Consider the following 50,299-nt stretch of genomic DNA (forward strand, 5'->3'; position numbering starts at 1 on the left):
ATTTGAAACACTCATCAGCTCGCCTTTTGAATGCCCCTCCATGAGCGGCAAACCGGAAACATCTGCCGGTACTTTACGCAAATCTTCGGCAAGTTTGGAAAAAGCCGTTTCGATTGCATTCAGCAATTCATCTTTATTTTGCGGTATAGACATTTTTCCCTCGCCTGACGCTTACGAAATAGCGTAACAGTTTTTCAATGCAAGAATAGAGCCGCTCGGATTCTTGTTCGAGATTTGTATGAACAATCGATAATAAAACCCGTTCATGTCTAAACTTGCAAAGTTCCTCGCCACAAACCGACATCGGATTGAAGCTGACTGATAATTAAAAAATTTCACAATGATTTTTTTCTCCCTCAGTCCGGCCAAGAGGAAACGCAATGATTGTCAATTGCACTTCAAATATCGAATTCTTAAGAAATAAAGAATGTAGTTTGAAGCTTTTTACAGTAAAAGCCGGTTTATAGCGAAAATATATGGAACACAGCCTGTCAAATGAAGAGTTAAATACGCATGTCTTTTATGATGGAGCCGAATTGTTTGGTTGCCTGCTCGTAGACATCATATCGGGGTTCTTTAATCGCTGAATCAAACCACTCCTCCATGGCAGGCAATTGTAGTAATTTATCCAGATAGTTTCGGGATCTTGTATTTAAAGGTAAGTTATATGCCCGAACTCTAAATGCAACGGGACAGAAAAATGCATCAACAGCAGTAAATTCATGCCCCGAAAGATAAGGCCCACCGAATTGATCCAGCCCACTTTCAAACAACTCGTCGATACGGTCAATGTCCTTCTTGAGGTTTTCGGGTATTTCATTCAATTTCACTTCGACGGAGCAGTTCATCTGGCATTGTGTTCTCAACGCCTCGAAAGAAGAATGCATTTCTGCTGCTGCGCTTCTGGCCCAAGCTCTTGCGCGACGATCCATTGGCCAAACACTGTCATGTTTTTCAAAAAGATATTCGACTATCGCAAGACTATCCCAAATGATGGTATCGTTATCATAGAGAACCGGCACTCTACCTGATGGAGAAAAGGTTTTGAAATTGCGATAGGTGGTGTCCCCTGAAAGAAAATGTTGGCTTTCTTTGAATGGTATTTGCAATGTCTTTAGAAGAACCCAAGGTCTTAAGGACCACGACGAATAGTTCTTATTTGCGATGTGAAGCGTATACATTATTTTTATCCTTGTTCAGTCGAGGACTTATTGAGTTCAGCAATTCTTTTACAGTTGTGGTTGCTACTTCATACGGCTTTAAATCACCGTAAATATTATAATTAACAATCAATCCTTCCAGTATAATCATGATTATTGAAGCGACTTGATCTGTTTTTTCCTTGCAATCAGGCTCTATCACCTGATGGATCAGGTTATAAATAGAATCCTTATGTTTTTTTACGATTGCGGAAATCTGTTCATTCGTTTTTCCGAACTCTTCCGAAGCTTTTATAAACATACAGCCAAAAAAATCGGGTTCGGTAAACCACTTTTTATGCCACTCCAGAATAGCGGTGACTTTTGAAACAGCTCCGTCAGGCGCTTGGTCGACATAAGTTTGTAAGCTTTTCATAAAATTATCATCTCGGAGCTTTAACGCTTCCTCTATGAGACCATTTTTTGTCCCGAACTGGGTGTATAATGTCGGCTTTGCAATCTTTGCTTCCCCTACTATCCAGTCCACACCAACATTGGCGTAACCATGTTCATTGAACAGTCGCAAGGCGGTTTCCAATAAAACCTGTCGTTTACTTACCCGTTGCCCTGCCTCTTTTTTTGATGGCATTTCTTTAGTTAGTGTCATTATTCTACCTTAATCCATTTTTTTAGAAAAATATTTCCATTTACACGTAACATCTATGATTGCAGCATATTGATAATTTACTTACAGGTCTGTTAAGTTTCAAAAAAACAGACAGGTCTGTTAAGTATTACATTAGTCTCATTCTTATTAAAAATTCAACCCCTTACCGGAGAAATAGCTAAATGAGTGATCTTACCGACGCCCCCAAAAGCCGAATGACGTTTTTTCTTACCTCGAAAGCACCGGCCAGACCTTCGTCATTGCAAATTCTGACAGGATTTGCCGGTGGCATGGTCAGCATATCGATTTTGGCATTTATGGCCGGACATTATCATGTTCCGCTCATCATGGCTCCCTTTGGTGCCACATGCGTATTGCTCTACGCATTGCCCGAATCTCCGCTGGCGCAGCCTAGAAGCGTGATAGGCGGTCATCTTCTTTCGACATTCGTAGGCTTGGCTGTTTTCCACCTGATCGGTCACGGGGTTTGGGAAACGGGTCTTGCTGTCGGTTTGGCTATAGGTCTCATGCAGTTCACCAGAACCATTCATGCTCCCGCCAGCGCGGATCCAATAGTCGTGTTTTTGGCGAGTTGTCCCGGTTGGTCATTTTTATTCGCACCTGTTTTTCTTGGCTCTATCATTCTTGTTGCTATTGCATTCGTTGTGAACAACATCGGGGCGGGTAAAAACTGGCCAAAATATTGGTGGTAATTGCGCCTTATCTCTCGTTGCAAACTTCAAATAAATTAAGTTCGCAGCGCAAGAACCTGATTGCTGGAAAGATTGCAGATATTACGCACGTCCTATTGCGAAAAAACATCAAACTTATAGTGGTCAATATTCGCAATAATTGTGGCTATTACCATGCGTTTGAACGAGTGCCGAATACCACCGCGTTCAGACCAGACATTTGATAACTGAAGAAACAAATACGACGGCACAATACCGGCGTAGTTCTTTATTTAAGGAGTGCGGGCAAGACATCGCTTGCAAAATTTTGATAGCAGACGGGGCGTAAGAAGCGATAAATCGCAGCCGTACCAACCGAGGTTGAGCGGCCATCCGACGTGGATGGAAAAGGCCCGCCATGCACCATGGCCGGAGACACCTCGACACCTGTGCCAAAGCCGTTGACCAACAAACGTCCGGCAGTGACTTCCAATAAGGGAAGAAGCTCTTTTGCTAAGGCATTGTCACCGTCACGCATATGAACCGCAATCGTTAACTGGCCTTCAAGATGTTCAAGAACGGCAATAAGTTCTGACTTGTCCTTGCACCGTACCACCAGACTGGCTGAACCAAACATTTCATCTTGCATAGCATGGTCGGCCATAAAGTCGGAAGCTCTGGTTTCAAACAAAACGGCCTGACACTGAAACTCATTCGATTTTTGTCCTTCAGCTATTTTCTTCGCCTTGGAGTTGCCGGAAAGAGCCGAAACACCCTTGCGATAGGCTTTGGCTATGTCCGGTGTCAACATGGTTTGTGGTGCCTGAGTACTAATCACTTCACAAGCTTTTTCAATAAATGCATCCAACCCTTTCCCTTCAATTGCCAAGATCAAACCCGGATTGGTACAGAATTGGCCGGCCCCCATTGTCAAAGCTCCAACAAATGCGCTCGCAATAGCCTCCCAATCACTCCGTAAAGCTTCCGGCAACACAAGAACCGGATTGATACTGCTCATTTCAGCATAAACCGGTATTGGTTGTTTGCGCTTTGCCGCAATTTCCATAAAGGCGAGACCGCCACTACGCGAACCTGTAAAGCCGACGGCACGAATACGCGCATCCGCTACCAAAGCCTGCGCAACCTCACGGGTTGTTGTGTGCAACATTGCAAAAACACCTACCGGCAACCCACACTCACGAACAGCTTGCTGAATACAACGACCGATCACCTCCGAAGTCCCCGGATGGGCAGAATGGGCTTTGACAACGACCGGGCAACCAGCCGCCAAGGCTGCTGCAGTGTCACCACCTGCAACAGAAAAGGCGAAAGGGAAATTCGACGCACCAAAGACCGCAACAGGACCAATGCCGATATTCCGGAACTTCAAATCCGGTTTGGGGAGAGGCACACGTGTTGGATCACCTTTATCATCACGGCGATCAAGAAAACGACCCGAGCGCACTTCTTCTGCAAACATTTTAAGTTGATTGACCGTGCGCATGCGTTCGCCTTCAAGGCGAAGTCGCGACAAACCTGTTTCGGCCATCGTACGAACAATCAATTCATCACTCGTATTGGCAATCAGTTCGGCAATCTTTTCCAAAAAAGCTGCGCGTTGCTCCAAACCGGTCTCGCGATAGATCGGAAAAGCAGCCCATGCCAATTTGGTTGCTTCATCAAGATCATCAAGAGTTGCGCCACCAAAACTGCCTTTAAGTTTACCCCCCGTTGCGGCCTCGATAGCTTCAAAAGAACCAGCGGTTCCCATATGGCTCTTACCACCAATCAATAACTCTCCTGTCAATAGCATAAAATCATCCTCCCTTATTCTCACTGACAACAGCACTATAAAAATTCGCACATTTTAAACTAGCCACTTGACGTAATAAGAAGCTTATTTTAAGTTTTGTTCAATTGTCAACCATCACGTTCAAAAATTGAACTTTATTTCTGGGAGGAAATCATGACAAAACCGATGAAACTATTTGCTTTCGATTTTTCGGGGCCTGCACATTTATCTGCCGGTTTATGGCGCCATCCTGAAGATAGGGGCAGTGAATACAAGTCTGTTGCTTTTTGGGTCGAATACGCAAAACTGTTGGAGAATGCTTGCTTCGATGGTATTTTCTTTGCCGATAATGTCGGCTACCACGATGTTTATAAAGGCAGTGTCGATGCGGCTTTACGCGATGGCGCACAAATTCCGACAAATGACCCTGCCTATATTATTCCGGCTATGGCATCTGTAACCAAAAATCTGGGCTTTGGCGTGACGTCCACGACATCTTATGACCATCCTTATTCTTTGGCACGTAAATTTTCCACACTCGATCACCTGACGAATGGCCGCATCGGATGGAATGTCGTGACATCCTATTCTGATAGTGCTGCTCGTAACCTTGGTACCGGTGTGCAACGCGCCCATGATGACCGTTATGCACTTGCTGAAGAATTTATTGATGTGGCACTTAAACTTTGGGAAGCATCATGGGAAGAAAATGCAGCTCCCGCTGATAAAGCACGCGGCATATATGCCGATCCTGCGTTGGTTCATGAAATACACCATAAGGGCGAGCATTTTTCTGTTCCGGGCATTGGTTTATGTGAACCTTCTCCGCAACGCACACCGGTGATTTTCCAAGCTGGCGGCTCAAGCCGTGGTGTCGCTTTAGCAGCGGCAACAGCAGAAGCCGTTTTCATGAATGCAACGTCCAAACTAGGTTTGAAAAAGCAGGTGGATAATTTGCGCGAACAAACTGCAAAAGCCGGACGCAATCCCCATCATATTGCCGTTGTCCAGATGATGACGGTTGTCACCGGTGCGACAGATGAAGAAGCACAAGCCCGGTATGAAGACTATCGCAAACTTGTCAATTATGAAGGTGCAATGGCCCGCTATAGCGGTTGGTCCGGTTTGGATATGTCGACATTTGATCCGGATGTACCACTGCGTCATGTCAAGACCAATGCCGGTCAGACAATGGTTGATATATTTTCAAAAATGGATCCAACCAAGGAATGGACGCCGCGCGATATTGCCGAATATGTCGGCATCGGTGGCACGGCACCGGTAATTGTTGGTGGACCACAAAAAGTCGCCGATGAATTGCTATCCTGGGTGGAAGACACCGGCATTGACGGATTTAATCTTGGGCATGCCATTAAATATCAGGATATCAAGAATTTCGCCGACTATGTAGTGCCTGAATTGCAACGACGCGGTCTTATGCGCACTCACTATGAAGGCAACACTTTGCGTGAGAATGTTTTTGGTGGTGGCCAAAAGCGTCTCGCTGAAGATCATCCTGGTGCGAAATATCGCAGACAGTTTGCCGAAGCACAAAGCAATGTTGCGTAAGGGAGAAAAACGATGACCGCTATGACAGATAAGGCTACATCCGCTTTCACTGCCGATGACCAGCGCAAATTGTTCAGTCTTCTTCCAACAGGCGTTGTTGCCATTACCGGAATGACAGCTGATAATAAGCCGTCCGGACTGATTGTCGGCACCTTCCAATCGCTTTCGCTTGATCCGCCATTGGTGACTTTCTCGGTCGGCAAGGGGTCGAGCACTTGGCCGGCACTGCGCGCGCAAGGAAAATTCACTGCCAATATTTTAGCAAGTGACCAAAATGATGTTTGCAGTGCCTTGGGCAAAAAGGGCGATGATAAATTCAAAAATATTGACTATCGCCTGAGCGCGATTGGAACACCGAGAATACCGAATGCTACAGCATGGGTTGATTGCCACGTACGTTCGGAAGTGGTTGCCGGCGATCATTTTGTGATTGTCGGTTCTATTGCCCGAATTGAAACGGGTTTCAAACACGCACTCGTTTTCAGTGAAGGCAAACTTGGGGCCTGCACAACGCTTGAGCCGCAAACCAAAACATCCACTTCAAAAAGGCAGGAAATGTTGTCGCGCATTTCGGATGCATGGATGCGTGCATGGGGTAAAGGTGAAACAAAAGCTTTCGAGGAACTGGTGTCAAAAAACTATGTACGTCATTCCAAAAGCGGAGACACAGTTAGCCTTCCGGAAATGTTGAAACAGATTGAAGATTCGCATTCGGCTTTTGGAGAATTCAACGTCGATATTCTTCACGCCATTGATGAAGGTGATTTCGTTGCTTTGCATTGGCGCACGCAGGCAAAACACACCGGAACATTTATGGATGTACCTGCAACCCAGCGTGAGGTGACTGTGCATGGAGCCTCTTTCATGCGCCATCGCGATGGCCAGATCGTCGAGGAATGGGTTGTCTGGGATCCGCGCGAGCTTTTGGCTTCCATGGAGATTTGGCATTTGGGTGACCAAAAAAGGATGAGCGCATAATGAATATTGATATTGAAAACATTGCAGATCGTATCATTCACGCTCGTGATACATTCACACCATTGGAGCGGCTCGTTGAGGCAAATGAAGCCCCGACGATCCATGATGCCATGTCGATACAACATGAAATCGTGCGTCGACGTGTCCTTGCCGGAGATAAGGTGGTTGGCTTCAAGTTGGGTAATATTGCCAAGGCCATGCAAAATAAATTTGGTGTTGGTCAACCCGATTTCGGCCCGTTATTGCATAGCTATTTTAAACCGGAAAACCTTCCGCTCTATGCTGACCAGTTCATTCAACCTTATGCAGAACTGGAACCCGCTTTTGTTCTAAAAAAGGACTTGGGTGGAAAATATGTCACTGTTGCCGATGTTATTTCTGCAACCGATTATGTCTTGCCGGCGATTGAAATTATTGATTCTCGCATCAAGGATTGGAAAATCGATATTTTTGAAACGCTTGCAGATGGCGGTTCAGTTGGAGCAATTATATTAAGTGCGCAACCGCGCACACTTGACCAACTTAATCTGGCAGACACCAGGGGCGAAATCTACTTTGATGATGATTTGGTTGAACAGGGTAATACAGCTGCAGTTTATGGCAATCCTGTTGCCGCTATTATGTGGCTTTGTCATCGTGTTGCCGAATATGGCATCACATTCAAAAAAGGCGATGTGATACTTCCCGGCAGCTGTCTTGCCGCAGTTGCCCTTGAACCAAAGAAAAAAGTTACGGGACGCTTTAAGGGATGGGGTGAAATCTCGTTCCGGTATGAACCTGCCCGCAAATAACAACGACTTTTACGCCAACGCCTCTGCAATAAGCTTCGCGGTTTGATGCAGAGGTGTTAAAATGTCGTTAATATCACGTTGTTTCATACGTGGGCTTGGACCAGTAACTGATAAAACGCCGATGAATTGCCCTGTCTTATCGTAGACACCAACACCCATTGCAAAAAGACTTTCTTCCAATTCATCATCAACAACAGCATAGCCTTGGCTGCGGATAAGATGGAGTTCCTCGATCAGCTTTTGTCTGTCTGTAATTGTTTTACTGGCAACTTTAGAAAATTTTTTGGGCAAGAGAGCTACAACATCCTCATCACTCATTTCGGATAGAACAAACTTACCTGTCGCACTGGCATAAATGGGAAAGTCCCGACCAACATAGCCACGAATAAGAGTGATCAAGCGAGAGCCGTGCGCCTCGCTAATCAAGTCAAAATCTGCCCCGCCCTTCGCCACAGCATAACCGACCATTTCATTCACGTTTTCAGCCAATGTTTTTAAAATGGGTTGGATAATTGCAATCATGCCTTTATACGGATTGGCAAGTCTGCCGAGGCGCGCAATTTTCCACCCCAGCTTATATTTATTATCGCTACGCTCAACGAAACCGTTTTGTTCAAGGCTTAGAAGAAGCCGAAAAACTGTCGGACGGGACATTTTGACATATTGCGCTAATTCCGTTGGTGTCACGCCTTCAACATGGCGGCCAAGCTCTTCAAGGATGACTGTTGCCTTGATCACTGACTTATTGATGAGATCAGGTGTTTCGGCATCATCACTGACTATAACGGTATCGTCGGACACGGCAAATTGATCCTCTATGTAACTTTCTGGAATGCAGACATTTGTCGAGGCATACCATAAAGCTTCTAAGAGGTAAAATGTCGATAGGAATATGAAAAATTCTATAGATAGATATTGAAAGAATATTTGCGCCCTATTGGATAAAGAGAATAGGACGCAAATGATTTAAGTTCAGCTATATTCTATAGTTTTAGCTTCAATGATTGGTGCGGTACTAGGTGAACCGACAGTCTCGCTAAGCTGTTTACCTGTTGTTTCAGGTGCCAAGAGCTGTGATACAACACCACCAATCAGGCAGATGCCCGCAGCAATGATCATAGTCCAGGAAATACCAATATAAACAACAGCCATTGGCATGAAGAAGGTACCAATGGCAGCCCCTATACGTGACATGGCCGCAGAAAAACCAACGCCGACACCGCAGATTTCTGTTGGAAAAATTTCACCAGGATAAACTCCGGTCAATGTTGTCGAAATGGCATTGGTTAATGAAAAAACGAGAACGCAAAAAACAATCAAAGTCACCGAAGCTGATGCAAACAGAGCCAGTACCAGAAAGGCTACCGTTGAAATATAAAAGGGCGGAATGGCAAGTTTTCTGCGCCCGACCCTCTCGATGAGAAAGGCGGCAACGATCGTGCCCAAAAATGCAACAAAATTAAGAACAAGCCCGCCAGTCAAACCATCTTTCATACCAAGCTGTTCCAGAACAACGGGAACAAATGTTCCGATGGCAAAATATGGCGTGACATTGCAAACCCAAAAGATAGAAACGAATATGGTTACACGGATATTCTGAGGTATAAAAAGTTCACGAAACCCATGCTTTCCACTAAACTCTTGCTTGTGCAAGTCGTCCTGTTCTTCTTTTTCCATAAATTCTTCGGCAATGGTCAAAGCTTCTTGCTTGCGTCCTTTGCTCATCAACCATCGAGGCGATTCAGGAGACCCTAAACGCATGATGAAAACAATAAATGTCGGTATTGTGCTTAGACCTAAAATAACATTCCAATTAGCGGTTTCAGAGACTGTAAGAAGCCAACCAAGAGCATAGGAAATCAAATAACCGGCATACCAACCCACTTCTTGGATACATAATAATTTACCACGCATACGCGCGGGGGCAAATTCGGCCAATAATGGCCAGCCAATAGAATAATCAGCACCAATAGCAATCCCCATAAAGAGGCGAACGGCAAAAAGTTGCCATGCATCGGTGACAAAAAACTGTAGAAAAGAACCAACTAGAAATATAGCGAGATCGACTGCAAACATAGGTTTTCTACCAATACGATCCGCGAGATAGCCACCTAACGGGCTGCCAATCAGAATGCCGATCAATGCTGACGCGCCGATGAGACCCTGCCATGTCAAAGACAGGCCTAAATCATGAGTGATCGCAGGCATAACAATGCCAATGCAGCCAAGTATAAAGCCATCAATAAACATTCCGCCAGAGATCAAGAATGTAAGCTTTTTAATAAATTTACTACGTTTGATCGCAGCTCCGTCCACAGGTGGACGCAAAGCCTCCTCAACATGAGCAGTTGTCATAATAATTCCTCCACTTTTTGAACTCCACACGATGAGGGATCACTCCAAATCTCCTCAGCGCGATTGATCACAAGCTCCTCAAAATGATCAATATATGAACGTTACGTTCAAATTTAAAACATAACAAGTTTATAAACATGTCAAGTAAAATGTTCGTTTTATGAATACAGCGTTTATTTTTTGAACTATTCAACAGGAGAGAACCATTTGTTATGAAAGGAAATTGAGGTTTTAGATAAAAACAAAAGAGACGTGGCCGTCTCAAATGTTATGAAGGCACTGCATTTAACGTACGCTTTGTGTTTAAACATAGTTCACAAGATTTTTTGAGATGGAAACAGAGCACCACGGAATGCTCTGTTTTATATTTTATACTCACGAAAAAAATTTCGCGCGTTAATCCGCTTTCAGCCAAGAGATAATAAATAATCTCAACAAGTTACAGATATAACGCTAGAGCGTCGGCAAGCATGTCATTTTCAAAAATGGAATAGGCCTGATGGAGCTTGTTGGCAGTTAAAAACCACCTGAAATGAAAACTTTCAAAGAGATTTACATGCGCAATGATGGCCAAATTTTTGAAATATATGAAGATGTCTTTTAAACAGCTCACAAGAAAGAAATAGCCAATTTCCGTCTCCATATGTTTTGCTTGATAGAGAAGACACAAACCTGCGATCACAAAGAAAAAATGAAATTAATTCTATAAATGAAATAAACTGCGGAAAAGTCAGCATCAAAACAATCGAAGGAAACAAAATCCTATTGATTGCTACTTTTGAAAGGAAATTCCATGTGGTATTTTTCATGGGCTCTTTGCCTTCCGCTTGCTGCCGCTTTCGCAATATTGAATCCGATGTGATGTGAACTGATGGATGATAGCACCAAAATCAAAGACAGGCAGCGCATTGCGACACGCTATAACCGATGTGAACACAGCTTTTTCTCGATTATATGCATCGTCCCTGCTGCCATCTTTTATCCTGAGTAATGAATTCTACCCCTAGCATGGACAAGAGGTGAAATATAATCATTTCAGCCATGCCGGCGATATTTGTCACGAGAGAAACACCCATTCCATCCTATGCCAATCATTCGTGTCTTTGATGCATCAAGAAACGCGCTATGTGAAGCATGCGCTAATTGTGCATCTTCTATTCTTTTGCTTTCATGCCGGTGACCATTTTTCCACATTGGGAGGTTTTAGGTTACCGTGGTACTAGCCAGTGGGGCAGAGGCAATATTGCAAGGCTGTCATTGTGGTTTTTTGTCGATGCGACTGTTATCGGTTTCACTTGTCATTGTCGACTTTGCACAGATAATCGTTAATGTTCGCTTCAATAATTTGATCCAGTTTCAAGAGCGGCTGCTTATTCAGCTGCTTCCAAACCGATTTTTTAGTCGTTTTATCCGATTTTTCGTCTTCCACGGGGTTTTCCCTGACGGTATTTTCGCGCCAGGTCAAAAAATTATCACTAGATGTGCTTTCTTCCCCCGTCATTCTATGCCTTTCATAAGCATCATGTCCAATTAGATAAAAATCATTATCCTGCCAGCGAAATATATAGACATTATAACCCAATGAGGTTCTGAACCAGCCAATCCTGATAGCAAAGATGCCATTACCCGCATAAACTTCACCAAAAACTACGCCGTTGAACGGGTCTTGGCTATCCATACTTGCGGTAACACGCGGAATGAAAGTAGTGTTCTGCTTGATAAGTCACCAGCTCTTCCCGTCAGCGAATAAAACGATCAATATTCTTGGATTGGTATCAATCGGCGCGCAATAGTCTCAATCCTTAGGCTGAATGAAGTTTGCATCGTCCCGATCTTTCACAACCATGACCGTATCCAATTGGCCATCTTTATTGAGATCGTCTTGCCGGATAAATTCTATGTTCCAAAAATCGGGAACAAAGTCTTCAAGCTTTTCGCTACGTTGAGGTACCTTTGGTAAATCAGGTGTCTCCTGATCTTCCGCACAGCTGACAGATAACGAAGACATTACAAAGAACGAAAATGCTATAGCTTTATAAAAATTGGTTTTCTGCATCCTTTGTGTGCTTTTTTTCGAAAAATACGCTAATAAACACTAAACGAGCTGATTTGGAGATGAAAGTAATTCAATTAATATTGAAAAGTATTTCTTTATTTATAACACGACATATCAACAAAGAATCCAATATATTGGATTCAGATGTTATGCATATTGTAGAATACAACGCTTACACAGTCCTCCCCCTTATTATCTAAAGCTTGACACATGTTTCGGATTCCTTTTTCCAGACGTTTTCCTTGAACCTCCGAACACATTACGAAGATGACGTCAGACAGCAACCGGTGAACTATACAATCATTGCGCTCGAACAAGGCTCTAAACTGACACCTGCTTCAATCCGGAATGAAGCAATCGCGGTAATACCGTTCTTCGTCGCACGAAACGAAATACCGACCGCGATATGACGAGAATATGAGTTGTTTAAATAAAAAAGAGGCTGTTGCCGGTAATACCGGTTGAATGCACAATGTTTTATTGAATATTGTCAACGGGTTGTTCGTTTTAACGTTTATCGGAAATCTGCCACTTGCGTTATTTTGTATCTGGCCGTTTTTAAATATCACCGGAAGGGAGAAAATAAAATTGATCCTCAATGTAGAACCGTGACCTTTTGCCATCGGAATTTTGCCGGGCTTGATATTTTGCCAGCTTGATATTTGCTATGAGCAGGGGCAAGCACTTTGACAGGTGTATCGTTTCAAATTAAATTCTACGCATCTTTTATTTTGGCGTACGGACTTTTTAAACGCGTTCGTGCGCTTATATGGCGTGTTGGCACGCTTCGATCATATGCAGGAAAACTGTAATTTTCTGCAAAAGAGCAAAAGCGCAAATCAAAAAACATGGTTTTAGAATGGCTACACTGTAGCGCAATACAGCATAATAGAGCGAAAAGAATAATGGCTTAAGAGCTCATCAAAAATAGCTATAATCTGCCTTGAATTTCTTACCGCCATACCAGTCAAATGGATTAAAAATCAGAATAACAGACGTGATCGTTAAAAAAACAACTTATCCGCAAGAAAAACTTTGTAATTGACCTTTTTAGAACGTTTTTCACAAAAAACGCTTTAATGCGGTTTTACATTTTATAATCGCACCCACTCTTGAATGAAATTGATTTTTATGTTTTACAGGGGGTGATTCATTCAATTTGAGAAAAAGTCGTCTGCAATAGACTTGCGAATGCGGTTTAGGAGAAAATGAAATATGATAAATAAATATGTGACGGTGAAAGTTTCAACTTTCACGTTGATGCTATGTTTATCCTTATCAACTTCGTCAAGTGCCTATGCAGAGGATATTGTTTACAATGGTACTTCGGAAGATGCTGCCAAACTTCATCTCGATCCTAATGGAGCTAATGTATCTATTTATCCTACAGCTTCGTCATCGCATAACACTATTACCGTATCAAATGATAATAATTTATCGTTTGATGAAACTGATGAAACTCACTATGTTTCGCCTTATAACGTTATAGGTGGCTTAAATAGTCTTGGCGAAGCCAGCAATAATAAAGTTATTTTGAATGGCGCTAAAATTCAAAACCATGTTTACGGTGGGCGTATAGAAGGCGATACAGGAAATACCAATAATAATTATGTCTATGTAAAGGACACTACCTTATCAGGTAATTTTTACGGCGGCTTAGCCGAGTACGGAACCGCAAATAGCAATAGCGTTTTTATAGAGTCCGGTAAGTTTTCTTCGACGACAAGAATTTATGGCGGTTTTTCCTCGGGATTGGGTGATACCAATAACAACACCGTTACCATTCATAGTGCAAATATTGAAAAAAGTATGATTTATGGGGGATTTGCTACAGCGGATGGCGATGCGTGGGGAAACCATGTTAATATAGCAAGTAAAGGGCCTATAAATACTAAAGTAGGCCAAGTTATCGGTGGGTACCTGTACCAATCGGGCGGTTCTTCGGAAACAGCAAGATCAGCCAAAAGCAATAGTGTTACCATTGAAGAAAACACCGAAGTTACCGGTGAGGTATACGGTGGTCAAATTGAGTACGGCGTTGGCACTGCTGGTGGTACAAATGAAGATGATGGTAATAGGGTCACTATCACGGGCGCAACAGTCGGCGGTAGCATTTATGGCGGTGTGGCCAACGGTGCGGCGTTGAATAATGTAGTGACAATAACACAAAGCACTGTCAAAGATAGCATTTTTGGCGGATCAAGCAAATCCGTTGGAGCGGCATCTTTTAACAAAGTTTTTTTGACGGGTGGCAGGACTGTTGATGTTTTTGCGGGGTTTTCAACACTTGGCGAGGCGTCAAACAACAGTGCGGTTATTACCGATGCGACGGTTAATGGTATAATATATGGCGGAATGGCGTCAACCAATGCAATCAATAACACCGTCGCGTTGAGGGGTGGTATTGCCGAAAAAAGCGTAACAGGCGGGTTTTCTTCACTTGGTGATGCAACAGAAAACAAGGTGATAGTATCGGCCAAAAGCAGTGCACAAAGTGTCATAGGCGGTCAAAGCCAAAATGGTGGGGCGATAGCAAATAATGTTGCTATCGAGGATGCGACAATTACCGGAGATGTTTTCGGTGGCATATCTTCTGGTAGTTCGGCAACGAACAACATTGTGACGTTGATGGGAGAAAGCGTCAAAATTTCCGGTTCGGTGTATGGCGGCTATGACGCGGCTGCTTCATCGAATGATGTTTTTACCGGCAATACGCTAAACCTGAATGAATTTCGCGGAAGCATGGCAGGCATCTATAATTTTGAAAAATACAATTGGGTTTTGCCAAAAAATGTTGTGAACAATGATGCACTTGTCCATATTACAGGTACAAATCCTGTTGATCTGGCAAAAACCAGCCATACAGTTTCATTGCTAAATGATGGTAACCGGTTGCATGTTAACGACAAAATAACATTGATCGACAAGTCCAAAAACGGGCCCGATGTTCCCAGCTTGGAAGTTCACCAAGGCAACTTCATTATTTATGACATGAAATTGCAACAGGAAAAAGATGGCTATGTTCTGACGGCTGTCAATATGACAGATATGACAGATACGGGCAGTAATGGCGGAGACAATCCCGGTAATGAACTGGCTGGACGGATCAATCCGCGATCCAAAGCTTTTTCCGAAGGGCGTGTGGCTTCCCTCGGGTTTTTGAACCAGGCTGCAGACCTTATTGCCAATTCGGGCATACGCTCGGCAAAAGCTGCGGTTCTTGAAGGTGCTGACAAGGCTTGGAATATGAATTTGATGCCATTTTTGGTCATTGACGGCAGTTCCAACCGTTACAAGACGGGTAGCCATGCCGATGTAGACGGCTTTAATATGGCTGTTGGTCTGGCTAGCGGGTTTGAAATTGCCAATAAACACGCTGTGACACTTGGGGCATTTTTTGAGTATGGTCGTGGGACTTACGACACCTATAACAGTTTTGCAACCTATGCCTCTGTTCATGGTGATGGCGATACCCATTATACAGGCGGCGGTATTTTGGGGCGAATTGATTTTGCCGGTACCGGCCTTGGTCTGGTTGACAAGCTCGAAGCCGGACAGGCAGATGGCCTTTATGCCGAAGCGTCATTCCGGGCTGGCCATATAGATACCGATTTTGATACCAATGATATTTTAGGAATTACCGGCGGCAGCAGCAAATATGATAGCGGTGCCGACTACTATGGTCTGCATGGCGGTGTCGGTTATGTCATGAATTTTGACGAACGCAATTCGGTTGATGTTTATGCCCGTTATCTATGGACAAAGATTGACAGCGAAACCGTTAACATTGGTGTCGACAAGCTCAGGTTCGACGATGCCGACAGTTCGCGCATTCGCATTGGCGCGCGCTACACGATGGCTTATAACCAGCAGTTCAAACCTTTTGTTGGTGCCGCCTACGATCATGAATTTGATGGTAAAATTGGCGCATATGCTTATCAATTAAAACTGGATAAACCTTCACTTGAGGGAGACACCGGCATATTCGAGGCAGGTGTTTCGATGACCCCGATAAGCACTATAAAAGCGTTAAGTGTTGACATTAGCGGACAGGGTTATATCGGCAAACGCCAAGGTGGCGGCGGCGGCCTCAAGATTAAATACCAGTTCTGATTATCAGCAGGCCGATATAGCTTTTACATTCGTCATTGCCTTGTTCAAAACGCGGCAAACGTCGGTTTTGATATGTGGTTTTGTCTCATATTGTGGAATCTATTGCCGATCAAAGCGGCTTTTCACAGTTCGGCACTGTTTTTGTCAGACTGCACATCTTCCGACAAGTTTTAAAACGATCGACTTTGTCGGCCGGTCGTAATAGAAGCCGGTATCGGCCGGCCTTTATAAAAATGATGAGATAGCCTAAGCAGAAAAATAATAAATGGGTCTTGCCTAGTTTAGTGACAAAATTCGTCCTAAGGTTATGAGCAGATATTAAGAATAAGTATTGTATCTGTAGTCACATTTCAGAGCAGAGAATTTGCGATTTTGTCCGCTGTTTTGCGATCGATTTAACAGCCCTACAAACAGCAGACTTGACAGGGCTTAATCGTAATGCCGTCGACCGTTTTCATCATAGTCTGCATCAAAGAATATATGCTGCCAGTGAAGCTGAGCGACCAATGTTCGGGGTTGTCGCAATTGATGAAAGTCTGTTCGGAGCAGGCCGTGTAAAAGGTAAACGTAATCGCGGTGCTTATGGTAAAATAACTATTTTTGGCTTTTTGAACGCGATCGACAGTTTTATACAGAAGTTGTTCCTGATTGCCCGAAAGCCACGTTACAGGGCATTATATGCAGAAGAATAGTATAGTATCCTTCATAAACTCCGATGGATGGCGCGGATATAACGGGCTGGTCGATCTCGGATATATTCATTTCTATTCACACCTGTTTTCCTTGGCTCTGTCACTCTTGTTGCTATCGCATTCGTTGTGAACAACATAGGCGCGGTCAAAGACTGGCCAAAATATTTGTGGTAGTTGCGCCTTATATCTCGTTGCAAACTTCAAATAAATTAAGCAACCAGCGCAAGAACCCGATTGCAGGAAAGATTGCAGATATAACGCACTTCCTATTGCGAAAAAACATCAAACTTATTGTAGTCAATATTCGGAAGAGTTGTGGTTATTACCATGCGTTTGAACGAGTGCCGAATACCACCGCGTTCAGACCAGACATTTGATAACTGAAGGTGCAAATACGTTGGCAAAGATGGAAAATCGGCTTTTTTCAGACCAACAAAGTTCTTTCTGGCAACTTAAGGACGGATATTCAAAGGCCTCATTATTTATTCCTAACGCGGCTTCATTTATTCGTAACGCGGCTTCCTGCCGCGGCTTGCAGTTACAAGACGTTATCCCGACAAGCAAAGTAACAATGACTGAAGCTGCCATTAGTTCATACACTTAGCAAAGTGAAAGGAATGATACGTCAACTGTTGATAGAGCCAGTGATCGTATCATCAATCCAAGGCAGGAAGAGGCTACAATGCTTGAAGATTTGGAGTTTAGCGCCTGTCAGTCAGGACCGCATAGAAATCTGCGAATTTAGACATTTTGCAACAACTCTCGACTTGCGTCCGCATTATCCTTCATAGTTTCATGAGCAACAAGATCATCTGTTGGATGATAATACCCTACCCATTGGTCGGGTCCGCGCCTCGTTAATTCCGGTTTTGTTGTTGCTATAGCGCGCTTGCCCTTCGGCAGGGGGCAAAAAGCATAGAACAGGTGAAAAAATTCTTTTTTTCCGCCTATTGGAACGCAATGAAAAATTTACGCCTTATGAACTTCCGAATGTCTGTGTTGAAACGGTTCTATTTATTATATGCCAATCAATCAAATTTATGCTGTCAATCGAAACTTTTGTCTGTTGCGGCCGCTTTGCTGCTGACGTTTTTTCCGATGTCACCAAGTTTTATCATAAGCGCATCTTTTGTTAATAGCGTCACATTCTCTTTCCTGAATTGCGACAGAATATCGAACGGGCAGCAAGCCTGAAGTGTGCTGAACAATGGTCACTTTAACACGATCGCCGGCCGCGATATGACGAGAATATGTGTTGTTTAAATAAAAAAGAGGTTGTTGCTGGTAATACCGGTTGAATGCACAATGTTTTATTGAATAATGCACAATGTTTTATTGAATATTGTCAACGGGTTGTTCGTTTTAACGTTTATCGGAAATCTGCCACTTGCGTTATTTTGTATCTGACTGTTTTTAAATATCACCGGAAGGGAGAAAATAAAATTGATCCTCAATGTAGAACCGCTACTTTTTGCCATCGGAATTTTGCCAGGCTTGATATTTTGCCAGGCTTGATATGCGCTATGAGCAGGGGCAAGCACTTTGACAGGTGTATCGTTTCAAATTAAATTCTACGCATCTTTTATTTGGGCGTACGGACTTTTTAAACGCGTTCGTGCGCTTATACGGCGCCTTGGCACGCTTCGACCGTGTGCAGAAAAACTGTAATTTTTTGCAAAAGAGCAAAAGCGCAAATCAAAAAACATGGTTTTAGAACGGCTACACTGTAGCGCAATACAGCATAATAGAGCGAAAAGAATAATGGCTTAAGAGCTCATCAAAAATAGCTATAATCTGCCTTGAATTTCTTACCGCCATACCAGTCAAATGGATTAAAAATCAGAATAACAGACGTGATCGTTAAAAAAACAACTTATCCGCAAGAAAAACTTTGTAATTGACCTTTTTTAAATAGTTTTTCACGAAAAATGCTTTAATGTAGTTTTACAATTTATAATTGCGTGCACTATTGAATGAATTTAGTTTTACGTTTTACACGAGTTGATTCATTCAATTTGAGAAAAAGTCGCCTGCAATAGACTTGCGAATGCGGTTTAGGAGAAAATGAAATATGATAAATAACTATGTGACAGTGAAAGTTTCGACTTTCACGTTGATGCTATGTTTATCCTTATCAACTTCGTCAAGTGCCTATGCAGAGGATATTGTTTACAATGGTACTTCGGAAGACGCTACCACTAAACTTCGTCGGGATCCAGCTTCATTGCGTTACTCTCTTTATCCTGCAAAATCGTCATCAAATAACACTATTACTGTATCAAATGATAGTAATTTATCGTTTGATGAAAATGATGAAACTCCCTATGTTTCGCCTTATAACGTTATAGGTGGCTTAATTCGTAATGGTGATGGTGACGCCAGCAATAATAAAGTTATTTTGAATGGCGGTAAAATTGAAAACCATGTTTATGGTGGGCGTGTAGACGGTACAGGAAATGCCGATAATAATTATATCCATGTAAAGGACATTACCTTATCAGGTAATTTTTACGGCGGCATAACAATGAGCGGAACCGCAAATGGCAATCGTATTGTTTTAGAGTCCGGCAAGTTTGTTGCGCGGATACAAATTTATAGCGGATTTTCCATGGGATCGGGTGATGCCAATAACAACAGCATTATCATTCATAGTGCAGATATTGAAAATAGTGTGATTAATGCGGCATTTGCAGGGGATGGCAATGCGTGGGGCAATCATGTTAATATAGCAAGTAAAGGGTCTATAAAAACCAAAGTAGGCCAAGTTGTTAGCGGATACGTGTACCGATCGGGCGATTCTTTGGCAACAGCAACATCAGCCAAGGGCAATAGTGTTACCATTGAAGAAAACACCGAAGTTACCGGTGAGGTATACGGTGCTCACATTCAGTACGGCGTTGGCACTGCTGGTGGCACAAATGAAGATGATGGTAATAGGGTCACTATCACGGGCGCAACAGTCGGCGGTAGCATTTATGGCGGTGTGGCCAACGGTGCGGCGTTGAATAATGTAGTGACAATAACACAAAGCACTGTCAAAGATAGCATTTTTGGCGGATCAAGCGAATCCGTTGGAGCGGCATCTTTTAACAAAGTTTTTTTGACGGGTGGCAGGACTGTTGATGTTTTTGCGGGGTTTTCAACACTTGGCGAGGCGTCAAACAACAGTGCGGTTATTACCGATGCGACGGTTAATGGTGTAATATATGGCGGAATGGCGTCAACCAATGCAATCAATAACACCGTCGCGTTGAGGGGTGGTATTGCCGAAAAAAGCGTAACAGGCGGGTTTTCTTCACTTGGTGATGCAACAGAAAACAAGGTGATAGTATCGGCCAAAAGCAGTGCACAAAGTGTCATAGGCGGTCAAAGCCAAAATGGTGGGGCGATAGCAAATAATGTTGCTATCGAGGATGCGACAATTACCGGAGATGTTTTCGGTGGCATATCTTCTGGTAGTTCGGCAACGAAAAACATTGTGACGTTGATGGGAGAAAGCGTCAAAATTTCCGGTTCGGTGTATGGCGGCTATGACGCGGCTGCTTCATCGAATGATGTTTTTACCGGCAATACGCTAAACCTGAATGAATTTCGCGGAAGCATGGCAGGCATCTATAATTTTGAAAAATACAATTGGGTTTTGCCGAAAGATGTTGTGAACAATGATGCACTTGTCCATATTACAGGTACAAATCCTGTTGATCTGGCAAAAACCAGCCATACAGTTTCATTGCTAAATGACGGTAACCGGTTGCATGTTAACGACAAAATAACATTGATCGACAAGTCCAAAAACGGGCCCGATGTTCCCAGCTTGGAAGTTCACCAAGGCAATTTCATTATTTATGACATGAAATTGCAACAGGAAAATGATGGCTATGTTCTGACGGCTGTCAATATGACAGATATGACAGATACGGGCAGTAATGGCGGAGACAATCCCGGTAATGAACTGGCCGGACGGATCAATCCGCGCTCCAAAGCTTTTTCCGAAGGGCGTGTGGCTTCCCTCGGGTTTTTGAACCAGGCTGCAGACCTTATTGCCAATTCGGGCATACGCTCGGCAAAAGCTGCGGTTCTTGAAGGTGCTGACAAGGCTTGGAATATGAATTTGATGCCATTTTTTGTCATTGACGGCAGTTCCAACCGTTACAAGACGGGTAGCCATGCCGATGTAGACGGCTTTAATATGGCTGTTGGTCTGGCTAGCGGGTTTGAAATTGCCAATAAACACGCTGTGACACTTGGGGCATTTTTTGAGTATGGCCGTGGGACTTACGACACCTATAACAGTTTTGCAACCTATGCCTCTGTTCATGGTGATGGCGATACCCATTATACTGGCGGCGGTATTTTGGGGCGAATTGATTTTGCCGGTACCGGCCTTGGTCTGGTTGACAAGCTCGAAGCCGGACAGGCAGATGGCCTTTATGCCGAAGCGTCATTCCGGGCTGGCCATATAGATACCGATTTTGATACCAATGATATTTTGGGAATTACCGGCGGCAGCAGCAAATATGATAGCGGTGCCGACTACTATGGTCTGCATGGCGGTGTCGGTTATGTCATGAATTTTGACGAACGCAATTCGGTTGATGTTTATGCCCGTTATCTATGGACAAAGATTGACAGCGAAACCGTTACCATCGGTGTCGACAAGCTCAGGTTCGACGATGCCGACAGTTCGCGCATTCGCATTGGCGCACGCTACACGATGGCTTATAACCAGCAGTTCAAACCTTTTGTTGGTGTCGCCTACGATCATGAATTTGATGGTAAAATTGGCGCATATGCTTATCAATTAAAACTGGATAAACCTTCACTTGAGGGAGACACCGGCATATTCGAGGCAGGTGTTTCGATGACCCCGATAAGCACTATAAAAGCGTTAAGTGTTGACATTAGCGGACAGGGTTATATCGGCAAACGCCAAGGTGGCGGCGGCGGCCTCAAGATTAAATACCAGTTCTGATTATGAGCAGGCCGATATAGCTTTTACATTTGTCATTGCCTTGTTCAAAACGCGGCAAATATCAGTTTTGATATGTGGTTTTGTCTCATATTGTGGAGTGTATTGCCGATCAAAGCGGCTTTTCACGGTTCGGCACTGTTTTTGTCAGATTGCTCATCTTCCGACAAGTTTTAAAACGATCTACTTTGTCGGCCGATCGTAATAGAAGCTGGTATCGGCCGGCCTTTATAAAGTGGCAAAACGTCCATCTTTCTGAAACCGTAATGCGTCGGTTTCCTCGCTGATAACAACATCAATATCCGGAACGTCTATTTTTAATTCATTGCGTAGTTCTTCCAATATATGACGGCGTTCCATTGCAGTTGCCGCTATATCGGCTTCCAAAGGAACAAATTTTTTCAATTTCTCCAATTCGGCGCGCAGTAGCGCTTGTCGATGACCAATGCGTTAACAGCCGCCTTAACCAATTGTGGACGATCGTCACTTCTGGTAAAAAGTGACAACGCTTTAACCTCAGAATAATCAGATAAAATCATTAGAGTGGCCGAGTATTACTACCCACCCTACTTCAAAATGAGAAACAATCCATTCACGCTGTTATCCTTGCGTTACATTTTCCAAGCACCATCTCAAAATTTTTATTCCAATCTTAAATTTTATTGGTCAATTTAGGCTCAACTCATGTAATTCACATTTTTTCAGGTATGTCTGAAGCCACGGGATGTGTTTCAACCTATTTCAGTGCACTCTTTTTCTATCTCAATCGTTCACTCTACATGGCAACTTCAACTTGTTAGGTAGACTTATGATATGCGTTTTATTAACATTTTTATCAATGCTTAAAAATATATATTTATATTTTTATTATTCTCATTAAAATTGAAGGCGCCATTTCGGTTTTACTATTCTTTTTTACTAACTGTTTCAATTTAAGAAAGAGTGGTAATATAATTTTTTATTTTTTTCGCCCCCCCCACACCCTTTCCTTTATTTAATCCTATTTTCTTTTTAATTTAAAATTATTACGCTCAATAAAATAGGAATAACAAAATTGAAAATATAAAAAGCAATAAAATTTGAAAAATGATATTCTATTTAAAATATTTCAAAATTGAAGCTTATAACATGAGTACAAAAGACAAAATTCATTTTTTGAAATCTATAACGTGCTCAGTACGCATTCGCTTTGCAAGGTTATTACCAACAACCATCATAGGCATATAGCGACGACTATCCGGAATTTCACGAGTCGTTTCATGGACAACTTCAAAGCCGGCAGAAATCCCAGCGAGCTTTAACAGCTTATTGTTTTGGATGTATATCCCGCGAATTGTGGAATTTCCAATCACATATGTAGCCTTACTATTATTTTTCAAGACCCTATATGCCTCTTTTGTTTGTCGTATCAAATCCGAAAAATAACGAGCAAGCATATATTTACTTTTACATTCAAGGAGATCCAATCCAAGATTATGAAGTATATCCGAAAATTTACTGCTAATAGTATCGTTCAAAGCTCCCTCGGCACCAATTTCACTTATGCGAATTTTGCGAAGATCATCCAATGAATAACCTAGCCATACCAGCGACAAACGGTGCCCTCTCATATAATCAATAGCATTTAGGTAGGGAGGAGATGTAACAATACAATCCACAGAATTGCTTTTAACAACAGTTAGTTTTCTCGCGTCCCCCACGTAAGTTCTCGCATTCAGTTTAATTGAAGATGCATCAAGTGCCCTTAAAAGGTGATTAAGAGAGAATCTCATCGCACCAAAGACATTAAAATCATTTTTATGAATTGTCCTGTGAGGTCGACTATGAGCAGTATCTCTAGCAAGCGATGCTTTAGGCTCTTTTGTTATAATTAGTCTGGACAAAGTGACTTTCAGAAGACTTAAGACAATCTCAGAAACGTTGATTGGTTGTGCATGCAAATAAAACGATAATTGACGAAGCTGCTCTTTCTGTTTAGGTGCAAACCAAAAATCAATGAAATTTTTAGTTTTAATATCTTCATCTATCCAAGGTAAATACACTTGATCCTTTTCCGATTGACACCGATCTAATAACATTTCTAAACCTGCTCGAACTTCATTTTCATCAACGGAAGTTGATCCAACTCGTGAAATGAGCTCAGCAAGGGGATCTATGTCGATCCCTATGGCAGCAATACCATTACGCGCTGCTTGCGATAGTACCATACCGGAACCCGCCATCGGATCTAATACAACCTGGCCTGCCCTCAGATTTTTTAGTTTCTCAAGCGCAATTTCCGGCGCCATACGTGCGGGAAATGGGTGTATATATTTCATTCACAAATTTACCTTTAATTGTTTTTGAAAAACATCCGGGATGCTATTTTGCCAATCATTGCTATTTTGGGTGTGACTTCATCAAGGCTTTTATAACCATCTAATTCCAAGATACAACGGTGTTATCTGCGATTTCTATCATTCCTTTGTACATACCTTAAGGAAATAGACGCTTACGCAAAATTATTATGTTGTTCGCTTACGACGGTTTAACAACACAGTTAGGCATCTAAGCCATTCTATACCCCGACAATTTAATTCCAACAAATAATATGCGAAAACGCTATGTTTCGTAGAAAATACATTATTTTGCTCTGGCATTTCTTCTAAACGAAAATAAATATTATTTATTATCATTATATACAATAGTAATATTATCAATTATATATGATAATATTGTCCAATATATTTTCATGTCATCCAATCAAAAAATCATTTTTTATTTCTAATAAATTTAATTGCATCTCCATTAATCTTATAAAATAGCCGAGCATCTCCGTATTTATTGAAAAATATTTTTAAATGATGCTTTGCATTCGGACGTTCACTTCGAGAAAATTCATTATTTGAAAAAATTCCTTTTTTACGCCGAATATTTTTGATTTCATCATAACTATACTTATTATTACTTTTACCAAATTGACTGGTTTTATGGAACGAAATATCAGTCTTAGGGTCTTCGGATAAATCACGCTTTATATATTCGTATAGGTATTGAGGAAATTCTTCTTCAGAAAATGTTTTACGTAGTATATCTAACATTTGACTGTTCGTACGACCTCCTCTATCCATGGCCTTATCATAATTGTCGTTATACTTAAACAAATGAAATGACATCTCTCCGTCTTCAAAATCTACAGTGGACTTATCGATGGAGTTAGAAGATGTCGGGATTGTCTTATGATCTGAAAGCCAAACAGGCGCTCCTGACGCACTACGCATAGCCGAAATCGCGAGATTGTGAAATTCAAAACACTTGCTCCAGTTCTTCATAAGTTCGGTTGGACACCACAACTGGAAATAATTCTTATATTCTTTTCTGTTACCAAACATGCGAGCCCGCTGAATATAGGTATCCTGAGAAAATTTTCCTTTCACACTTCTTGTGAAATACATTGACAATAAATTATCAAAAGTCACACCTCTTGAAATAATATTTCCTCCAGCTGCAAATGAGAAAAGACATTTTGGTTTAGCTATATCTGATACTTTTGCACTCAATTTACTTGAATTTATCTCTACTATTGTATTTTTATAAATATTTCTCAAAACAAATTTTACAATTTCGTCTGGTCCTTTGTCACTGTATTCGTTCGCTATTTCTTTAAGTTTTTTATTAACTATCTTTTCAAATGATAGTTTTTCTGGCGAAGAAAGTGTATCAATAGTGTTTCGTATAACACCAATATCATTGTTATGTTCATCCTTCTTGCCGCTTGTATGAACTAACATCGTAAAATTTTTCTCAAAACCGCGCATATGTTGTTCAGCCACACCGCACAAAAAGTGTAAGATTGCATTTTCTAATTCATTTCTTTCAGATCCCTCATCGACATCAAACGTATGCAAACGATAATCTATTACCCCGTTGGAGGGAAAGAAAAATTTCTGCCCGACATAATCTGGATGCGGACGAAATTCTACCCATAGTTCACTATCATTTTCGAATGTATTGTTTAGGTTTAATCTAGCTGGTGTCGCTGTAACACCTATATATTGCCCGGTCGTCCCAAGAAGGTCATGTATCAGTTGGTTGATTCTTGTTTTTTGGTTCTTGTTTACCTTCGCATTAGGAGATGCAAAATCAGCTTCATCATCGATAACTACGATTTGTTTTCGAAATTGAAGAAGCGTTTTAAGTTTTTCCAAGTCTTTCGCATTTTTTTTAGAAAAGATAACCCATTTTTTGTGGTTAAAATCATCTGGTTTTTGCGGGAGCTCAGTATACTGCTTTGGTGACGGACTAAGACCAGATTCACGAAATCTCGACAGACTTTGTTCCAACAGATCTACGCTATCAGTAACAAGATTAATGATAACATCTGTGCCTTCGTCAAGCAATTTCGCGTTCAAGGCTATCATCATCTCTGTTTTTCCGCTTTGAGGTTCCCCAAATATCACAAAAGACCTACCGCGGTTCTTAATCAAATTTTCAATTGTTTTTTCTACAGTTTCTTCAATCGCCTTAGTATCAATTCCTCGCCCCCTCAATACCTTCAGCCTGTTTGAATATTGTTGGTTGCCTACGTTACCAACCATCTTCTTCCAATCTGTCATCAAGTCCGTCCATATTTAATTTGACTGCAAATATTTTCAACAAAGTAAACATCCAAAGGAACATTTTTTCAATTGAAAAATACTTATAAACACAGAGAAGGAGGAACAAACGCTTAAATAAAACAACGGATTGGTTTTTTGATATGACGTAGCTGCTTCAATTAACCTAATGATACTTGGCCTCATTAATTATTCGTCCTTTAGAGTGTCGTAAATCCCTAAATCGCGTTCTTTTTTTCAACATCTGATTTTAAAATAATTAGATGTACTGCTTTGCCGCTTGACCAAAAGGCATTACATTCGGACATAAAGCAATTAAAGTTGAATATATTTAATCAAGCCTTTAGAATTTTTATTGATATATTTCAGTTAAATACCCTCCCATAAATGCATTCACTTAATATCAAACTATCCACCTCTCACATAACTACAGCTCAACAAATGGGCTTTACGAAGACGTAGAGGTTCTTCCAAAAGTGATAGGTAATATCTTGTTTTTCGGACGCCAATTTTTTAAAAAGTATTTGACACAAAACAAGGGCCATTTAACAAATTTTTTTCTAGTATCAAAGTTGATAAAAACTTCACTTTCCTTATGTTCCTTTTTCAAAAAACAACAATAGCGGCCTTCAAACAAAGATCTTGCAAACTTGGCAAAATATGGAAAATATTGCGCTACATCGAGAAAAAACAGTACCCAAATAACACAGAAATAAAAGACTCAATATTGCATCAGACGTTCGCGATTATAAAAAAGCCAAAACTTTCTCAACGATCCGAAGATTAGTAAATATGGTTTCTCTCATTCTAACCACGTAGATGAGTTTTGAGGTTTGCGAAGCGGCTATTGCATCAGATGGCGAACCTTCCCATTTCCGAGATTTTACGGAACGCATTAAACGAAGCCGGTAGGCAGTGAGACGTAACCTATTCTATTTGGGTGACGCCTATAACCGTGTTTGCCAATTCTGCGGGACAGATCAAATTTTGCCGCTGGCAAAGAGACAAATAGCGCACAAGGGTGTCTCTTGAAGATTAGATGAACAATTTTAAGTCTGTTAGCGATCACACACCCAAGATTTCCACTTATTAAGCAGCAAGAAAAAACCTGATAGATGCCCAGCCAATGGTCAACAGGGTTATTTAAAGCCATTTTTTAAGCAGGTAACCCCTTCACGGAGATCTCACCAAGAGAGGCATTTCATCAGGATATTTTCAAAGTGCGTTTCGTTAGCAAGTAACGAAGTTAGCTTTTTACGGCGGTTAGCTTTTTCTTTAACGTGATGATATTATCTATCATATCATTTATTCACGATAACATAGCATTGTGCCAGTCGCGATTTCCGCTTGAGATTACACATACGCCAAACGACAAGCGTTTGAAGGCAGGCAGAGCCGCGGGCGGGTAAAGGGAAGCGCAGCGCTTATATAAGGAGGATATTGATAGGTGAGAATCCGGCGAAAGCAGGAGAAGAAAGAAGTCGTGGGGTGATTGGTTGCGGGGGTAGGTTTGAACCTGTGGCCTTCAGATTACGAGCCTGACGAGCTACCGGGCGCCCCACCCCGCGCCAAGGAAGAGTGTTTTACGAAAAGCGCGCGGGGGGCGAAAAGGCCACCCTATCCGGAACTGTAAATGTTAGAGTTACGTTATAGATGGATGTAACGGGATAAGAACGAGCCGAGAGGCTGATTTCGTTATAGCAATTCAAGCAAACCAATCAAGAATGATCTGCCCGTCAAATGCCAATTGAAGAGGAAGCTCAAGGCTAAATATCGTAAAGATCGCTCTCGATCGATTGTCTCTATTTTGGCATGATTCAACTGCGTGATTAAAAAAGTTCCAAGCGGTACATTCTCATGGTCGGTGTTGAATCTTTCAGTGAAACTGATTTTGATTAAATCCCGTTTCATGAAAATCGACAGGTTGGCCTTTTGAAACAAAATCCGGACACTTTAAAACAAGCTTGTTTCACCCAAGCAAATAAGCAACTATATCTTCAACCGTTATCTTGGAGCCTTTTTACGCCCCTCCATTGTCGGAAGGTTAGATAAATCTGAAGGCAATTGCCCCGATAAGCCAGAAAACTTTTCAAATTGGAAACATATTGCCTTCAGGAGTTCTTCTTTGTTTGCAAGTCTAGCCCCTCGCGAGGCTTATAAAATGTTTTCAAACACTCTGACACCTGTTCACACCCCTACCACGATAGCAATTAGAACTGGTATTTGAGCTTGATGCCGCCACCGCCGCCTTGGCGTTGTCCGGCGTAGCCCTGACCATTGACATCAATGCTCAAGGCCTTGTTGCTGGCAACCGGTTGAAGGCTAAAGCCAGCCTCGAAAATACCGGTGCTACCCTCTAACGATGGACGGTCGAGATTGAACTCATAGGCTTTTGCCATCACCTCGCCGTCGAACTCGTATTCATAGGCTGCACCAATGTAAGGCTTGAACTGTTCATTAAAGGCATAAGCATAACGACCACCAAGCTGAATGCGTGAACTGGTCGAGCTGTCAAAGTGAAGCGGTTCATTGGCGACAGAAACATCATCACCATCCATATGCGTCCATAAATAACGACCAAAGACATCAAGTGCCTGTCTTTCATTGACGTTGAACACATAGCCACCGGCAACATGCCCGCCATAATAGGTCACCGGGCTATCATAAGAACCACGATAGACACCGGTGAAGTTACCAAGTAGATTGGCATTGCGCCCGACATCGAATTCACTCTTGGCGCGACCGGCACGAAGCGAGGCTTCCACATAAAGACCATCGGCCTGATCGGCGGCAAGCTGGCGCACACGGCCAAGACCGGTGCCTGCAAAGTCGATACGAGCGAAGATGCCGCCGCCCTTATAGTTGCTATCGCCGTCACCATGCACAGAGGCAAAGTCGGTAAAGCTGTTATAGGTATCATAGGTGCCACGGCCATATTCAAAGAAGGCTCCCACAGTGGCCTTGTGGCCTGCTGCAAAATCGAAGCCTGTGGCAAGACCGACCGCCATGTTGAAGCCGTCTATATCCACATGGCTGCCTGTCTTATAACGTTGCGATGAACCATTGGCGATCATGAACGGTATGAAAGCCGGACGGTTGAAATTATCCTCATTGGCGCGCACCATGATGCGGATATGGTCTATACCGGCAGTTGCTATCAGGTCACTACCCTGATTGACAAAGCCAAGGGCTGCCGCACGGCCTTCCGAATAAGATTTCGACTGCGGATTGATCTTGGCAGCTGAACCGCCTCCACCGCTATTGCCGCTGTCACCGCTATTGCCGCCGCTATTGCCGCTGTCACCGCTATTGCCGCCGCTATTGCCGCCGTCACCGCTATTGCCGCCGTCACCGCTATTGCCGCCGCCCGGTACGTCATCGGTGTTATTATTAATAGTCAATACCAATGCATTATTGCCTGTGTTTTGCTGTGCCAATGTCGCATCATAGACAATGAAGCTACCCTGCCTGATGGTATAATTCTGTGAGACAAGGCTGCCTGTCGTCTTATCGATCATGGTAACCCTGTCACCGCCCTTCAGACGGCTGCCATCATTGACCATGGCAATGGTGTGTTTGGTATCGGTCAAATCAACGGCAGTGCCACCATTGGCAATTGTCACAAGCACATCGCCATTCTTCACATCACTTGGCAATGTCCAGTTGTAGTTCTCGAAATTGTAGATACCGGAAACAGTTCCGCGATAACCGACGAGATTAAGTGTGTTACCTTTAATAACTGTATCGAAGTCGGTATTGTCCGATCCATCGCCATAGACACTCCGTCCACCCCAGATTGAGCCGTAGGTCGTCACATTGCCATCATCATCACGCGCACCAATTTTGATGTCAGCGCCTTCCAACGTAATCGTATTGCCGGTAGCTGCGCCACCAGATCCGTTATTATTGCTATACGCTGCACCGCCAATACTATAACCGCCATAGACATCGCCCCAAATTAACGATTTTCCGGTTATGGTAACCGTGTTATCGGTTACATTTCCTCCACTTCCTCCCTGACCGTCGCCGCTAGCTCCCCCGATACTTACACCGCCAAAAACACTTCCGCCCTCAATACCATCATGCCCAAGTCCGGCCGCATCTGCTAACGCCGAGCCGCCTTTTCCGCCATCTGCGCCCTTTAGAATAACGTTCGTCAATGTAATTGTGTTTTCACTGACACTGCCGCCTGCACCACCCGTACCTATACCCATCATCTGGTAGCCTGCCGCACCGCCAATGCTCAGTCCTCCAAAAACCGAGCCACCGCCCATACCACCGGCACCCCCGCCGCCGGCATGACTTCCACCGCCATCTCCCCCTGCAGCTCCAATCAAAGTAACATTTGTCAGTGCGACCCGGTTACCGTTGACATTGCCCCCGACATTGTATCCGCCTATGAAACCATGTATGAATCCGGCATCAGCCCCGCCAATGCTCAAGCCGCCATAGACCGAACCGCCCCCCATGCCGCCAACACCACCGCCAACACTGCCATTCGTGCCCTGACCGCCAATACCGCCTGCTCCGCCTGTCAAGGTTACATCTATTAATGTTACGTGGTTTTTACCAACCGAACCGCCTTCTCCGCCATTTTCACTTAGACCAGCCGAGCCGCCCATACTCAAGCCCCCGAAAATAGAGGCGCCGCCCATACCACCTATTCCACCACTAAGCGCACCGGTTACGCCGCTGCCGGCAACACCGTTTCCACCGTTACCACCTTTCAAATCAACATTTGAAAGGTTTACTACATTATCGTTTACAGCCCCGCCATCTCCACCACTAGCGCCACCGGTTTCACCATGACTACCAGCGCCACCACTACTCAAACCACCGAAAACAGACCCGCCGCCCGCACTCCCTCCATTGGTCACATCGTTTTCCAAGCCTCCATTGGCAGCGGATTGGCCTGACCAATTATACCGGACATTGCTGATCGAAATTTGATTGTTCGAGATATCAGCCGCCGTAACACCTTCTCCCATGGCTCGGTTCAACTGGACATCTACACCGCCATAAATAATGTAAGGTGCGTTGATTGTTCCGGTTGTTGTCCAAGCGGCTTGTCCTGCTCCGTTTGTACCACCATCAACAGTAACCACATTGTCACTATAAATATTGCTCGAATAAAGACTTTTATAAGTGCTGCCGTTACCTGTTGGATCGGTTTGCAAAATAGAAGTGTTGTTTCCGTCAAAAACTAACGTTTCTGCTAAAGATGTACTGCTGTAAAACAGTGACGCAATAAGGGTGCAAACAGACACCCCATTTGCCCAGGTGGCTTTCCTGATTGAAGAGTTAAACATTTATACAATCCTGTAGCGAGTAAATCGAAAGTCCTGAAATACACATACCCGAAATTGGTTATTCTACTTAAGATAATTTGTCTCACTTTTTCAACCTTTAATCAGCATAGATATTGACCGTAATTGCCGCCAGCTCGCCGACATCCATACGCTTACCTGTCAATGGAACCTTGAAAGAAGTGGTGGATTTCGGGTTCGCCGTATAGGCTTCAAACACAACGTTACCACTTCCTTCCAGATCAGGTTTCAAAGGAGCGTAGTTTAATGTATTGAGATTGACATCACATGCTCCTACACCGCCACCGGTGGTTGGCTTGCGATAACCGGGCGAGCTGATGGTATCGTATTCGTTTTTGTCTGTGAATGATAGATAAAGATTGTTGTCACGATCCCCGTAATCGTTCATCCACGACTGAGGAATTGATACGGGAACCGAACAGTTTTGCCTCTTTTTTCCATCTTTAGATTGAACGTAAATAGCGCCATCAACCGTTGATGAGTGTAGCGTTAACTGCTTATCCCATAATGGGCTTGCGTATTTCAGTTTAATAATGAACCCAAGACCTGAATGATAGTAGTCCTTGTCTTCCGTTGGTGTGCAGTAAGTGTATGGCATTCCATTCTCAATCCAGTTCGATGTAGTACCACATAGTTTTGGCGAGACGTCCAGAATTGCCAGCAAAACACCTGATGCAGGTCTGAGTTCATACTTGACAGGTTCAGGCTGCCAACCTTGAGAATAATTGGTCATCGTGACAGAAAGCCAATAGGTAGACGGGCTGCTTTTCGAGCTTACAGTTGCCACGAGGCCATTTTGCGTGATGACCTGTGTTGCTCCGAGGTCTGTTGTCGAGAACGTTACGGGGAGCAGCTCCGCAGGAATAGCACGTCCTTTTTTGTCAACAGGCTTATAGGTTGCGGTCAACTTGTCTATGCCGTCATTGTAAAGTATGTCTTTATCCAAACTGACGAACGACTCATCTTTGTCGACATAGAGGCTGAAATTTGTCTCCCCTTGGGCGGTGAAGCCTTCGGCAGAGACCATAAATCCATTGCTGCCAAGCCATGATGCATAGGTTGATGACATTTGAACACTGACCTTGCCACCTTCATCTGTCACAACGTCTACACTGCCCTCTACACCATTAATAGCAAGCTCAAGCTCAAGATTGGTCGGTGTAACAGTGACTGTTCTATTAGCTAATGCTGCGCCGTTGTCATCCGTTAAAGTGATGGTAACAACATTGGTCGCATGACCATCGGCTATCGCGGTATCGGTATGAGCAATATTGATATTGATGTTCTGGCCAGGAATCTCAATAAGCTTCAATGTATCCGTTACACCTATTGTAGCGGCAGCTATACCATTAACAGTAGGCATGATGTTGATAACACCTATCGTCGTACCTGATGTTAAAGTGCTGACATAGGCACCCGCACCTCTATCATAGGACCAGGCTGACATTTTCGTGTCTTGTGGTCCGTTGGCCTCTTGAGGGGTAATCACTTGACTAATGGTTTCAGTTTTCAACGTCGAAATGAAGTTACCTGCAGCATCGCGTGGTCTAAACTCGATACGGCTTGTTGACCTTCCATTTGCTACAATCCGGTTTGGAATCGCTTTGATCTCACCTTTGCTAACGTCTATCGCCCCTGAAATAAGGGTGAGTATATTACCGGTCGAGCGGGAAATGCCATCCTCTCCATTAATCACCGGTATCACCTTGATAGCGCCGATTTTGGTTCCAGATGTCAAAACCGCTTGATAATGACCATCGACAAACGACCAGCTACCGATGGTTATGCCACTATCGGTTATCCCAATGATTTTACTTGTGATTGTGCTCGCATCGATGCTGGTAATAGGGTTCCCGTAACCATCCCTTGGCTTATAATGGATCGTTGAGGTGGTTTTACCATCTGCAACAATCGTATCAGGATCAGCATAAATCGTACTTGTATTCTTGTTCACCTTTCCCGCAGTAAACGTAATATTTAAGCTGGCAGTAACAGTTGTTCCTGATATCTGTCCTGTAACAGTTACAGTTTCAGGCGTATGATCAGACACGGCCGGTGCTTGTGTTATTTGGCCATCGGCATCGCTTTTTACTGTAGCCGGATAGATTGACGGTCTGCCACCTCCATTTGAACTTAAAGTAAATGTGACAGTTTTGTTCGGAATGAGTTGGCCGGTGTTCTTGTCACGCACAGCAACCGTGAATGTTGGCTGTTCATCCACCGTGGCCGATGTTTTGTCGTTTTCCCATGCGAGAACCAATTCAAATTCGCTCAATGTCACATCGGCTGAAAGAGAACCCACGGCCTTGTTGTTATATTCCGGTACAATCGTATAAACGCCGGTAACCGTGCCTTTGAGCTTTGCTGTATAGATACCGGTTCCGGTCTCTACTACATCGTCAATCGTTATGCTCCCGCTATTAGGACCGTTTTTCATAACAAATTTCAAGTTCTCGGCGATGTTACCTACCAGATTGCCATACTTGTCCTTGGCCGTAAAGGTCAATGTCGAGGTGTCGTGACCGTCTGCGACGATCAAGTCCGGAACAGCTTCGAATGTTGAACGCTCGTTACTGTCGCCATCCTTGTCAACAGGATCACCGGCTTTCAATGTCACATTGGCTGAAAGAGAACCAACGGCCGCGTTTTTAAATTCCGGTACAATCGTATAAATGCCGGCAACCGTGCCTTTGAGGTTTGCTGTATAGGTACCGGCTGTTTCGGTCTCTACTACATCGTCAATCGTTATGCCCTTGCTATTAGGACCGCTTTTCATAACAAATTTCAAGTCCTTGGCGATCCCACCGACAACGTGGCCAGTCTTGTCCTGAGCCATAAAGGTCAATAGCGAGGTGGCGGTATTGTCTGCGGCGATCGAGTCCGGAACAGCTGTGAATGTTGAACGCGGCTTACCGTCGTCATCCTTGTCAACAGGATCACCGACTTTCAATTCCACATCGGCTGAAAGAGAACCCACGGCCTTGTTGTTATATTCCGGTACAATCGTATAAACGCCGACAACCGTGCCTTTGAGCTTTGCTGTATAGGTACCGGCTGTTGCGGTCTCTACTACATCGTCAATCGTTATGCCCTTGCTATCAGGACCGAATTTCATAACAAATTTCAAGTTCCCGGCTTTCCCAACTACCGCATTGCCATACTTGTCCTGGGCCATAAAGGTCAATAGCGAGGTGGCGGTATTGTCTGCGGCGATCGAGGGTGGGAAGGCTGTGAATGTTGAACGCTGTTCACCTTTTTCACCCTTTTCAACAGGATCACCGGCTCCCAATGTCACAGTGTCTGAAAGAGAACCCACGGGCTCGTTATTATATTCCGGTACAATCGTATAATCGCCGGTAATCGTGCCTTTGAGTGTTGCTGTATAGGTACCGGCTGTTTCGGTCTCTACTACATCGTCAATCGTTATGCCCTTGATATCAGGACCGTTTTTCATAACAAATTTCAAGTCCTTGGCGATCCCACCGACAACGTGGCCATACTTGTCCTGGGCCTTAAAGGTCAATGTCGAGTACGCGGTATTGTCTGCGACGATCCAGTGTGGGTCGGCTATGAATGTTGAACGCGCATTACCGTCGCCATCCTTGTCAACAGGAGCATCGGCTCCCAATGTCACAGTGTCTGAAAGAGAACCCACGGCCTTGTTTTTATATTCCGGTACAATCGTATAAACGCCGACAACCGTGCCTTTGAGGTTTGCTGTATAGGTACCGGCTGTTGCGGTCTCTACTACATCGTCAATCGTTATGCCCCCGCTATTAGGACCGGTTTTCATAACAAATTTCAGGTCGTTGGCTTTCCCAACTACCGCATTGCCATACTTGTCCTGGGCCTTAAAGGTCAATGTCGAGTACGCGGTATTGTCTGCGACGATCCAGTGTGGGTTGGCTATGAATGTTGAACGCGCATTACCGTCGCCATCCTTGTCAACAGGATCACCGGCTCCCAATGTCACAGTGTCTGAAAGAGAACCCACGGGCTCGTTATTATATTCCGGTACAATCGTATAATCGCCGGTAATCGTGCCTTTGAGTGTTGCTGTATAGGTACCGGCTGTTGCGGTCTCTACTACATCGTCAATCGTTATGCCCTTGATATCAGGACCGTTTTTCATAACAAATTTCAAGTCCTTGGCGATCCCACCGACAACGTGGCCATACTTGTCCTGGGCCTTAAAGGTCAATGTCGAGTACGCGGTATTGTCTGCGACGATCCAGTGTGGGTCGGCTATGAATGTTGAACGCGCATTACCGTCGCCATCCTTGTCAACAGGAGCATCGGCTCCCAATGTCACAGTGTCTGAAAGAGAACCCACGGCCTTGTTTTTATATTCCGGTACAATCGTATAAACGCCGACAACCGTGCCTTTGAGGTTTGCTGTATAGGTACCGGCTGTTGCGGTCTCTACTACATCGTCAATCGTTATGCCCCCGCTATTAGGACCGGTTTTCATAACAAATTTCAGGTCGTTGGCTTTCCCAACTACCGCATTGCCATACTTGTCCTGGGCCTTAAAGGTCAATGTCGAGTACGCGGTATTGTCTGCGACGATCCAGTGTGGGTTGGCTATGAATGTTGAACGCGCATTACCGTCGCCATCCTTGTCAACAGGATCACCGGCTCCCAATGTCACAGTGTCTGAAAGAGAACCCACGGGCTCGTTATTATATTCCGGTACAATCGTATAATCGCCGGTAATCGTGCCTTTGAGTGTTGCTGTATAGGTACCGGCTGTTGCGGTCTCTACTACATCGTCAATCGTTATGCCCTTGATATCAGGACCGTTTTTCATAACAAATTTCAAGTCCTTGGCGATCCCACCGACAACGTGGCCATACTTGTCCTGGGCCTTAAAGGTCAATGTCGAGTACGCGGTATTGTCTGCGACGATCCAGTGTGGGTCGGCTATGAATGTTGAACGCGCATTACCGTCGCCATCCTTGTCAACAGGAGCATCGGCTCCCAATGTCACAGTGTCTGAAAGAGAACCCACGGCCTTGTTTTTATATTCCGGTACAATCGTATAAACGCCGACAACCGTGCCTTTGAGGTTTGCTGTATAGGTACCGGCTGTTGCGGTCTCTACTACATCGTCAATCGTTATGCCCCCGCTATTAGGACCGGTTTTCATAACAAATTTCAGGTCGTTGGCTTTCCCAACTACCGCATTGCCATACTTGTCCTGGGCCTTAAAGGTCAATGTCGAGTACGCGGTATTGTCTGCGACGATCCAGTGTGGGTTGGCTATGAATGTTGAACGCGCATTACCGTCGCCATCCTTGTCAACAGGATCACCGGCTCCCAATGTCACAGTGTCTGAAAGAGAACCCACGGGCTCGTTATTATATTCCGGTACAATCGTATAATCGCCGGTAATCGTGCCTTTGAGTGTTGCTGTATAGGTACCGGCTGTTGCGGTCTCTACTACATCGTCAATCGTTATGCCCTTGATATCAGGACCGTTTTTCATAACAAATTTCAAGTCCTTGGCGATCCCACCGACAACGTGGCCATACTTGTCCTGGGCCTTAAAGGTCAATGTCGAGTACGCGGTATTGTCTGCGACGATCCAGTGTGGGTCGGCTATGAATGTTGAACGCGCATTACCGTCGCCATCCTTGTCAACAGGAGCATCGGCTCCCAATGTCACAGTGTCTGAAAGAGAACCCACGGCCTTGTTTTTATATTCCGGTACAATCGTATAAACGCCGACAACCGTGCCTTTGAGGTTTGCTGTATAGGTACCGGCTGTTGCGGTCTCTACTACATCGTCAATCGTTATGCCCCCGCTATTAGGACCGGTTTTCATAACAAATTTCAGGTCGTTGGCTTTCCCAACTACCGCATTGCCATACTTGTCCTGGGCCTTAAAGGTCAATGTCGAGTACGCGGTATTGTCTGCGACGATCCAGTGTGGGTTGGCTATGAATGTTGAACGCGCATTACCGTCGCCATCCTTGTCAACAGGATCACCGGCTCCCAATGTCACAGTGTCTGAAAGAGAACCCACGGCCTTGTTTTTATATTCCGGTACAATCGTATAATCGCCGGTAATCGTGCCTTTGAGTGTTGCTGTATAGGTACCGGCTGTTGCGGTCTCTACTACATCGTCAATCGTTATGCCCTTGATATCAGGACCGTTTTTCATAACAAATTTCAAGTCCTTGGCGATCCCACCGACAACGTGGCCATACTTGTCCTGGGCCTTAAAGGTCAATGTCGAGTACGCGGTATTGTCTGCGACGATCCAGTGTGGGTTGGCTATGAATGTTGAACGCGCATTACCGTCGCCATCCTTGTCAACAGGATCACCGGCTCCCAATGTCACAGTGTCTGAAAGAGAACCCACGGCCGCGTTTTTAAATTCCGGTACAATCGTATAAATGCCGACAACCGTGCCTTTGAGGTTTGCTGTATAGGTACCGGCTATTGCGGTCTCTTTTACCTTGTCAATCGTTATGCCCCCGCTATTAGGACCGTTTTTCATAACAAATTTCAAGTCCTCGGCGATCCCACTGATAACGTGGCCATACTTGTCCTGGGCCATAAAGGTCAATGTCGAGTACGCGGTATTGTCTGCGACGATCCAGTGTGGGTCGGCTTTGAATGTTGAACGCGGTTCACCTTTTTCACCCTTGTCAGCAGGATCACCGACTTTCAATGTCACATCGGCTGAAAGAGAACCAACGGCATCGTTTTTAAATTCCGGTACAATCGTATAAACGCCGACAACCGTGCCTTTGAGGTTTGCTGTATAGGTACCGGCTGTTGCGGTCTCTTTTACCTCGTCAATCGTTATGCCCCCGCTATTAGGACCGCTTTTCATAACAAATTTCAAGTCCTTGGCGATCCCACCGACAACGTGGCCATTCTTGTCCTGGGCCTTAAAGGTCAATAGCGAGGTAGTGTTATTGTCTGCGACGATCGAGGCCGGAACAGCTGTGAATGTTGAACGCGGATTACCGTCGCCATCCTTGTCAACAGGAGCACCGGCTCCCAATGTCACAGTGTCTGAAAGAGAACCAACGGCCTTGTTTTTATATTCCGGTACAATCGTATAAATGCCGACAACCGTGCCTCTGAGCTTTGCTGTATAGGTACCGGCTGTTGCGGTCTCTACTACATCGTCAATCGTTATGCCCCCGCTATTAGGACCGCTTTTCATAACAAATTTCAGGTCCTTGGCTTTCCTAACTACCGCATTGCCATACTTGTCCTGGGCCATAAAGGTCAATAGCGAGGTGGCGTTATTGTCTGCGACGATCGAGTGTGGGAAGGCTGTGAATGTTGAACGCTTTTCACCTTTTTCACCCTTTTCAGCAGGATCACCGGCTGTCAATGTCACATCGGCCGAGAGGGTGCCAACAGCATTGCCATCGAATTTCGGCGTTATCGTATAGACATTGGCAAGCGTGCCTGTGAGTGTTGCCTTATAGACACCGGTTTTGGTCTCGTTAATTTCATGCACCGTCACCTTGCCGCTTTCAGGAACGGGACCGTTTTTGATCGCAACATCAAAAACAAGCCTGCTCTTGATGCCTGTGACCATGTTGCCATTCTTGTCCTTGGCCGTAAAGAGCAATGTCGAGGCATCCTCATTGTCTGCGATGATCAAGTCCGGAACAGCTGTGAATGTTGAAAGCTCGATACCTTTTTCAACAGGAGCACCGGCTGTCAATGTCACATCGGCTGAGAGGTTGCCGACAGCTTTGCCATCGAATTTCGGCGTTACCGTATAGACATCGGCAACCGTGCCTTTGAGTTTTGCCGTATAGACACCGCTTTTGGTCTCGACAATTGAAGTCAACGTCACCTTGCCTTTGTCAGGAGCGGAACCGCCCTTGCTCACGACATCAAAGACAAGCCTGTCCTTGATGCCCATGATCGGGTTGCCATTCTTGTCCTTGGCCGTAAAGGTCAATGTCGAGTACGCGGTATTGTCTGCGACGATCGAGGGTGGATCGGCTTCGAATGTACTGTTGGTACTGTCAAATCCCGGAGCCTTGACTGTCACGGTTGTCGTTGCCTCTTTCGAGGTATTACCTTTGACATCCGTTGCAACGGCATTGACGACATAGTCATTATTACCACCCCACTGATAGGGTGGAAGAACAACCGAATAATCGCTGACACCGCTTCCCTGAACGATCTTGCCGCCTGCTGCAATCAGGGCTGCTGCCATCACACTGACGCTTGCCACATCATTCTTGGATTTAACCGATATGCCAAGCGAATAAGTCTCGTTATAAAAGCCGGTAATGCCGCCAACCATATAAAGCTTGATGAATTCATTCTTCTTATATTCAAGAACAATGTCGTTATTACGGTCAACCAGATCATATCTGCTTCCCGCAAGTGTGCGCATATCCCCGACCGCATCAGGATCAAGCTGCTTCGACAGCGGAACACCAAAACGATAATTGACCTGAAAGCCTAAACGGGTATCATCCTTGCCACTCGCACCTTGCCGGTGGTCTACATTGAATGTCACAAGCGGTACCGGTGTATAATTGGCTCCGAACGTAACCGCATAAGGGTTCTTCTGCCGTTCGTTCTTTCCAAAAAGACCGACCTCGTTGCCATAATATTGCTCGAAGTTCAGCTTCATTCCAAGCTTCGGATAGGATGGCAGATAACCTTCCGCACGAATATCCCAGCCATTGGCCGGACGTTCATAATAATCATCCACATCGGGAGAGGTTCGCCAATCCGATAACCGGTAATAGGCATTCATGCCCAATTTGAGATAATCGCGCCAATATTCGACACCAATTCCCATACGCGAATGCGAACGGGAAATGTCATAATCCCAAAACGCATTGCCGCCCAACATATAATCCTGTGTGAAATAACGATAGCCAAAACCCAGATTGCTCTGGGTGCGATCATCCGTGCGATGAATGGAGGTTTGTGTAAAAACAAGACTGTTGCCTTTGTCATAAACCGGCAACAACATCTCGAATTGCGAATTTTTTAATGAAAAGCCATCATCAACATTCAACTGGATACGGGACGTGCCGAACTGGTTGAACCAGCGATTGATCTCGCCATTGGCCTTACCCGAAAAATATCCTTTGGCCATATTTTCCAGTTCATTGCTATGACCACCATTGGAAAGAAATTGCCCTGCCCTTGTTGCCAGCGAACTGATTGCACTATCCTGCGAGGATCCCGTTTCGAGATAATGCGCCATGTCATCAGAAACCGGTGACAGCGGAACATAAACCGTATCCCCCACCGTTACCTTGTCAAAGCCGTTCTTGAAGAAGCGATCCAGATTGAGACGGCGCAACCCCTCAACACTCAAATTATAGCGCTTGGCAACACTATCAAGCGTATCGCCGGACACCAGAACATAGGCGCGTGTCATGATCGGCGAGCTATAGCCATCAAGCGAGGCGCTTGCACCATCATCCTTCTGCCCGAATAGACTGTTGTCAGCGGCATAGCGTTCACTTCCCGAGTCTCTTTGCGCAGCCTGCGCTGGCATAACCATCGCCAGAAAGGTTGAGCAGACGTAGAGGATAATCATCAACCACGACACAGCCTTTGATACAAAGGTGCTCAAAAAGTTACTACGCATAGACATGAAATCCCCCTTATTTCTTACATGACTTAGTAAAAAATGTTTCGCTATTTCCTACATAGATAAGTTAAAACGGCTCACGTGAGAGTGCATATTGCCGAGCCTTGCACTCAGCCCCCAATAGGCTTGCAGACAGGCTCATACGTGCAAACGAAAGACTTCGTTCACTGATTAGGTGACAGAAGCTTTAGCAGGATTGAATAAACCGGATCCCTCGCACTATTCGGCTCGGGAGAAAGAGAGGGTGGATAAGTAATAACAAATAATCAAACATAACTTTACCGTCTCCTTGATGTATTCCATCAACCCAATTAATTGGACACGTCAGCTAATTCATACGTTAAACATCACGTTAGAGATGCATAAAAGCATCATCCGCTTTTGTAACACCAATACCGATTTTTTGCTGTTTTGCAACCCCTGCGAGAAAAAATACACAAAAAAAACAAATATATTCTTCTGGCGAGTATTAAATATCTAATTAAATTACACTTTTTGGATTCAATCACATCATAAATTTAGATACTATCACTTCATAAACTTATTTATAACGTCACAAGCTAGAATTTATTTTGTCCTGCATCCGGTCACCAACGAGACTGATTATCATTTCACCAACAAGACTGATTATCATTGTTGTTATTATAATGGATGCCGGTGCAACATTATCCAAGATGCATTGACGAGTTACTCTTTGCCGAACCCGCTCATACTGCCAAGACCGGACATCGGTGGCTGAACGCCTGGTCTAAAAAAGGAAAGTCTGCTCTCCAGAAGTATAATTTGCGGGAAAGTCAATGCCAAAGATATAATCAACGTCGATACAATATTGGGAAATATGTACTTGATATAAAAACGCGGCGGTTTTGCTCCCAATTGTATGAAAACGACAGTATATCCCTGATTATTGGCTGAAACAGCTCATCTCCTTATTATCCTCGCATATCTTTCCCTTCCGGGGAACCCCATAAGACATGTTAATAGTAAAATGGTATTACCGAAAAAAGCTAAGACAACCAAAGATAGAATCTGAACTGGAAAAGCAGCTTGGAAGTCGCCAGCATCATAACAAAATGTTTCATAATACCGTTAAATATTGCAGCTACAAATCCCGAAACTATAGCTATAAGAGCGGAAAAGATTGTCGGAGAACTTCAATCATGGCATTGCGTGACCACCATGCGAGAACCGCCGCACCGCCAAGACCTGTTGTTAGTGTAGGAAGAATAGCATGTTTGAGATTGCCTTGCTCTTTTAATGGCAACCAGCTCGATTGCACTGAAAAACGGATATTGGAATAAGCCCTGACACAAATGATGGCATGGTGAAACAGGGGAGAGATAAAGCTATAACGAAACGATTGATCTTACTATCTCTATCCAGTGCAGCATAGGCCCGCCAGAAATTCCGATAGCCAGTTTCATAACAAAGCAAGTATCGTTAACAATAGGGTGGCAGTTATCCCGTTCCGCAACATGATCTATCACAGGTCTTCCATGTCTCATAGATACTGCCGTATCTCCATGAAGTAATGCATGGAAGCAAGTGAAGAATTGTTGCCATAATGGCGCATCCAGCCCCCCCATTGTTTATGAAATACTGCATGCTTTATATAACTTCAGTCCGCTATATGATTTGCGCAAGGTCAACTGACATGCGTATAAAATGAATGCAAAACGGATAACACAAAACACAGTCAACAGGCGGCGGATAAAGCGCGTTGATAGAAAGTAGATCATATTTTTTCCGCATATTCTACTGTTTCTTCTGAACGGCTTAAACGACGGCAAGAACAAACCCACCATGTGATGATGTTAGTTCAGAAGGGATTTTCCCGCATAGCCCCATCAGCTCTTGAGCAATGTGTAAAGCACAACCTATGAGGACGATGAGCAGGATTTGGTAGCTCACCTTGTAAGACTACACGATCATCGGGCCATCTTTCCGGCATTGGTACACCCGAAGTCAACGTGTTGATATAAGGATGCTGCGAACGTTAAAAAATCTTGCTGCTTTCATCTATCTCGACGATCCGACCGAGATACATTACTGCAACTCTGTCAAACTGATATGAAGATTTAACTGGCATATATTCGCGATTACACAAATATAAATTTTCAAAGCGCGATTTCTGTTCAGTCCAGACATGTCGCACCGAAACATATATAACAACCGAAGTAAGATAATATTTCTGTCAAAATTTCTGATGGTTCATTTTAGAGCCCCATTAATCAGAGATTCTTAAACATGACAGTCAGATGATATTACTTGTTGCAAACCATGCAGAGACAAGTTTCCCTCATACTGTATCAAGACGTGCGATCTTCTATTCCGGATTGTTAAAATGAATTCAAATAGGATAACAACCACAAATTGATTATGTAATAACAACCCATAATTGCGATATTTACTGCGATCCTTTGGTTCCCTAATTAACGGTTACAATTTTTTCTGCCTTGCCTTGTTTTTATATTGATGTGTTGGAGTTTTCTATGATGCTCAAACTTGGCCATCCCGTTTTTGCTTATTTAGCATCAGGAAAGCTTTAATCATTGCTTGAAACAAATCAGGCAGAGAGCTGGAATGTCTTTACCCCCATCAAATCCTTCAGCAGCAGAACCGATTTTCAGATCGGCGTTGAAGACATTAATTCAATTCTATCTCGCGTTAAGAAATATGCTGTTCCATCTATCGGGATATATCAGAAAAATATTACGATATAAGCGGTTCCAAAGGTTTGTCAGAGAGAATTTCTTGTTCAGAACTCCGACACTTACCTTTCGAGATCAAGCCGATATATTGACTCATATACATATAATACCGGTTTTTGATTTCATTTGTTATTTTTTATCAATATGCGATATAATTGGATTAGTTTTCTCTCTGCATTTTCTTTTACCGCTTTAATGTATCGGATTTGCTCTTCAATCCCTTTTGCCATGGTAGAAAAACGCTCATTAAAACCCGTCTCACACACAGCATAGCCTATAGCTTTAGCTTGAACCGCGGCATGCATAAGCTCGTCCCTGTCGATAGCTCTAGCCGGGATCACAGGCTTTTCTACAGGCTTACAAACAGCCTCGATCAAGTTGACGACATCAACTCTCGCTTGGTAGGCTAACAAATCTAGACCATGTATCCTGTGTTAGACCCAAGCATGCACGCTTTGAATGCTATTTCATCGCTTGAACCAGTCAGTTACCTCGATATTCCCTCTATCCTTCCGGTTAAAAGATAATATTGTATGCCTGCACTCTCTATCAATGGCAACACATCATCACTATGCGTACCGCCAAGCAAATAGTCGACACCGAACTTGATCGGCGATTGCACGGACCTCGCCTCACTTTCAACATCAAGCGATAAGACTTCAAGATAATTTTTCGCGCCTGCTGCACGTATGGCTCGCAGCCCAAACCGCCCAAACGTTGAAAAAGCAAGCCTACGTCTTCGTAACCGATATGACACAGCCTCAATCACTTTTGGCAGATAGCTCATTGCATCTGCAATAGCTCTGTCATTTCTTGCGCGCATTAAAGATGAAATTCGCATGATTAGGCAACTTCATATCATTCCCTGACGCTGACCTGAAGGCACCAGCCGCTCTACATATTTTATAGCCGTCAGCAAACTTGAGTGCTCGGCTACCCAGCCCCGCAATGTCGAAAGCAGTTCCGCGATCCGGGCTGGAGCGAACAAATGGAAGGCTGGTATAATGTTAACGCCAGTCTCAATTTCTATCGACTTCACGGGTATAAGCTTTGGATTATGATATTGCGCAACAACGACATCGAATTGTCCTCTCTTTTTGCTGTCATAAATACCGTATCACCTGTTCGCGAGCCGCTCACGTCTGTTTCTTCTAAGCGCACTCCATTTGCTGCGGGTTCGATGAAGCCGATTTCCTCATCGACAAAAAGACCACCTTTACCCGCATGGGGATTCAATCCAGTGAAAGCGACATGGGTCTTTTGGTGCCCCAACACTATGATGCCTATATTTGCAAGCCTGATTGCTTATAACCGTTTTTCGTAAATAACCTGATTTATAGTGTGTCGAAGTGACATCTGGATGGTAACAAGAATTGTACGAATATCTTCATTCAAAAGCATCATGGCAACATGACCGCTACCAACTTCATCAGCAAGAATTTCACTGTGTTCTGGACAATCTATTCCAGCAGAATGAATAGCGTTCTTATTGATTGGCAAGGTGATAATTCCGCTTATCTTCTCAAATTTGGCAGCGGTTAAAGCTTCGACGCCAGTATCAAAAGATGCCAGCCCCGAAATGGAACTACCGCAACTTATCGGGGGGTCGATATTATTTTTGTCATCTCAACCTCATTGTCGGGAGGTGACGAACCGAACTTCGGACAATTTTCCCGCACAGCATTGTTCGTGTTAAATGGGCTTGTTTTGGCGGAATAAGCTTGTCTGGAAACGGACGCCTCCAAGCCATATGAAGGAAGCCGGACTGGATGGGTTTTAAGAGAAGTATAGTTTGATTGAGTTGAAGGCTGATGAGGGAGTGACGGTTGAAGGAGACGCGGGCTAAGTGTCAGAATTAAGTGACAGACTTGAGTGACAGAATTGCGTGTTAGAATTAAGTTTCCGAGACGGGATCAAACACGGATAAATTTCAACGTTGAAGATCTGTGATAGAGAAGCTTTATTTCCGCTTCGCGAAGCTGGATTTCGATTTTAACAAACTGATATTCGGGGATAGCGTTACGTTGCTCGCGTTTTCGGCTTGGCATTACACACATTCCAAGCGACGACCGTTTGAAGACAAGCGGAGAAGCGGAGTCACGGGCCGGCATCGGGAAGCGCAGCGTTCATATAATGAGGATATTGATAGGTGAGAACCCGGCTAAAGCAATGAACGCGTTTTGGTGTTTTATAGAAATTCGGTTTGTTTTCAACATAGGCATGTCCGCGACCGCATATTGCAGTAAAGGTCATTAATTCCGCGATCCTAATAGACAACCCACGCACCAAACGACGAGCATCTCAACGTAATCATCGCTGCGGCCCCGTTTTTGGAAGCGCTGCGGTATACAAAGCGGATAATGATAGGCAAAAATTTGTGAGTGGTGAAGTGATGATTGGTTGCGGGGGCAGGATTTGAACCTGCGGCCTTCAGGTTATGAGCCTGACGAGCTACCGGGCTGCTCCACCCCGCGCCAAGGAAGAGTGTTTTACGAGAAGCGGGAGGGGAGCGACAAGGCTACCGGACCCAAAATTGTAAAACGCTCAAGTTACATTGTAGATCAATGTAACGGGATAAGAAAGAGCCAAAAGGCTCATTTTGATATAACAATTCAAGCAGACCAATCAAGAGTGGTCTGCCCGTTAAATACCAATTGAAGAGGAAGCACGAGGCTAAATATCGTAAAGAATAGAGAAGCTATTGTTGCACTTGGCAGACCTGGCAGCGACTTACTCTCCCGTGTCTTAAGACAAAGTACCATCAGCGCAGGAGCGTTTCACGGCCGAGTTCGGAATGGGATCGGGTGCAGCCGCTCCGCTATAACCACCAGGTCGGCAAAGCGCAACAATTTTTCAAGAAGCTGATATCTTTCTGTTTTGTTCTTTTACATTCACTTTCACGCTTTAGCTTTTAAAACGCGACCGCACGTCGGCCACTTTTAGCCGCCCTCGCGGAGGGCTGCGCCCGTGAGCGCAGTAAAGTGATCTTTGCACAGCAAAGATGAACATTTGTAATGGGAACGATCAAGTCAATCGAACGATTAGTATCAGTAAGCTCCATGTGTCACCACACTTCCACACCTGACCTATCAACGTGGTCGTCTTCCACGGTTCTCAGGGAATACTCGTTTCCAGGTGGGTTTCCCGCTTAGATGCCTTCAGCGGTTATCCCGTCCATATATAGCTACCCTGCTATGCGGCTGGCGCCACAACAGGTCCACCAGAGATATGTCCATCCCGGTCCTCTCGTACTAGGGACAGATCCTGTCAATATTCCTACACCCACGGCAGATAGGGACCGAACTGTCTCACGACGTTCTGAACCCAACTCACGTACCGCTTTAAATGGCGAACAGCCATACCCTTGGGACCTGCTCCAGCCCCAGGATGCGATGAGTCGACATCGAGGTGCCAAACAACCCCGTCGATATGGACTCTTGGGGGTCATCAGCCTGTTATCCCCGGCGTACCTTTTATCCGTTGAGCGATGGCCCTTCCACGTGGAACCACCGGATCACTATGACCGTCTTTCGACTCTGCTCGACTTGTCAGTCTTACAGTCAGGCGGGCTTATGCCATTGCACTCGACGAACGATTTCCGACCGTTCTGAGCCCACCATCGCGCGCCTCTGTTACTCTTTAGGAGGCGACCGCCCCAGTCAAACTACCCACCATACACTGTCCTGAACCCGGTTAACGAGCCGCAGTTAGACATCCATGTCAATAAGGGTGGTATTTCAAGGATGACTCCACAAAGGCTGGCGCCCCTGCTTCAAAGTCTACCACCTATCCTACACATGCCGACACGAATGCCAGTGTAAAGCTATAGTAAAGGTGCACGGGGTCTTTCCGTCTAACCGCAGGAACCCCGCATCTTCACGGGGAATTCAATTTCACTGAGTCTACGTTGGAGACAGCGGGGAAGTCGTTACGCCATTCGTGCAGGTCGGAACTTACCCGACAAGGAATTTCGCTACCTTAGGACCGTTATAGTTACGGCCGCCGTTTACTGGGGCTTCAATTCAATGCTCTCACATCTCCTCTTAACCTTCCAGCACCGGGCAGGCGTCAGACCCTATACGTCGTCTTGCGACTTCGCAGAGCCCTGTGTTTTTGGTAAACAGTCGCTACCCCCTGGTCTGTGCCACCCCCTAACGGTTGCCCGCTAAAGGGTCACGCTTCTTCCGAAGTTACGCGTGCAATTTGCCGAGTTCCTTCAACGTAGTTCTCTCAAGCGCCTTGGTATTCTCTACCGGTCCACCTGTGTCGGTTTAGGGTACGGTCTATACGTGGGAGCTATTTCCCGGGACTGCTTCAAAGCAAGACCAATCCATTAAGATCTTACAATTTACACAATCCGTCACTTCCCACAGGTCCACGAATATTAACGTGGTTCCCATCGACTACGCCTTTCGGCCTTGCCTTAGGGGCCGACTAACCCTGCTCAGATTAACTTTAAGCAGGAACCCTTGGACTTTCGGCGAGGGAGTCTCTCACTCCCTTTATCGTTACTCATGTCAGCATTCTCACTTCCGATACCTCCAGGATCCCTTACGGGTATCCCTTCTCTGGCTTACGGAACGCTCCGCTACCACACGTCTTGCGACGTATCCACAGCTTCGGTGTATGGCTTTAGCCCCGTTACATTTTCGGCGCAAAGACCCTTACTTAGACCAGTGAGCTGTTACGCTTTCTTTAAATGATGGCTGCTTCTAAGCCAACATCCTGGTTGTTTTGGGATCCTCACATCCTTTCCCACTTAGCCATAACTTGGGGACCTTAGATGGTGGTCAGGGTTGTTGCCCTCTCCACGACGGACGTTAGCACCCGCCGTGTGTCTGCTCGTCAGTTCTTCCAGGTATTCGTAGTTTGGTTAGGTTTGGTAGTCCGGCGAGGACCCCTAGCCCATCCAGTGCTCTACCCCCTGGAGAATTCAACGAACGCTCTACCTAAATAGATTTCGCGGAGAACCAGCTATTTCCGAGTTTGATTGGCCTTTCACCCCTAGCCACAAGTCATCCCGATCTATTGCAACAGATATGGGTTCGGCCCTCCAGTAAGTGTTACCTTACCTTCAGCCTGCTCATGGCTAGATCACTCGGTTTCGGGTCTAATCCAACGAACTGAACGCCCTGTTCAGACTCGCTTTCGCTACGCCTACACCTATCGGTTTAAGCTTGCTCGTTAGACTAAGTCGCTGACCCATTATACAAAAGGTACGCCGTCACCCAGAACTAATCTTGGGCTCCGACTGTTTGTAGGCATTCGGTTTCAGGTTCTCTTTCACTCCCCTCGTCGGGGTGCTTTTCACCTTTCCCTCACGGTACTGGTTCACTATCGGTCATGCACGAGTACTTAGGCTTGGATCGTGGTCGACCCATATTCAGACAGGATTTCACGTGTCCCGCCCTACTCAAGGACTTAAGATCAATTTACGTGTACGGGACTGTCACCCTCTTCGGTCGAGCTTTCCAACTCGTTCTACTTTTCTCTCTTAAGCCACTGGCCTGATCCGCGTTCGCTCGCCACTACTAGCGGAGTCTCATTTGATGTCCTTTCCTACAGGTACTTAGATGTTTCAGTTCCCTGCGTTCGCTTCTTACACCCTATTTTATTCAGGTGTAGATACCTTTATTCAGATAGCTAGAAACCTAAATTGTCCATCGCTGAACAACTTAGCTTTTCTAGCCATCAAAGGTGGGTTGCCCCATTCGGAAACTTACGGATCAAAGGGTATTCGCACCTCCCCGTAACTTATCGCAGCGTATCACGTCCTTCTTCGCCTGTGCATGCCAAGGCATCCACTAAATGCCCTTAAGACACTTGATCGTTCTCATTGCCAATATTCATCTTCTTGCAATGTCTTGTGCAAAACACCGCTATAAATATCAGCAGAAAGACCAGCTTCTCGAGATATATTCGATGGCGCGGTTAAGCTTCCAATCATTTGCAGAGGCTTTGAGCTTTCCTCTGCGACACAAATCGCCTCTTTTCATATCAACCAATTTCCAAGACTTTAGGTAATCTCGAAAACCGTTCAATACGCCGATCACTTCCTTAAAAGCACCGGAGCAATTGTCCGAATATATCTTCTCTTCACGATTTCAATAGAACAGGCAGACTTTTCTTTTTTTAAAGAACAGTCCGCAAACTTGTTTCTTCTCAAGATGATGTGTCTTCCCGTTTCCCAACCAAAGTCTTGGTGGAGCCAGACGGGATCGAACCGACGACCCCCTGCTTGCAAAGCAGGTGCTCTCCCAGCTGAGCTAT

Annotated in this window: 25 protein-coding genes, 2 tRNA genes, 2 rRNA genes and 1 pseudogene (2 of these 30 cut by a window edge); 8 read left to right on the forward strand and 22 right to left on the reverse strand. The window is 44.5% G+C overall.

Annotated features, from left to right (window positions below; translation table 11 throughout):
• The 3 genes from BBC0122_RS10540 to BBC0122_RS10550 form a co-directional block, all read right to left on the reverse strand.
• Positions 1 to 153, reverse strand: the 5' portion of a protein-coding gene (locus tag BBC0122_RS10540; RefSeq protein WP_077993658.1) for a ClbS/DfsB family four-helix bundle protein. The gene continues 360 nt to the left of window position 1, outside the view; the window shows 153 of its 513 coding nt (coding positions 1-153); its start codon is at positions 151 to 153; its stop codon lies beyond the left edge, outside the window.
• Positions 154 to 503: 350 nt separating this feature from the next.
• Positions 504 to 1,181 (reverse strand): glutathione S-transferase family protein, encoded by a 678-nt coding sequence (locus BBC0122_RS10545; RefSeq protein ID WP_077993660.1) that lies wholly within the window; start codon positions 1,179 to 1,181, stop codon positions 504 to 506.
• On the reverse strand, positions 1,156 to 1,806 hold the full coding sequence (locus BBC0122_RS10550; protein ID WP_077993662.1) for a TetR/AcrR family transcriptional regulator: 651 nt from the start codon (positions 1,804 to 1,806) through the stop codon (positions 1,156 to 1,158). The genes BBC0122_RS10545 and BBC0122_RS10550 overlap by 26 nt, the downstream gene beginning before the upstream one ends.
• A 182-nt stretch (positions 1,807 to 1,988) precedes the next feature.
• On the opposite strand from BBC0122_RS10550, the gene BBC0122_RS10555 reads away from it, so the two are divergent.
• Entirely contained in the window at positions 1,989 to 2,519 is a 531-nt protein-coding gene (locus BBC0122_RS10555; protein ID WP_077993664.1) for an HPP family protein, read from the forward strand.
• Positions 2,520 to 2,766: 247 nt separating this feature from the next.
• Here BBC0122_RS10555 and BBC0122_RS10560 read toward each other — a convergent pair whose 3' ends face one another.
• On the reverse strand, positions 2,767 to 4,290 hold the full coding sequence (locus BBC0122_RS10560) for an aldehyde dehydrogenase (NADP(+)) (RefSeq protein WP_077993666.1): 1,524 nt from the start codon (positions 4,288 to 4,290) through the stop codon (positions 2,767 to 2,769).
• Positions 4,291 to 4,443: 153 nt separating this feature from the next.
• Here BBC0122_RS10560 and BBC0122_RS10565 point away from each other — a divergent pair, with 153 nt between their 5' ends.
• The 3 genes from BBC0122_RS10565 to BBC0122_RS10575 are packed head-to-tail and all read left to right on the forward strand — an operon-like array spanning position 4,444 to position 7,607.
• The gene (locus BBC0122_RS10565) at positions 4,444 to 5,838 is read left to right on the forward strand and encodes an LLM class flavin-dependent oxidoreductase (RefSeq protein ID WP_077993668.1); all 1,395 of its coding nucleotides are present in this window, start codon (positions 4,444 to 4,446) and stop codon (positions 5,836 to 5,838) included.
• A 12-nt stretch (positions 5,839 to 5,850) separates the two neighbouring features.
• Positions 5,851 to 6,816 carry a flavin reductase gene (locus tag BBC0122_RS10570; protein WP_210188142.1) on the forward strand — a complete coding sequence of 322 codons (966 nt, stop codon included), beginning with the start codon at positions 5,851 to 5,853 and terminating at the stop codon, positions 6,814 to 6,816.
• The gene (locus BBC0122_RS10575; RefSeq protein ID WP_077993670.1) at positions 6,816 to 7,607 is read left to right on the forward strand and encodes a 2-keto-4-pentenoate hydratase; all 792 of its coding nucleotides are present in this window, start codon (positions 6,816 to 6,818) and stop codon (positions 7,605 to 7,607) included. The genes BBC0122_RS10570 and BBC0122_RS10575 overlap by 1 nt, the downstream gene beginning before the upstream one ends.
• A 9-nt stretch (positions 7,608 to 7,616) precedes the next feature.
• Here the strand turns inward: BBC0122_RS10575 and BBC0122_RS10580 are convergent, their stop codons facing one another.
• Positions 7,617 to 8,408, reverse strand: a complete 792-nt coding sequence (locus BBC0122_RS10580; RefSeq protein WP_149866694.1) for an IclR family transcriptional regulator — start codon at positions 8,406 to 8,408, stop codon at positions 7,617 to 7,619.
• 171 nt (positions 8,409 to 8,579) lie between these two features.
• Positions 8,580 to 9,962: an MFS transporter gene (locus BBC0122_RS10585; protein WP_077993674.1), complete on the reverse strand. Its 1,383-nt coding sequence runs from the start codon at positions 9,960 to 9,962 to the stop codon at positions 8,580 to 8,582.
• A 793-nt stretch (positions 9,963 to 10,755) separates the two neighbouring features.
• Between BBC0122_RS10585 and cydX the strand changes: the two are divergent.
• Positions 10,756 to 10,821: pseudogene (gene cydX, locus BBC0122_RS10595) on the forward strand (cytochrome bd-I oxidase subunit CydX); the annotation flags it as partial.
• Between the two features lie 432 nt (positions 10,822 to 11,253).
• Here the strand turns inward: cydX and BBC0122_RS10600 are convergent.
• Together BBC0122_RS10600 and BBC0122_RS10605 are read right to left on the reverse strand one after the other, a co-directional pair.
• Positions 11,254 to 11,640: a hypothetical protein gene (locus tag BBC0122_RS10600; RefSeq protein ID WP_077993678.1), complete on the reverse strand. Its 387-nt coding sequence runs from the start codon at positions 11,638 to 11,640 to the stop codon at positions 11,254 to 11,256.
• A gap of 117 nt (positions 11,641 to 11,757) precedes the next feature.
• A complete protein-coding gene (locus BBC0122_RS10605) occupies positions 11,758 to 12,018 on the reverse strand; it encodes a hypothetical protein (protein WP_077993680.1) in 261 nt (86 codons plus the stop codon).
• Positions 12,019 to 13,233: 1,215 nt separating this feature from the next.
• Between BBC0122_RS10605 and BBC0122_RS10615 the strand changes: the two genes are divergently transcribed.
• The 3 genes from BBC0122_RS10615 to BBC0122_RS10625 all read left to right on the forward strand — a co-directional run bounded on the left by BBC0122_RS10615 (position 13,234) and on the right by BBC0122_RS10625 (position 21,795).
• Positions 13,234 to 16,131, forward strand: coding sequence for an autotransporter outer membrane beta-barrel domain-containing protein (locus tag BBC0122_RS10615; RefSeq protein ID WP_077993684.1), 2,898 nt, complete (start codon positions 13,234 to 13,236; stop codon positions 16,129 to 16,131).
• Between the two features lie 419 nt (positions 16,132 to 16,550).
• On the forward strand, positions 16,551 to 16,823 hold the full coding sequence (locus BBC0122_RS13410) for a hypothetical protein (protein WP_149866695.1): 273 nt from the start codon (positions 16,551 to 16,553) through the stop codon (positions 16,821 to 16,823).
• 2,071 nt (positions 16,824 to 18,894) lie between these two features.
• Positions 18,895 to 21,795: an autotransporter outer membrane beta-barrel domain-containing protein gene (locus BBC0122_RS10625; protein WP_077993689.1), complete on the forward strand. Its 2,901-nt coding sequence runs from the start codon at positions 18,895 to 18,897 to the stop codon at positions 21,793 to 21,795.
• Positions 21,796 to 22,020: 225 nt separating this feature from the next.
• Here the strand turns inward: BBC0122_RS10625 and BBC0122_RS13060 are convergent, their stop codons facing one another.
• The 14 genes from BBC0122_RS13060 to BBC0122_RS10690 form a co-directional block, all read right to left on the reverse strand.
• Positions 22,021 to 22,197: a hypothetical protein gene (locus tag BBC0122_RS13060; protein WP_188318045.1), complete on the reverse strand. Its 177-nt coding sequence runs from the start codon at positions 22,195 to 22,197 to the stop codon at positions 22,021 to 22,023.
• A gap of 743 nt (positions 22,198 to 22,940) precedes the next feature.
• Entirely contained in the window at positions 22,941 to 24,110 is a 1,170-nt protein-coding gene (locus BBC0122_RS10630) for a TRM11 family methyltransferase (protein WP_077993691.1), read from the reverse strand.
• 432 nt (positions 24,111 to 24,542) lie between these two features.
• Complete coding sequence (locus tag BBC0122_RS10635) at positions 24,543 to 26,387, reverse strand: Z1 domain-containing protein (RefSeq protein WP_077993693.1); 1,845 nt, start codon at positions 26,385 to 26,387, stop codon at positions 24,543 to 24,545.
• 2,210 nt (positions 26,388 to 28,597) lie between these two features.
• Positions 28,598 to 31,696: an autotransporter outer membrane beta-barrel domain-containing protein gene (locus tag BBC0122_RS13325; protein WP_077993695.1), complete on the reverse strand. Its 3,099-nt coding sequence runs from the start codon at positions 31,694 to 31,696 to the stop codon at positions 28,598 to 28,600.
• 97 nt (positions 31,697 to 31,793) lie between these two features.
• Complete coding sequence (locus BBC0122_RS10650) at positions 31,794 to 41,321, reverse strand: invasin domain 3-containing protein (RefSeq protein WP_077993697.1); 9,528 nt, start codon at positions 41,319 to 41,321, stop codon at positions 31,794 to 31,796.
• 2,830 nt (positions 41,322 to 44,151) lie between these two features.
• Positions 44,152 to 44,442 (reverse strand): hypothetical protein, encoded by a 291-nt coding sequence (locus BBC0122_RS10655; protein ID WP_077993699.1) that lies wholly within the window; start codon positions 44,440 to 44,442, stop codon positions 44,152 to 44,154.
• Positions 44,443 to 44,516: 74 nt separating this feature from the next.
• Positions 44,517 to 44,651: a hypothetical protein gene (locus BBC0122_RS13315; RefSeq protein ID WP_257788078.1), complete on the reverse strand. Its 135-nt coding sequence runs from the start codon at positions 44,649 to 44,651 to the stop codon at positions 44,517 to 44,519.
• Positions 44,652 to 44,882: 231 nt separating this feature from the next.
• On the reverse strand, positions 44,883 to 45,140 hold the full coding sequence (locus BBC0122_RS13415) for a 4-hydroxythreonine-4-phosphate dehydrogenase PdxA (RefSeq protein WP_418214885.1): 258 nt from the start codon (positions 45,138 to 45,140) through the stop codon (positions 44,883 to 44,885).
• A 194-nt stretch (positions 45,141 to 45,334) separates the two neighbouring features.
• Entirely contained in the window at positions 45,335 to 45,640 is a 306-nt protein-coding gene (locus BBC0122_RS13430) for a 4-hydroxythreonine-4-phosphate dehydrogenase PdxA (protein WP_077993705.1), read from the reverse strand.
• Between the two features lie 302 nt (positions 45,641 to 45,942).
• Entirely contained in the window at positions 45,943 to 46,077 is a 135-nt protein-coding gene (locus tag BBC0122_RS13320) for a hypothetical protein (RefSeq protein ID WP_257788079.1), read from the reverse strand.
• 349 nt (positions 46,078 to 46,426) lie between these two features.
• A tRNA-Met gene (locus BBC0122_RS10675) sits at positions 46,427 to 46,503 on the reverse strand.
• A gap of 243 nt (positions 46,504 to 46,746) precedes the next feature.
• A 5S ribosomal RNA gene (gene rrf / locus BBC0122_RS10680) occupies positions 46,747 to 46,861 on the reverse strand.
• Between the two features lie 188 nt (positions 46,862 to 47,049).
• Positions 47,050 to 49,858 (reverse strand): 23S ribosomal RNA (locus tag BBC0122_RS10685).
• 371 nt (positions 49,859 to 50,229) lie between these two features.
• Positions 50,230 to 50,299, reverse strand: a tRNA-Ala gene (locus BBC0122_RS10690) (it continues 6 nt past the right edge of the window).

The organism is Ditibartonella choladocola (assembly GCF_002007565.1).
GTDB classification, from domain to species: domain Bacteria; phylum Pseudomonadota; class Alphaproteobacteria; order Rhizobiales; family Rhizobiaceae; genus Bartonella; species Bartonella choladocola.

Coding starts and splice junctions, on each gene's coding strand:
- BBC0122_RS10545 (WP_077993660.1), bottom strand. CDS start 1,181: ATGTATACGCTTCACATCGCAAATAAGAACTATTCGTCGTGGTCCTTA.
- BBC0122_RS10550 (WP_077993662.1), bottom strand. CDS start 1,806: ATGACACTAACTAAAGAAATGCCATCAAAAAAAGAGGCAGGGCAACGG.
- BBC0122_RS10555 (WP_077993664.1), top strand. CDS start 1,989: ATGAGTGATCTTACCGACGCCCCCAAAAGCCGAATGACGTTTTTTCTT.
- BBC0122_RS10560 (WP_077993666.1), bottom strand. CDS start 4,290: ATGCTATTGACAGGAGAGTTATTGATTGGTGGTAAGAGCCATATGGGA.
- BBC0122_RS10565 (WP_077993668.1), top strand. CDS start 4,444: ATGACAAAACCGATGAAACTATTTGCTTTCGATTTTTCGGGGCCTGCA.
- BBC0122_RS10570 (WP_210188142.1), top strand. CDS start 5,851: ATGACCGCTATGACAGATAAGGCTACATCCGCTTTCACTGCCGATGAC.
- BBC0122_RS10575 (WP_077993670.1), top strand. CDS start 6,816: ATGAATATTGATATTGAAAACATTGCAGATCGTATCATTCACGCTCGT.
- BBC0122_RS10585 (WP_077993674.1), bottom strand. CDS start 9,962: ATGACAACTGCTCATGTTGAGGAGGCTTTGCGTCCACCTGTGGACGGA.
- BBC0122_RS10600 (WP_077993678.1), bottom strand. CDS start 11,640: ATGGATAGCCAAGACCCGTTCAACGGCGTAGTTTTTGGTGAAGTTTAT.
- BBC0122_RS10605 (WP_077993680.1), bottom strand. CDS start 12,018: ATGCAGAAAACCAATTTTTATAAAGCTATAGCATTTTCGTTCTTTGTA.
- BBC0122_RS10615 (WP_077993684.1), top strand. CDS start 13,234: ATGATAAATAAATATGTGACGGTGAAAGTTTCAACTTTCACGTTGATG.
- BBC0122_RS10625 (WP_077993689.1), top strand. CDS start 18,895: ATGATAAATAACTATGTGACAGTGAAAGTTTCGACTTTCACGTTGATG.
- BBC0122_RS10630 (WP_077993691.1), bottom strand. CDS start 24,110: ATGAAATATATACACCCATTTCCCGCACGTATGGCGCCGGAAATTGCG.
- BBC0122_RS10635 (WP_077993693.1), bottom strand. CDS start 26,387: ATGACAGATTGGAAGAAGATGGTTGGTAACGTAGGCAACCAACAATAT.
- BBC0122_RS13325 (WP_077993695.1), bottom strand. CDS start 31,696: ATGTTTAACTCTTCAATCAGGAAAGCCACCTGGGCAAATGGGGTGTCT.
- BBC0122_RS10650 (WP_077993697.1), bottom strand. CDS start 41,321: ATGTCTATGCGTAGTAACTTTTTGAGCACCTTTGTATCAAAGGCTGTG.
- BBC0122_RS13320 (WP_257788079.1), bottom strand. CDS start 46,077: ATGCCAAGCCGAAAACGCGAGCAACGTAACGCTATCCCCGAATATCAG.